Origin of the sequence: Vibrio satsumensis, assembly GCF_050337435.1 — a bacterium.
Classification (GTDB): Bacteria; Pseudomonadota; Gammaproteobacteria; order Enterobacterales; family Vibrionaceae; genus Vibrio; species Vibrio satsumensis.
On record NZ_JAKJSX010000016.1, the window covers coordinates 57,672 to 115,342 of the forward strand.

Sequence of the window (57,671 nt, forward strand, 5' to 3'; positions counted from 1 at the left end):
AATCCAATCTGAAGTGAAATGGAAATACCGTGGTCAGATTAACCCTCTGAACAAGCAAATGTCTCTGGATGTACACATCACTGCGATTAAAGACGAAGACGGCAAACGTATCATCGTTGGCGACGCAAACCTGAGCAAAGATGGTCTGCGTATTTACGAAGTGAAAGACATCGCGATTTGTATCGAAGAAGCCCCTGCTACCGATAAAGCTCCTGGTATCAAGAAAGCATAAGCCGCCATTAGAGACAGAGAATTAGGAAAGAATTTAGTATGACAACTCAAACTACAATCAATAACGAAAAGCTATCTCCGTGGCCTTGGCAGATCGAAGAGAACACAACGCGTTTCGATAGCGCGGCAATGTCGACAATCTTGAAAGATCTAAGCCTTGCTTGTTACGTAGTGAACCACCCAGAAAAAGGTTTAGGCGTTAGCCAACAAGCAGAGATTGCATCGGGTGATTCAGCAAGCTCAGCAAACAGCCAAACTGTTAGCGCCTTTGCTCCAGCTCTTGGTACGCAAAGCCTAGGCGACGAAGATTTTCGTCGCTGTCATGGCGTTAAATACGCTTACTATGCAGGCGCAATGGCAAACGGCATTTCATCTGAAGAGTTGGTGATTGCGCTTGGTCAAGCTGGCATTCTTTGTTCATTTGGCGCGGCGGGCTTAATCCCGTCTCGTGTTGAGCAAGCGATCAACCGTATCCAAGCAGCACTGCCAAACGGCCCTTACGCGTTTAACCTGATTCACAGCCCAAGCGAACCTGCGCTAGAACGCGGCAGTGTTGAGCTGTTTTTGAAGCACAAGGTAAAAACCGTTGAGGCTTCTGCCTTCTTAGGTTTAACACCGCAAATCGTTCATTACCGTGCTGCAGGTCTTAGCCGCGATGCACAAGGCGAGATACAGATTGGCAACAAGGTTATTGCTAAGGTGAGCCGTACTGAAGTCGCAAGTAAATTCATGCAGCCTGCTCCTGTAAAAATGCTGCAAGCTCTGGTTGATGAAGGCCGAATCACAGCAGAACAGATGGAACTGGCACAACTGGTTCCTATGGCTGATGACATTACTGCAGAGGCCGATTCTGGTGGTCACACCGATAATCGTCCGCTAGTAACCCTGTTACCAACGATTCTGGCACTGAAAGAGCAAATCCAAGCTCAGTACCAATTCAAAACACCGCTACGTGTCGGTTGTGGTGGTGGCGTAGGTACGCCTGACGCTGCTCTAGCAACGTTTAACATGGGTGCGGCATACATTGTTACTGGTTCAATCAACCAAGCGTGTGTTGAGGCCGGCGCGAGCGAACACACACGTAAGCTGCTTTCGACAACCGAAATGGCTGACGTGACTATGGCTCCGGCGGCAGACATGTTCGAAATGGGCGTGAAGCTGCAAGTGGTTAAGCGCGGTACCTTATTCCCAATGCGTGCGAACAAGCTGTACGAGATCTACACACGTTACGACTCGATTGAAGCGATTCCAGTTGAAGAGCGTCAAAAGCTAGAGAAGCAAGTATTCCGTTCAACACTGGATGATATTTGGGCTGGTACTGTGGCGCACTTTAACGAGCGCGACCCTAAACAGATCGAACGCGCTGAAGGCAATCCAAAACGCAAAATGGCGTTGATCTTCCGTTGGTACTTGGGTCTTTCTAGCCGTTGGTCAAACACGGGCGAACAAGGTCGTGAGATGGATTACCAAGTATGGGCAGGCCCGGCACTTGGCGCATTCAACGCGTGGGCGAAAGACAGCTACCTAGACGATTACCAACAGCGTAATGCCGTCGATCTTGCTAAGCATTTGATGCACGGTGCTGCGTACTTGGCTCGTGTTAATCTTCTTACCTCACAAGGTATCAAGCTTGATCCAGAGCTAGCACGTTGGAAGCCGACGCAAAGAATGGCATAGGCATTTCAATACAGAGTTAATTAAACTCAACGAATAAAAAAAGCGACCTTATCGGGTCGCTTTTCTTTTGGTCATTCTTCTTAAGCTAGCTAAAAGATTAAGATTTCTGCATACGCTTTTTCAAGCGTGCCAAATCAATCGCGCTTGAGCGAACGGTCAATTTAATACACTCGTAGTCGTACTCTTCTTTTACCACACTCATGTTTGAGCGAATCTCACCAATTATGCCTTGGCCAGAATAAGGAATCGTGATCTCTTCTTCGATCATGCCTTCTTCAGCAACACCAACGATGTACTTGTGCAGTTTCGTGATATCCAGAGGATCACGAGTTGACGTTAGCATCGCATCTGGGAATTCTTCGATAAGCTCTAATTGCTGCTCTTCAGTCAATCTATCGCACTTATTCAGCACTAATAGTTTTTCGCTACCTTCTACACCCACTTGAGCTAATACGTCGTGTACCACATCAAGTTGTGCGCGGAATGAAACATCAGAAGCATCAACGACATATAGCAGCAATGAAGCATCATGCGCTTCTGCTAGCGTAGAGTGGAACGAAGCAACCAGATCGTGTGGCAATTTCTTGATGAAACCCACTGTATCCGAAACCAGAATACGCGGCTGAGTAATTGGTTGAAGCGCACGCACCGTGGTGTCTAGCGTTGCGAACAGTTTATCTTCACCCACCACTTCGGTTGCGGTCATTGCACGCATCATCGAAGATTTACCGGCATTGGTGTAGCCAACTAAAGCAACAGTGAAAAGCTCCGCGCGCCTTGTGCGTCGGGTCTTCATTTCATCTTGTACGCTTACTAGCTCACGCTTAAGCGCAGCAATTTGGTCACGTACGTTACGACGGTCTAGCTCTAGTGAAGTTTCACCGGCGCCCTGACCCATTTGACGCTCTTTATCACCCTCAGCCGTTTCACGAAGTCGCGGCACTAAGTAGTTTAGACGAGCGATATCAACTTGCAGACGAGCAGTACGAGTACGAGCGTGGCGGCTGAAGATTTCGATGATGATGCCAGTACGGTCAAATACTTCCACCCCCAAACTCGCCTCGACAGTGCGCAGTTGAGATGGGCTTAAATCACAGTCAAAGACCACAACATCAGCGGCACCGTATTGGAAATTGCCCGTTGGAAGATCATCAAAATCTAGCTCGTCGATTTCTGAATCAAATAGACCTGATTCATCAAGGAAGTCTTCATCTTCTGCTTCTTCAATCGAACCTTGGTAACCGGTTAGATGAGCAATTTCCGCAAGCTTACCAGCACCCAACACGTTTTGTCGTTGAGCTGAACTGTGGTGCTGCGATTGAGTACCAACCACTTTAAACCCTAGGGTTGTTACTAAGCGAGCAAGTTCGGCAAGAGACTCTTTTGCTTCGTCACCTTTGAAGTCCGGTGTCGTAATAGAAATAAGTAAAGCGTTACTAGCTGAGGGTTTTGCTGTTAGTTTCATGTATTCTTCTGTTTATGCACTAATGTGCAACCTAGTGTTTGGTCTAAAGTAGCGCGATCCTACGCTGTTCTCGGTCAGCTTTATAGAGCTAACGGAGGCTAATTAGCGATATTATTGCAGTTAATCCATTTATCTCGTTTATCCCTCTGTTTTCGTGAGGAAATAAAACAGGCTAAAACAACAAAAAAGACAGCATCACGTTACTTATTATAAGTTAGTGATACTGCCTTTGTTTAAGCTTAGCCTCTCATTGGGCTACTGTCTCAAAAACTAGAAATCAATTCTCGCTTCGGTCTGTGCATCAAAGAATACCGCCTTTGATAAGTCAAAATGCAGTGGTGCCATTTGACCAACCGATACCTCAAATTCCGGTGACAAACGACACGCGACTTCTTGGTCATTCACTTTGACCATTGCAATAGTATCTGGCCCTGTCGGTTCCAATACCTCCAGTTGTAAGTCTAGCTTCGTGGTTGCCGACACATCATCACCTTCTTGCTCAGTAATGTGTTCTGGACGCAACCCAATCACCAACTCTTTGCCATCTTGGTCGCGCATACTCTGTGGCAAACGAATGTGGTGTTCTTGATCTGCCGTGCCAACCACCTTGATAATCGGATTCTGTTCCTCATCCAAATCCACCATGGTTTTAATGAAGTTCATTGACGGTGACCCCATAAAGCCAGCCACAAACATGTTATTTGGCTTGGTGTAGATCTCTTGCGGCGTACCGAGTTGCTGCAGTTCACCATCTTTCATTACCGCAATACGGTCCGCCAAGGTCATCGCCTCGATTTGGTCATGGGTCACGTAAACAATGGTGGTGTTCAGCTTTTGGTGCAGACGTTTAATCTGGTGACGCATCTCAACACGCAGCTTGGCATCCAAGTTAGAAAGCGGCTCATCAAACAGATACAGCTTCGGACGACGAGCCAGAGCGCGGCCCATCGCGACACGTTGACGCTGGCCACCAGAAAGCTGCGATGGTTTACGATCAAGTAACTGTTCGATTTGCAGCATTTCAGCAACTCGATTGACTTCAGCATCGATCTCTTCCTGAGGCATCTTACGAATCTTCAAACCGAAAGCGATATTGCCGCGTACCGTCATGTTTGGATAAAGTGCGTATGATTGGAATACCATCGCGATGTCGCGGTCTTTAGGTTCAACCTGCGCCACGTCAACACCATCAATCACAATCTCACCTGAGCTAATATTCTCTAGCCCAGCGATGGTGTTCATTAGGGTGGATTTTCCACACCCCGAAGGGCCGACAAGTATCAAAAATTCCCCCGAATCGATACTGATGTCGATGCCCTTTAACGTTTCGTTGTCCGCGTTGCGATAGGTTTTACGGATCTGTTTTAAATCTAATGTTGCCATGGGTAATTATCCTTTTACTGATCCTGCCGTTAGGCCACGAACAAAATATTTTCCTGCGAAGACGTACACCAACAGTGTTGGTAGTGCGGCGATAATCGCGGCAGCCATGTCGACGTTATATTCTTTAACGCCAGTGCTGGTGTTGACTAGGTTGTTTAATGCCACGGTGATCGGCTGAGTTTCTGAACCTGAGTAAACCACCCCGAACAAGAAATCATTCCAGATTGCGGTGAACTGCCAGATCACCGTCACCATGATGATTGGCGTTGAGATCGGTAATAAGATCTTGAAGAAGATGGTAAAGAAACCTGCACCATCAAGTTTTGCCGCTTTGATCAATTCATCAGGAATCGAGATATAGAAGTTACGGAAAAACAGAGTGGTAAACGCCATGCCATAGATAACGTGCACAATCACCAAGCCAATCGTGGTGTTCGCTAACCCCATCTTGCCAAGCATGGTTGCCATTGGCAGCAGCACTACTTGGAATGGAATGAAGCAGCCAAAGAGCAACAAGCTAAAGAACAGGTTTGAGCCTCTAAATTGCCATTTCGTTACCACATAGCCATTGAATGCACCCAACAATGTTGAAATCGCTACCGCAGGAATCACCATTTGGAACGAGTTCCAGAAGTAGCCTTTAATGCCTTCGCACTTCACACCAGTACAAGCGGTGTCCCACGCTTTATACCAAGCATCAAACACCCACTCTTTTGGCAAGCTCATCAAGTTACCCGCCTTGATATCAGGCAGAGTTTTGAATGAAGTGAGCGCCATTACGAACAATGGCATTAGATACACTAAACAGAAGAAAAGCAGTGCTGAATAGATAAACATTCGAGCAAAATTGATGTTATTCATCATGACTTTTTCTCCCTAAGTTCAGAGTAAAGGTAAGGCACTAGAATCGCTAAAATACCGGCAAGCATCATCATGGCACTGGCAGCACCAAGACCAATTTGCCCACGTGTAAATGAGTGTGCGTACATGAATAGCGCAGGAAGATCCGATGAATAACCCGGGCCACCCGCTGTCATTGCGGTCACAAGGTCAAAGCTCTTAATCGCAATGTGTGACGTGATGATCACCGCGCTGAAAACCACAGGGCGCAAGCAAGGTAGAATGATTTTGAGATAGATGGTAGGTAAGCTTGCACCGTCAATTTGAGCTGCTTTGATGATTGATGAATCGATACCACGCAGACCCGCTAAGAACATCGCCATCACGAAGCCTGAAGACTGCCACAGTGCCGCGATAACTAAGGTATACACCGACATTTCCGAGTCGACTAACCAATCAAATTTGAAGTCAGTAAATCCCCAATCTTGCATCAACTTTTCAATGCCAAGACCCGGATTAAGAATCCATTTCCACGCCGTACCTGTCACGATGAATGACAACGCCATTGGGTACAGGTAGATAGTACGAATTGCCCCTTCTTGGCGGATATTCTGGTCAAGCAATATCGCTAAACCAACACCAAGCAAGATGGCAATAGCCATGAATAGAAAGCCAAACACACCGAGGTTGGTGATTGAGGTGATCCAGCGATCGTTATCCATCAGCTTTTCATATTGGGTTAACCCAACGAAGTTAAAGCTCGGCAGAAATCGAGAGTTAGTGAACGACAACGCTGCCGTCCAAAAAATGTAGCCGTAGATACACACCACGGTCACTAACGCGGTCGGCGCCAGTACAATTTTAGGTAACCAATGTTGCAACCTGTCAGCAAAACTCGGTTTCGGTGCAGGCTGGCTCCTTGTCGGTTTTGGAGTCGACTCAGTCAAAACATGCTCCATAACTTATCCTTGTTGCACAATCGAGCCAATGGCTTACCTCTCGGCACCACATCAGCATCACGCATATCAGAATTGGGAGTGAAGAGCAGATAGGCTCCCTACGAGCCTACCCACCCTGGGGGTTTGGTGTTAAACCAATTGAGATTAGATAGCCGCTTTCACTGCTTTTGCTAACTTAGCTGCCGCTTGTTTCGGATCGGCATCTTTCTCGTTGAAGAAGTTGGTCACTACGTCATAGATCGCGCCTTGAGCGTAGCTTGTTGTCGCTAGGCCGTGAGCCATACTCGGAACAAGATCGCCAGATTCAGCACTCGCTTTGAAGGTTGACATTGAGTCCAACGCACATTGGTCAAACTTAGACATGTCCATATCTAGACGTACAGGGATAGAACCTTTGTTAAGGTTGAAGACTTCTTGGAAATCTTTAGTAAGAATGGTTTTCGCTAGATCTTGCTGCGCTTTTTGGTTCTCTTTATCGCTTAACTCAAAGAACGCAAAGCTATCGATGTTGAAGGTAAATTGGCCGTCAGTACCCGGAGCTGGGGCACAGATGTAATCTTTACCCGGCACTTTACCTGCCGCAGTAAATTCACCTTTCGCCCAGTCACCCATGATTTGCATCGCGGCTTCGCCATTGATAACCATTGAAGTTGCGACGTTCCAATCACGACCTGGCGAGTTGCTGTCGATGTAGTCACGCATCTTTTTGAACTTGGTGAACACTTCCACCATCTTGTCGCCCGATAATACGTCCATATCAAGATCAACGAACGCTTTGTTGTAATCTTCACTGCCTAGTACATCGAGAGCCACCGCTTCGAATACGGTTGCGTCTTGCCAAGGTTGACCACCGTGAGCCAGTGGAATGAAGCCAGCCGCTTTAATCTTGTCTGCAGCAACGAAGAACTCATCTAACGTAGTTGGAACCGTCACGCCTGATTTTTCTAAAACAACAGGGTTCGCCCATAGCCAGTTAACACGGTGAACGTTGACAGGAACCGCCACATATTCGCCGTCCCACTTCATGACTTTGGTCACCACCTCTGGCAGTAACTCATCCCATTGTTCTTGTTTAGCAGTCGCATCGAGAGACGTTAGAAAACCTAAACCACCCCACTCTTGAATATCATGACCTTTAATCTGTGCCGCAGATGGAGGATTGCCCGATACTGCTCGCGTTTTCAAAACAGTCATCGCACTTTCACCGCCGCCACCAGCAACAGCAAAATCTTTCCAAGTATGGCCTTGCTCTTCAATCATCTCTTTCAGTACCGCTGCGGATTTCGCTTCGCCACCGGCAGTCCACCAGTGAAGCACTTCCACTTCACCAGCTTGAGAAAATGTTGAGGCAGCAAGAAGAGATAGAGTAAGTAGGGTTTTATTGATTTTCATTATTATCTTCCATGTTTTAGCGGACTCGACGTCCGGTTCAATAAAGAGTCTACTTATTCTGATTGATAAGATTGAAACAAAAGGTAAGCCCCATGTAACACAATTGTTACATTACACTTCTAGGCCTGTGGGGATATAGACTTTGGCTTCTAAGCCGCCTTGAGAGGAGTTGCGAATAATGAGATCTCCGCCGTGTCCGTGCAGGATATTTCGGCAGATCCCGAGGCCAAGTCCGTGTCCTTGGTCATCGGTTGCAAGCCTAAAGTAAGGTTCAAAGACCATCTCTAGTTTGTCTTCTGGAATGCCATTACCACGGTCTTGAATAGTCACGACCACCCAAAGTTCATCACCACTAACTTCCACTACGGCAGATGAACCATATTTCACTGCGTTGTCCATTAAGTTGGTCAGTACACGCTTAATCGCCAGTGGTTTCGCAACCAATGGCTCAATGACGACCGGCTCGAACTCTACCTTTGTCTGATATTGATTATGAGATTCAATCACAGAGAGCACCATTTCATTGAGGTCAATAATGGCATTATTCTCGTGTAGGTCGGTGTCTCTTACGGCTTGTAACGCACCTTTGACCATCATTTCTAGCTCGTCCAAGTCTTTATTGAACTTATCTTTCTTTACTTCACTCTCCAACAATTCAGCCCGCAATCTAAGACGTGTTATTGGTGTCTTTAAGTCATGAGAAATAGCTGAGAAGAGGTGTTCTCTATCGGCCACATAGCGACGGATGCGCTGCTGCATCCGATTAAAAGCCCGAGTCGCTGTGACCAGTTCAGTTGCCCCTTCTTCGTTAAGCGGAGGCTGCTGAATATCCATGCTCATCTCATTAGCAGCTCTTGCTAACTTTTTAAGTGGGCGTACTTGGCGGCGAATCATTAAGTAGGTCAACACCAATAGAATGAGTGTTGAAGAGAGCAAGAAGATCACCTGTTCACGGCCAAGAATAGTGTCATCCAGTTTTACGTAAGGTGCAGGCAACAGTGCGGCAATGTACACCCATTCATGACTGGCTAATTCAATCTGCACAACCAGAATAGGCGGATTAAGAGGTTCTAAGGTTAATGTGTGATGGGCCCACGATCGAGGGAGATCACTTAAGTAGATGTCGTTTTTAAGTAATCGAAGGTGCTCTGGACGAGAAAAATCGACGCGTACCGATTCCACTTTATTGAGCTTGCTACTCAACACACTTTCTATGGCTTCTATCGAGGCCGTTTTCAAGCGGGTATCGGGGATCGGTTCAACAATCAAAGCCTCTTTATTAAAAGAGACGAAGAAACGCGTCCCGCCCATATTTCGAATTTGGTCTAATACGATATGACGATATTTAACGGGCAGAGACTGGAAGAAAGTCACCGTTGAAGCAAACATGTTCGCCATACTCGATGAAGCAGAACGAATCCCTTCCAGTTCTTTATGTTTAGATTCGCTGTACCAAATAGAGGTTGCGATACCTTGAGCAATGACCACCGCCAACAAGGTTAATAACAAGGTTCGAGCAACCAAGGAATTTGGCTTTAACCGACTCAACCAGTTCATACGAGATACTTCATACAGAATGTTTCATTGGAAATACTCAATTGGCATTGCTTCATTAACAATAGGTCATGCTTAGTGTTCATACTGAACAGGCACAGCAAGAATGTAGCCGTTGCCACGCATGGTTTTGATATAGTGAGGATATTTACCACTGTCGCCTAATCGGCTTCTCAGACGACTAAGCTGCACATCAATGCCACGTTCAAAAGGCAGCGCTTCTCGGCCTCTGGTAGCGAAAGAGATGGTGTCACGGTCGAGAACTTCGTTAGGGCGAGTTAAGAACAACATCAACAGAGAAAAGTCACTGCCCGAAAGGTCCATCTCTTCAGAGTGTTCATTGTGGGAAATTCGATGCGCTAGCGTATCAAGCGTCCAATCACCAAAAATAATCTGCTTTGGCAGTGCATCATTGGGTTTGTCATCAACGACTTGAACACGGCGTAGCAGAGCTTTGATACGCGCCATTAACTGACGAGGGCTAAACGGCTTCGCAATGTAATCATCAGCACCAATTTCTAAGCCAATAATCTGGTCTGTTTCATCCGATACCGCAGTCAGCATAATGATAGGCACATTGGATTGCTTGCGTACTCGCTGACACAAGGTAAAACCGTCGTCACCGGGCAGCATCACATCAAGAAGAATTAGATCAGGATAACCTTGATTTTGCAGGTGGGTATCGAGTTCGATACCGTCTCCAACGGAGGAGACATCGAAACCCGATTTAGTGAGGTACTCTTCCAGCAGCTCGCGGATTTCTTGATCATCATCCACCACGAGAATTCGAGTATTTGTTGGCATCGCCCAAACCTATTAAATTTACAACTTATTCACATAGTGTATAGACTGGTTGAGCATTTGATTATTGATATGTTTGTAAAATTAGAAGAACAAACAGACAGAGATCACAACTAAGTGACCTCCATCCACTCGTTTGATTGGGCGAATCGATTTACGACGAGCAGCTGATTTCCATCGCTTTACCCCACTCAGGAGGCAACGCAGCAAGGTGTTCGTAGTCAGGGTGTTCTGCGTATGGGTCAGCCAGTACCACCATCAAAGCGTCAATATCGCTGCTATCACCGCGCTCAGCTTTATCTATCGCAAGCTGGGCTAGGTAGTTTCTGAGGATGTATTTCGGGTTTACTTGTCTCATCTTTTCACAACGCTCGGCCACTGAACTCTCTTCCAATTCGCAGCGTTGCAAGTAGTTATCCAGCCATAGCTTTGCGGCCTCACGGTCGATAACCAAATCAATCACATCTTGCGGCGGCAATGTATCTAGGTTCGACAGCGTTCTAAAGAACCTTGGGTAGTCGACTTTGTTTTGCGACATCAGCTCGAACAACGATTCAAACAAGCGACTGTCACCTTCGTGTTTCGAAAGCAATCCTAACTTACGACGCATCAACTGGCTGAAGTAACCATTCATTTGCGGCTCGTACTGTTCTAACGCAGCCTCTAAATCGGCTTTATCCACCAGCGGCGAAAGAGAATGAGCCAGTGCCGATAAATTCCATAATCCAATTCTAGGCTGTTGATTAAAGGCATAACGACCTTGGTAGTCGGAGTGATTACAGATCAATCTTGGATCATATTCATCTAAGAAGGCGAACGGGCCATAATCGAAGGTTTGGCCGATGATCGACATGTTATCGGTGTTCATTACTCCGTGAGCAAAGCCATTCGCTTGCCACAATGCGACCATCTCTGCAGTGCGATCAACAATCTCATTAAACATTGAAGCGTAGGGTTTTTCTTCATCGAGACATTCAGGGAAATGCCACTCAATAACTTTATCAGCCAGTAACTTATGCTCAGCCAATTGATTGGTATAAAACAGATGTTCAAAGTGACCGAAACGAATATGTGACTCAGCAGCACGCACCAGTAATGCGCCCCACTCTTGTTTCTCTCGGTAAACAGGCGTGTCACTTGTCATCATGGCTAATGCACGTGTGGTTGGGATATTAAGCCCTGCCATTGCTTCGCTACACAGATACTCACGCACAGTTGAACGAATAACCGCACGGCCATCGCCCATACGCGAATAGGGTGTTTTGCCCGCACCTTTAAGGTGTAAGTCGAACGTTTCACCGCTTTTAGCGACAACTTGCGCCAAAAGCAACCCTCTTCCATCTCCTAAATCGGGATTATAAGAGCCAAACTGATGGCCTGCGTATTTCATTGCTACAGGCGAAAACTGCTCAGGTTCAACATTGCCCGATAACGTCTCAAGCAGCTCTTCGGAGGCATCATCAAATGACGGAAAGCCGAGTTCATCCGCAAGGTTATGGTTCCATGCGAGCCATTGAACATTGTTTAGCGGTGTAGGTTGAATTGGGGTATAGAACAGCCGAGGTAATGCAGTAAATCGATTGTTAAATGAAATAGAATCCCAGACAGACATGAGAGGCACACTGTAGATAAAAGATGATTAAAGATTATCACAGTTTGATAACAACTTCAGATGAGGTTACGTGATGAACTTATGAGAGAAAATTGCTTAGCTGTTTACGAAGAGAAAAAGCTAAGTGGCTAGCCTGATGAGAAAAGCCACATTTATAAGATAAAGAGTTCTGACTTTGAAGACTTTTTAACAAGTGATTTCATAATAAAAACTGAAAATATAGAGCCATTAAGCTGACTACATTAGAGCAAGAATACCCACTAGAGAAAGGGTAGAGAAAATCCAAGTACGACTGATTACGCCAAAATTACTGTGTTGAATCATTTCTTGATGCTGCATATGTCTCTCCTTGAGAACGTGATGGTGTAACTACAATATATCGGCTTTTCGCCAAAACCAGCAAGCACATTAATATTAACCTTTTATGACAGCATCAAGAATATTCTGTAATCATTCACCCCTCTGATAAAACAGAAAATTATGCTCGACTGGTCGTCGAAAGCAGCGCGCCTGCACCGATAAAGACACCGCCAGTGACACGATTAAAAATCTTGGCTCTGCCTTTCGCAAACAGCCAGTTTGACGACTTCGCACCTAAATACGCGTACACCAATAGCCAAGACAACTCCATCACAGCAAAGGTTAAAGCAAACGCAGCAAACTGGGGAAGCAGAGCAATCGATGGATCAATAAATTGAGGGAAAAGTGCGGTAAAAAATAGAATCGCTTTCGGGTTACTCGCGCCAACAATAAAACCACTTAAGTAGTGTTGCACCGCGCTTTCTTTAACAAGCTGAGAATCGGTTTGTTGACTGGATAGCTTGTCGTAATCTTGCTGGTTAGAACGTAAAGACTTCCAACCAAGGTAGATAAGATACGCAGCGCCTGTCCATTTAATGACATTAAACACCACTTCCGATGAAGCTATGATCACCCCTAAGCCGGTGAACGATAACGTTAAAATTCCGGTGATTGCCGTTAAGCTACCCAACGCGGTAAATATTGATAATTTAAAACCCGATTGCACACCTTTGGTCATGCACAATAAAGAACTTGGGCCTGGCGATGCCGTTAAAATCAGTACTGCCAACAAATAATAAATCCATGTATCAAAGCTCATCGCGAATTCTCCTTAACTCACTAAATCGGCTAAACATTAGTCACCAATATGTAATAGCTATGCATATTAGGCAACTAAATATTGGACATTATTTATTCTTCGTTGATTACTTAATCCCAAAATGACGGCAATAAAAAACGCCATGCATTGCTGCATGGCGTTTAAATTAAAACGTTTCAAATAGAACGTCTTACCAAGTACTAAGCTAAAAACTAGCCATCATTACTTAGTCTTTGTAGATAGAGAACTCATCAGCGCAAGCTACGAGCTGCTCGCGAGTGATCATGAATACACCATGGCCACCGTTAGAGAATTCAATCCAAGTGAATGGAATCTCTGGGTACTGATCCATCATATGAACCATTGAGTTACCTACTTCACAGATAAGAATACCGTCATCAGTTAGATAGTCTGGTGCGTTAGCTAGGATACGGCGAACCAATTTCAGGCCGTCAGTACCTGCTGCTAGGCCAAGTTCTGGCTCATGAGTAAACTCATCTGGCAGGCTGTTCATATCTTCTTCGTCCACGTAAGGTGGGTTCGATACGATCAGGTTGTATTTCTCTTTCGGCAGATCACGGAAAAGATCTGAACGGATTGGGAACACTTGCTGCTCCATGCCGTGATCTTGAACGTTCTGCTCAGCAACTTGCAGCGCATCAGTAGAGATATCAATTGCGTCTACTTCAGCGTCTGGGAATGCGTGAGCGCAAGCAATAGCAATACAACCACTACCCGTACACATATCCATGATGCGAGTTGGCTCTTCAGTTAACCAAGGTTGGAATTGAGCTTCGATCAGCTCACCAATTGGAGAACGAGGCACAAGAACACGCTCATCAACGAAGAACTCAAGACCACAGAACCAAGCTTTGTTCGTCAGGTAAGCCGTTGGTGTACGATCATTAATACGCTTGATTACGCGCTCAACAATACGCAGACGTTCGCTGCTCGTTAGACGAGAGTTCATTACATGCGAAGGAACATCAATCGGCAGATAAAGAGTAGGTAAGATAAGTTGTACTGCCTCATCCCACGCGTTATCAGTGCCGTGACCATAAAATAGGCCAGCTGCGTTAAAGCGGCTAACAGTCCAACGAATCACATCTTGAAGCGTGTGTAGTTCTGATACCGCTTCTTCTACAAAAATCTTATCCAAAATTGTCTCCGAAAAGCGCTACAATACTGCTAATTACGTTTCTAATTAGAATTCATAACCTGATGAGCAAAAAAGACACCGACTTCGATGACGATTTCGCCCTGTTCAACGATGCAGTAAAGGGCGTTAAAAAGTTGCAACAGGATACCATAGTCCAGCAGCCAAAAAGAAATGCCAAGCAAAAAGAAATTACTCGAACGGCAAGACAAGCCAGTGATAGCGAGTTTTATTTCTCGGATGAGTTCATTCCGCACCTTAGCGAAGACGGCCCAACACGTTATGCGCGTGATGATGTATCTAAATATGAGGTAAAGCGCCTGCGTCGTGGTGTCTACGTACCAGACGTGTATCTCGATATGCATGGTATGACTCAACAAGAAGCCAAACGTGAACTTGGCGCTATGATTGCGCACTGCGTAAAAGAGAGCGTGGCGTGTGCCTGCGTTCAACACGGTATCGGTAAACACATCCTTAAACAGAAAGTGCCGTTGTGGTTAGCACAACACCCAGACGTGATGGCTTTTCACCAAGCGCCATTAGAATTTGGCGGTAACGGTGCGTTGTTGGTACTGCTTTCGATTCCTGAGAAGTAATGCTGGTTTGCGAATCGCTCCATCACCAAAAACAAAAAGGGCACCTCAAATCATTGAGGTGCCCTTTTCACTTTAGTCTTCCAATTAAAAGGTTGTCTTCACCTTCACTATGGATTGATGTTCCAAAGTAACTCACCTTTCTGTGTTTCAAGGTTAAAGTCGATGCAGGCTAGGCCTGACGTTGGGAACATCGGCGGAGCCATGCCCGTTGCAAACTCTGCTGTTAGGTAGCCCACTAGAGGTAAATGAGAAACAAATAAAATGGTCTCTAGTTTTTCTACTTCAGCCATTGCCAAGGTCAAATCAAACACATCGTCGGACATTCCATAAGGCGTAATATCATCACAGGTTTCTACTTTCATACCAGAAAACGCCTGAGATATCTCTAACCACGTTTCTTGTGCCCTTAAATATGGACTCACCAGCACTTTATCGAATTGACTAATCCCCTGCTCATTTGCAGCTTGTGCCACTGCAAGAGAAGCCATTTTCCCGCGCTTGGTCAACGCTCGTTCTGCATCCGAATCCGCAAAATGTTCTGCTTCACCGTGGCGCATAATGAATATTTTCATGTTCAATCCTGTCTTCGTAACATGTCGAAAGTCGATATATCCCATATATCAGCGAAACGCTACTTAGGTTTGGCTCTCAATCCAGAGAAACCGCAGTCAATATAAATAATTATATCAAGTCACTTGCCAAAGAGTTCGACTTTCTTAACAATCTTGTTAAAAGAAAATAAATTACTGATAAAAATCGATAAAAGTGATTTAGAAATCGCCAAAAAGCACTTCATATCCCAAAATATGATTACAAGGTTTGCACGCCGAATCATCGGGTACATAATTTAAAAACCACCTTCTCTGGAGATGCTCCTGTGCACTTAAGCCCAAATGATGAACATCAATACCGTTACATAACCTTAAATAACGGGTTACGCGTACTGTTAGTTCAGGACCAAAATGCTCAAAAAGCAGCAGCCGCATTAGCCGTTAATGTGGGGCACTTTGATGACCCTACAGACCGAGAGGGTTTAGCCCATTACTTAGAGCATATGCTATTTTTGGGAACTGAAAAGTATCCAAAGGTCGGAGAGTTCCAAAGTTTTATCAGCCAACATGGTGGTAGTAACAATGCTTGGACGGGAACAGAGCACACCTGCTTCTTTTTTGATGTTGAATTGAATGCGTTTGAAACCGCACTCGATCGCTTCAGCCAATTTTTCACGGCTCCCCTGTTCAACGAAGAAGCATTAGATAAAGAACGCCAAGCCGTTGATTCCGAATATAAGATGAAACTCAACGACGATTCGCGACGCTTGTACCAAGTTACCAAAGAACTGGTGAACCACAATCACCCATTCTCGAAGTTTTCTGTCGGTAATATCGATACGTTGGGCGACAGAAACGGCGAGACGATTCGACAAGAGATCTTATCGTTCCACCAGCAACAATATTCTGCAGACCTGATGACGCTGACTCTGTCTGGCAATCAATCCTTAGATGAGATGCAAGGCTGGGTTGAGGATCGCTTTAGCTCGATTACCAATCACAACCTGCAAGGCAAGAAGGTTGAAGTACCGATTATCGGCGAGTTAAGCACGGGCGTTCAAGTCCGTGTTGAGCCGATTAAAGAAGTGCGAAAACTTATCTTAACCTTCCCGATGCCAAGCATGGACGAACACTACGGTGTTAAACCACTGTCATTCTTCGCACACCTATTGGGTTACGAAGGAGAAGGTAGCTTGATGATGCAACTCAAAGAGAAAGGTTGGATAACATCCCTCTCTGCGGGTGGTGGGGCGAGCGGCAGTAACTACCGTGATTTCACGGTCAGCTGCTCATTGACCATCGAAGGTTTAACCAAAACCGATAACATCATCCAAGCGATATTTCAGTACATCAAATTAGTAGAACAACAAGGCATAGAAGAGTGGCGTTACCTAGAAAAACGTGCCGTTTTAGAGTCAGCTTTCCGCTTTCAAGAGCCAGCAAAGCCGCTTGATGTCGTCAGCCACCTTGTTATCAACATGCAACACTACCAAGAACAAGATGTAGTGTATGGCGATTACAAAATGTCGCATTTCGATGACGAATTACAACGTTCTTTGCTTCCTTATTTAAACGTCGACAATATGCGTGCAACCATTGTTGCTCAAGGTTTCGAGTATGACAGAGAAGCAAAATGGTATTTTACGCCCTACTCAGTCACGCCTTTTAGCGCAGAACAAGTTCAATGCTTTACGTGCATTAACCCCGGTTGGCAGTTTGAGCTCCCAAGTAAGAACCCATTTATTTGCTACGATCTAGACCCAACTGAGCTCGAAGGTGATGCTAAATACCCACAACTTTTAGAAGAGCTCGACGGCTTTAAGCTATGGCACTTGCAAGACCATCAATTTCGAGTACCTAAAGGTGTGGTATATGTCGCTATCGACAGCCCGCACTCAGTCGCCAGCCCGAGAAATATCGTAAAAACACGCTTGTGTGTAGAGATGTTCCTAGACTCTCTGGAAAAAGATACCTATCAGGCTGAAATCGCCGGTATGGGTTACAACATGTATACCCATCAAGGCGGGGTAACTCTCACTCTGTCTGGATTTAGCGAGAAACAGCCACAACTACTCAATATGATTCTTGAACGCTTCCAAGCACGCGACTTTAGTCCAGCACGCTTCGAAACGATTAAGCATCAATTACTCAGAAACTGGAATAACGCGTCGCAAGATCGCCCTATTTCACAGCTGTTTAATGCGATGACTGGGATACTTCAGCCAAATAATCCGCCCTATTCGGTGTTAATTGAAGCTCTGGAAACGATAGAAGTCGATGAGCTCTCTTCTTTCGTTCAAGCAATCTTAGCGGAACTGCATGTTGAGATGTTTGTGTATGGCGACTGGAAGAAAGCCGATGCACACAAAATGGCAGAAACGCTAAAAGATGCACTGCGCGTTCAAGATCAGGCTTACGAAGAGTCGCTGCGTCCGCTAATCATGCTGGGTGAAAACGGCAGCTTCCAACGTGAGGTGGTGTGCAACCAAGATGATTCGGCAATCGTTGTTTATTACCAGTGCCCGGATATCTCGCCTAAAAACATTGCGCTGTATTCACTGGCAAACCACTTAATGTCAGCCACTTTCTTCCATGAGATACGAACCAAGCAGCAGCTAGGTTACATGGTCGGCACAGGCAACATGCCGCTCAACCGACACCCAGGTATTGTGTTGTATGTACAATCACCTAATGCTGCTCCAGCAGACTTATTAACCTCGATAGACGAGTTTCTAAACGCCTTTTATATGGTGTTGTTAGAGCTTAACGACTACCAATGGCACAGCAGTAAACGCGGCCTCTGGAATCAGATTTCGACACCAGATACGACTTTGCGAGGACGTGCTCAACGCTTATGGGTTGCGATAGGCAATAAGGACCTGGAATTCAATCAGAGAGAGCGTGTGTTGGAAGATCTTAAAGGTCTAACCCGCTCTGACATGATGCGCTTTGTGGTGAGTCAATTAAAACCACGCACCGCAAATCGTCTGATTATGCATGCGCACGGTAATGCCCATGATGAGGAAGAAAAGTTGTCGGCAGGTGTGGAAATTGGCTCTATTGATGAGTTTCAGTTGCGCCCGAAAGACTGTGAACTAGGCTAGCCAGAGTATTATAGAAATCATAAGGTTGATGTAAAAGCATCAACCTTTTTTATTAGGTGAGCACGCTACTCTCTCCCATCATTCCCGAGAATGAGGGACGACTGAATCGGGAATCTCCTTCCTTTCGCATGTTCCCATAAAACATAAAGCCCGCATCAATTGCTTGAAGCGGGCTTTATAGTCAACGTACTAGAGAGTTACTTGTAAAAAGACTCATCCAAACCAGCGCGTGTCAGTAGGCCATCACATGGTGCAAAACGATCACCGTACTTCTTAGCGAAGTCGTTCATCATCTCTACCAGTGACTTAATACCGATTTGATCCATATAACGGAACGGACCTCCTAGGAATGGAGGGAAACCGATACCGAAAATCGCACCAATGTCACCATCACGAGGGCTGCGGATAATGCCGTCATCTAGACAACGAACCGCTTCGTTCAACATAGGCAATACACAACGCATCGCAATGTCATTATCACTTAGCTTAGGCTCAGGTTGTAGCTTAAGCAGCTTATAAACTGACTTATCGACTTCTTTCTTCTTACCTTTGTAAGTGTAGAAACCTTTACCGCTCTTACGGCCTTTACGGTTGTCATTCAACAGAATATCGAACACATCAGGGCCTTGGAAGCGGTCACCTAGCTCATTAACCAGAATCGGAATAATCTTCGCGCCGATATCCACGCCAACCTCATCTAACAAGGTAATTGGGCCAACCGGGAAACCGAAGTCCAATAACGTGCTGTCGAGCTTTTCAATCGGCTCATTTGCCAATAGCAGATGTGCTGCTTCATTCATGTATGGGGCAAGAATGCGGTTAACATAAAAACCTGCCGTGTCTTTGACAACAATCGGCGTTTTTCCTTGCTTTTTCGCCAATGCTACTACCGTCGAGATAGTCTCTTCTGAAGTTGTTTCATGAGGGATAACCTCAACTAGCGGCATTTTCTCTGCAGGGCTAAAGTAGTGAAGGCCGACTACATTTTCTGGTCGCTGCGCCTTCTCCGCAATCTTATGAATTGGTAATGAAGACGTATTGGTCGCGAAGATAGTCTCTGGCTTGGCATTGGCTTCGATGTCCGCAACCATTGATTGCTTAAGGTCGAGGTCTTCAAATACCGCTTCAATCACCACATCAGTATGGTTAAAACTGGTAAAGTCGATGCCACCAGACAGTTGAAGCATCTTACTTTCAAGGCCCGCTCGGCTCAGAATACGACGCTTACGCTGCTTATCGAACAACTTGAAGTTGTAGTTAAGCGCGTTCAGCACACCTTCATTTGATACGTCTTTGATGCGAACCGGTACTTTTGCTTTAGCTACACTCACATGGCTAATACCTGCGCCCATAAGTCCGCCGCCTAACACACCAACACGCTTAACCGCTTTTGGTTCTGCATCTGCACCGTGTTCTTTCTTCATTTCAGTAGTAGCAAAGAAGATAGAACGAAGTGCTTTTGACTCAGAAGTCATTACTAACTCAGAGAAACGCTTCGCTTCGTACTGAAGACCTTTATCAAAGCCGTTCTCAAGGCCGTACCGAATCACATCAAGAATCGCATCAGCTGCAGGGTAATTACCACGCGTTTTCTGATTCGTCTTCTTGGAAGCTTGCTCAAAAATCACCTTGCGACCAAGACCCGTGCGTGAAATAAGTTTTTCTTTGGTAGAAGCTTGGCTTTTAGACGCCAGACGCTTACCTTTTTTGCTACCCGTATTCTTTTCAACAAAACTTTTCGCTACTTTAAGCAAGATAGTTTCAGGCACACAAGCATCCACGACACCGAGCGATTTTGCTTTCTTAGCGCGCAGTTGTTTCCCCGTAAGAATAAGGTCGAGAGATGACAACAAACCGATAAGGCGAGGCAGACGCTGTGTACCACCAGAGCCCGGCAATAAGCCTAACTGTACTTCTGGCAGACCAAGACGAGTCTTATCTGAATCGGTACATACGCGGTAATCACATGCCAGTGCGAGCTCTAATCCACCACCTAAACATGGGCCGTGAATCGCTGCGACCACTGGGTACGGTAGTTCAGACAAAGTTTGGAACATCTCCTGCCCTTGGCGAGCCAGAGATTGCGCTTCATCAGCCGTTTTACACGCATCAAGCATTCTTACATCAGCGCCAGCAATAAAGTTATCTGGCTTCAATGAATGAACGATTAAACCCTTAACTCGACTCTGTTTTTCTTTGAGTTGCTCGAAGATGGCTTTCATTTCTTCCGCAAAAGCCGCTTGCAGTGTGTTCATTTTCTCGTTTGGCACATCGATCGCTAACCAAGCTATATCTTGCTCGTCGATATTAAGAGTAAATGCTGTCGCTTTCTTTTTGGTTGATTCAGTCGCAGACGTTGCATCTGGTTGAGCGACTGTTTCTTTTTCTGTTGTTGCATCAAGAGTCGTAGACATTATTCTACCTCCAAGATCATTGCTGCACCTAAACCGCCAGCCGCACAAGCTGTGTTCAGTGCCAAGCCGCCACCGCGACGTTTCAGTTCACGTAATGTTTGAGTCATCATGCGCGCGCCAGTCGCTGCAAACGGGTGTCCGTAAGCAATTGAGCTACCCAGCACGTTGAACTTCTCCATATCAATCTCACCAATCGCTTTATCACGGCCAAGATTTTTCTGAGCAAATTCATCACTTGCAAACATTTTAACGTTAGCCAACACTTGGGCTGCAAATGCTTCGTGCATCTCAATCAGTGTTAGATCTGATAACTCTAGACCTGTGTTTTTCAAGACTTGCGAGGTCGCGTACGTTGGACCCATCAGCATATCCGTTTCAACACCAATCGCTGAGAACGCATAACCACGAATATAACCCAGCACTTCTAAGCCTAGCTCTTTCGCTTTGCCTTCGCGCATCAACATCACAGCTGCACCACCATCAGTCAGCGGCGTTGCATTCGCAGCAGTCACACTGCCGTATTTTCTATCGAACGCAGGACGAAGTTTGGCGTAACCTTCAACTGTAGAGTCATGACGAATGTTGTTATCTTCCGCTAGGTACTTTTTGTACGGTGCCGGAAATGCCGTCATGACTTCATCTTTAATCTTGCCTTCTTTCCATGCTTGAGAAGCCAAAGAGTGAGAACGGTGGGCAAGTGCATCTTGAGCTTCGCGAGTAATACCATGTGTCTTAGCCATCTGCTCGGCAGTTTGTCCCATAGATAAGCCGGTCGAATATTCGGCAACGGCAGGCGGTACTGGCATCAAGTCTTTTACTGAAAGTGCTTTGAGAATTTTCAGTTTTTGACCCATGGTTTTGGTTTTGCTCAACGCTAACAAATTAGCAGCAAGTTTTTTGGAAACTCCAATCGGCAATACAGAAGAAGAGTCCGCACCGCCCGCAATACCGACATCAATCGTGCCAGCCATAATGCTTTCGGTCACGTTGACTGCGGCTTGAAAGCTGGTCGCACATGCTCGGGTGACACTGTAGGCATCGGTATTGATGTCCATGCCTGTGCCTAACACGATTTCACGCGCGATGTTCGGCGCTTCTGGCATTTGCACTACTTGGCCGAACACGACTTGTTCGATAAGCGCAGGATCAACATCAGTTCTTGCAAGCATTTCGCTCACAACCATTTTGCCTAGGTCAACCGCAGGCACTTGGCTAAATTCTGTGCTCTGACGAGCGAATGGGGTTCGTAATCCAGCGACAACGGCAACACGTTCTCCGGAACGCGTTTTGACTTCCTGTTTGCCCATGGTTTCTCCTTAAAGTTAAGAGGTCTGACCTGAAGCATTGTAAAGAAGTTGTTAATTAAATCAAACGAGCGTTTAAATAAACGTGATACGAGTATCTCACTGTTTGAAAATATAACTGCAAATTCAGGCGAACCTTTTAGGGTGAAAGGTTGTCCTAAGAGACTAAACTATTGTAAGCAAAGACTGTTATCGCTTTGTAGGGAATGGTTTTCTTTAGGTAAAAAAAAACCACACAAGACTGTGTGGTCGGAATGTATATAAAGCAATTAACTTAACGCCAATTGAAATAATCAGTTTCCTGATTAGGAGAAAGTAAAGTCAGCCTTCAAAAGGAAGTGTCGCCTTGCTCAACATGCTAGCCACGAATGACTAACTAGACGACAAGGTGTACTATAACTTGTTCGAAGTCTTAGATTTTGAAGTAGATCAATTTTAATGTGATTTTACGATTTCCAGCCGATCGTTAGCTCTAAAAGCGAAACAGAATATAAAAACAAAGCACAACGTATAGAGGACAGCTATACGCAGAGCAATTATGGAGGCTCGTGTGTCAATAATAAAAATGTTTGGAAAGAAAACAGCCAAGCGTCCGGTCAACTCTGATATGGACAAACAAAGAAAATACGAAGCACTCGTACGTGCCTATCATCGTGACCTCTTTCGCTACGCCTATTGGTTATGCAAAGACAAAAGCATTGCCGAAGACTTAGTTCAAGAAACTTGCCTTCGCGCATGGAAGTCACTCGATAGTCTACAAGATGAAAAAGCCGCGAAGTCTTGGCTGATTACCATCTTGCGCCGCGAGAATGCTCGACGTTTTGAACGCAAACAGTTTGATCTGGTTGATATCGACGACCATGGTAATGATGCTAGTGTCAGTGATGACCCACACCATCAACACCAGTGGTTGCAAGCGCAGATCATGAAACTTGAAATCGATTACCGTGAGCCCCTCTTCTTGCAAGTGATTGGTGGTTTTAGTGGTGATGAGATTGCCGATATTCTCGATCTCAACAAAAACACGGTGATGACACGTTTATTCAGAGCTCGAAATCAGTTGAAAGAGCTATTGGATACAGAAGAGGCAGAGAGGGGGCAACATAATGGATGATTTGGAATTTCGTCGTCGTGTATTGTCGGAACCTAAACAACGTACACAAGATATTGTTGATGCGGCCGCGAATAGTGAAGCCAATAGTAACTTCTTAGACGATGTACTAGCGCTTGATAAACAGATCCACTCTGCAATGAATGTGGATGTGCCAGACGATCTTGCTGATCGTATTCTGTTCAATCAGACCTCAAGCGAAGAAAGCAAAGTAGTCAGGCCTACGTTTGCGAGACGAGCAATGGCAATGGCCGCCTCGGTGGCGTTTGTTGCTGGTTTATTAGTCGGCCAAGTGAATTGGGGCAATGCATTTGTTTCACCCGCGCAAGCAAGCTTGGTTGATACAGCGATGAAGCATGTTGTTGATGAAAAGAGTTTTGTTAGTAACATCGATGAACAGGTCACATCGCAGCAAATCAACGCAAAAATGAATCCATTTGCTTTTCAGTTTGATGATACTTTCCCTTATCACGTCTATTACCTAAACCACTGTGGCTTTGGTAAATCCAACGCGGTACATATGGTCTTCCAAGGCGCAAAAGGCAAAGTAACACTGTTTTTAACCGGTATTCCAACAGACAAACCTATCGACTTTGATGAAAAAGGCATGTCCGGTTCGGTAACACCCGTAGATGGCAGCAGCTTAATCCTTGTTGGTGAAAATGGTGAGGATGTTTCTAAAATCGCCGAAAAACTAACAAAAATGATTAAACCGATGAGCTAGTGCGCTCTTAAAGCCCCGTCATAAAAGGCCCAGCAAGTATATCACTGATATTGCTGGGCTTTGTTTATAAATAACCCACCAAACCATTCACAAAACAAATAACTCTAGAGTTAAAACTCTAAAAAACAGCATTTAGCACCATTTTCGTGCCAGATAGGCGTCATTTCCATAATTTTCCACTCAAAATTCCCAATGGTCGGATTTGTATATCGTATACTTGCGAATAGGATCAGCCACCATTGAGCAATTGCTCAAATTAATCGCCCTGTAGAGGCGGATATATAAAGGAATAAATGAATGACTACCAACAACACGCGTCTGTTTAAAAAGTCTCTTTTAGCAGTAACAATCACACTGGCGTCTTCGCAAGCGATGGCAGCAGGTTTCCAACTGAACTCACAATCAGCAACCGGCCTTGGCCGTGCTTTCGCTGGTGATGCAGTAATCGCAGATAACGCTTCTGTTATGGCTCGTAACTCAGCAGCAATGGCTTTGTTTGATTCATCTCAGTTTTCTGCTGGTATCAACTACATCGAGACTGACATCGATGTTACAAACGTGAAAGCAGGCGGCACAGTGCCTGTCGATAGCGCAAACAATAGCAGTGGTACTCCGGTTCCTAATATCTACTATATCCACCGACTAAATGACCAATGGGCATTTGGTGCTGGTATCTACTCAAACTTTGGTACAACTAATAATTTTGATAGCAGCTTTGGTTCAAGCAGCGCTTTAGGCGGTGCACACACTGGTGTGTCTGCATTTGGCGGAACAACTGAAATTAAGAGCATAAACTATGCGCTATCAGCTTCATACCGTGTTAACGAGCAGTTCTCTGTTGGCGCTGGTTTAGATATTGTTCAAGGTAGTGGTAAGCTTGAACGTAATTTAACAACGACGAACCCTTTAACAGGCGAAACTAGTACATCTAACCTAGCATCAATTGACGCGGATGGTGTTGGTGTAGGTTGGAACATTGGTGCGGTATATGAACTTGATTCAGCAAACCGCTTTGGCCTTTCTTACCACTACAGTCCCGAAATTGAAGCAGATGGCGACATGACTTTAGGTGGGGCGCTTCCATTAGATACGTTATACCTATCGTTACCAAGCATGGCTGAGTTCTCTGGTTACCATGAGATTAAAGATACTAAGTTTGCGGTTCACTACTCTGTTCAATGGATTGGTTGGAACACATTTGACACTTTAGAAGCGGATTCTGTTGCTGGTAAGCAAGAAATTGGTAACTACCAATGGCAAGATGGTTGGCACTACGCAATCGGTGGTACTTACTTCCTAAACGATGCTTGGACTCTGCGCGCTGGTTACATGTATGACACAGCTGCTCAAGATAAAGTAACTTCGATTTCTGTTCCTGATTCTGACCGTCAATGGTTCTCTGCAGGTTTCACATACGCATTCAAACAGCAGCATACTGTTGACTTCGGCTTTACTTACCTGCTAGGTGAAGATGTAGATGTAAACGAGGGTAATGGTACGCTAACAGCAACTACTCATGCAGATGCTATCCTAGCTGGTGTTCAATACAGCTACAGCTTCTAATATAAGCTAAGTTATTAATCCCAAAGGGTCGCATTACGCGACCCTTTTTTATTGCCTAAACCACTGACCTACTTCAATTTAAGCTTACAACTGTAGCCTGCAAGGTCAATATATGACTACAAGTGTACGCTCAAACTTCGCAACACAGCCGAAACATTTAGATTATTTCTCTAATAATTAAACACATTTACTCATTAAATCCCTAAAACACTGTTTTATTCGAATTTCATTTTTAAAGTAATGACTCTAAAAGTAGAATCACGCCACTAAATACTTATGATTCAGCGAACATAATAATGAAAATGAATAAGACTCTTCTATCTGCTGCAGTGGCAGTTGGACTACTTTCGACTTCTACCGTGACTCAAGCGGCAGGTTTTCAACTAGCAGAATACTCAGCAACAGGCCTAGGCCGCGCATACGCTGGTGAAGCAGCAATGGCTGACGGTGCGGATGCACAGTGGCGCAACCCAGCAATGCTGACTTACCTAGAAGGTACTCAAGTTTCTGTTGGCGCTATTTATGTTGATCCAAACATCGATATCAACGGTACTTCTACGTCTATGATGGGACAACCTACTGCGTCAAATTCTAGCGATTTTGCCCACAGTGCAGTCATCCCTAACTTTTACGTTTCTCATAAGTACAACGACAAGTTCGCATTAGGCTTTGCTGCGGGTACTAACTACGGTATGGAAACAGACCTAGGTAAAGACTTTGGTGGCGCTAACCATGGTAACGAAGCAAGTGTTACGACAATGGAGCTAAACCTAAACGCGGCATACCAAGTACTTGAAAGCGTATCTATTGGTGGTGGTATTCGTTACATCATGGCTGAAGGCAGCTTTGGTGCGGTATCTACAGCTAACTCTCTAGTTCCTATTCCTCAAGGTACAGCTTTAAAATACATGGAAGGTGATGACACAGCGTGGGGCTGGCAAGTTGGCACCGCTTGGCAGATTAATGAAAACAACCGCCTTGGTTTTACCTACAAGTCAGAAGTAGATCTAACGCTTGAAGGTCACGCAAATGGTGTCGCTTTTGATGCTGTTGCTGGCGCTTTGGGTACTCCAGTCAAGTCAAAATACAACGGTTCAATGCAACTTGCATTGCCAGCTACCGCCGAGCTTGCAAGCTTCCATCAACTATCAGATAAGGTCGCTGTACATGCGAGCGTTAACTGGACTAACTGGAGCAGCTTTAAAGAACTAGTAGCTGACATCCCTGAATTCGGTCCTGCTCGAACTCAAGATATCAAGCAAGAGAACTGGGAAGATAACTACCGCTTTGCTATCGGTACAACTTACCAAATGACACCTAAACTGGCTCTGCGTTCTGGTATCGCCTACGACACTTCAGCGGTAAGCGAAGAACACCGTACTGCGACTATTCCAGAAACAGACCGCACTTGGTTAAGTATTGGTGCTGGCTACCAATGGTCTGAGCAACTAACACTAGACGCCGGTTTCACTTACATCCTAGCGAAAGACGCAAAAATGGTTGAAGATGACGCAAGTTCTGCTCCATTTGGTGGTGACTTCGAAGGTGAAGTAACTGGTAGCATTTGGTTAGTGGGTATCCAAGCTAACTACCGCTTCTAATCTATTTGACTTAACCTAAAGTCATAAGCATTAAAAAGGCTCGATGTTGTTATCAACATCGAGCCTTTCTTTTATCGATAGTCTAAATCTTATTTCTAGTAATCTTCTAGATAACCATCGATGAAGTCTTCTTCTTCAAGGTCGACCTCTTCAGGTTCAATCTCGGCTTTGAAATCACGACGTTGAATGTAAACATCACGCGTCAATGCATATGGATCAGGAGAATTATCCAACAGCGCTTCTTGTGACACCAACTGAGCACGTGTTTCCATACCTTCGAAAGCCCACTTGCCTAAGCTTGCCCAAAAGTTTAAGAACGATAGAGGCACATACAAACCATCGACGGTTTCAGTCACTTCACGCGTCGTTACCGGGCCGTAACCTGGCACCATAAAGTACGGTCCATTCCCTACTCCGTAATGACCAATCGCATCAGAGAACGACTTGTCGTCGTACTTGGTGATCCCTGCTTCGCTGGCAATATCGATTAAGCCTAACAGACCAAAAGTTGAGTTAATCCAAAAACGATTGAAATGGTCGAGTGCTTTTTCACCATTTCCCATAAGGAGGTTGTTCACCATGCTTGATGGTTCGTCTAAGTTGGCTAGAAAATTGGAAATACCAGATCGCACTGGTACAGGAGTGTAGTCAACATAAGCGAGGGAAACAGGGCGAACCAAATAAGGATCTAGATATTCGTAGTTGATATCCCACATCGCTCGGTTGAAGCCTTCAAAAGGATCATTGGGGTGGGATTCTTCTACGTATTCTGAGGTTTCGAAATTATCATCGACACGACTCTCTTCCGGAGCACTAGAACAGCCCACCGTTAAACTTGCGATAAAAAGTAAACTCGAGAGTCTTAAAATACTGGCAGACATATCACCTTTTCCATAAGGAATTCAAATAATAAAAAAGGCCAGCAATCGCTGGCCTCAATTGGTTGCGTAAGTCTATACCGTTTATCGCAAAATCGGAATAGCTAACGCCTATGCAAAATGATGATTAATATTGCTTATTGATATCGACAGTTACTGGAGCACCCAGTTCAACCACTTCGCTCTCACCGTACCAATCACCATCGCGAGTTGAAACGTTACCATCTGTATCAAGCCTAGCTCTAACCATCAGAGTTTCAAGACTAGACAACTTCTGTCCTTCCATCATGCTGTTGCCATCATCAAGCACAACTGTACGAGGAAAAGTCCCTAGTGGGTAACGAGCTGCTGCGATAGGCATTGGCGAACCATCAGCTCTGTGTACTGACACGATCAACACTGAGTTAGGATCAGCATTAACATCACCAGACAGATCAAGTGTTACAGCAACGCTCTTACCTTGGTCGACACCCATAGCGTCACCCATTTTCTTCTGAGCACTTTCAATACTGCGCGACAACATTTCGTAACGGCTGTCTTGTGGGCCAATCATCTGCTGCATGATGCTCCAGTACTTCACCGCACCTGGGTAGTCTTGACGTTCAAATGCATCAAATGCTAGCAGTGAGAACACACGAAGGTCGACGTAATCGTTTTGAATCAAACGGCTCAAAATCAAACGTGCTTGGTTCTGATCAGCTTCATCAGGTGAAAGCATCAATGCTTGTGCGAAGCCTAACTGAACATCTTCGTTCTTAGGCTCAAGCTTGTACGCTCGTTCCATAGAATCTTTTGCTGTTTCAGCGTCGCGGTTAGCCAAAGCAATACGACCAAGCAGCAACCAACCTGTAGAATCTTTTGGCTGGTAGTGCAGACGAGTACGAAGTGCCAGAGTCAGATCTTCTAGTTCATCGTCTGTTAGCGCGCCACCTTCCGAAGACATTAGCTTTTTAGATAACTCAGGAAGGTTCGAACTCACTTCTTGCCAGTGTTGAACTTTATCCAACGCACCGAACTTGAAGTACATACCGTACGTCACAGCCACAACAAGGATAATCGACGGTACAACCACACCAAGCGTTGAGATTTTAGTCTTCTTCATCTCTTGCTTAGCTGGAACATCATCAAGCAGGGATTGTTTCAAATCAGCGATCAGCTCCTGCTGGTTATCAACAAGACCTTCTTCTGCTTCTACTTCTAGCTCATCTAGACGATCTTTGTAGAATGCTTTGTTCAACTCATCGCGCAGCACATCATCGTTGTTTGCCTTTTTATTAATGAAGGGCAGAACAATTAAGAAAATTGCCGCTAGCGAAAGGATAATGGTAGAAATCCAAAATAGAGTCATTACTTCTTATCTCCGTCGTTCTCTTCATCGAGTAACGCTTTTAAGCGAGCTTCTTTGTCTGCATCCCAGCCTTTATCTGACTCAACTGCTTTCGACTTTGATTTTCTGCTTCGTAAAATGATCAAACCGAAACCAAACACAACTACTGCAAAAGGACCAACCCAAAGGATTGACGTTGCTAGTGTCAGTGGAGGGTTGTAAGTAACAAAGTTACCGTAGCGAGCGATCATGTAATCAATGATATCTTGCTTCGACTTACCGTCTTTTGTCATCTCGTACACTTTCTGGCGCAAGTCGACTGCTAGCTCAGCGTTCGAATCGCCAATCGTGTTGTTCTGACATTTAGGGCAACGCAACGTGTTACTCAGCTCTTTGAACTGCTGTTCTTGATCAACGGTATCAAATTCATGAAACTCGATAGGCGCGGCAGAAACAGTCGCTGAAATAGCAAACGTAGCGAACAGAGTGATCAGGACCTTTTTAATCATTTCGCTTCCTCCAGCAACTCTTGATACATCGGCTCAAGCGTCGATGCCCAGTTGGTTGGATTCACGTCACCAACATGGCGGTAACGAACCACACCGTTAGCATCAATTAAGAACGTCTCAGGAGCACCATACACGCCAAGATCTAGACCTAGCATACCATCGCCATCAAATAAGCTGATTAAGTACGGGTTACCTAGTTCTTTTAGCCAACCAACAGCTTTGTTGCGATCATCTTTGTAGTTCATACCAATGATCTTAACGCCTTGAGCGGCCAATTTATTCAGATAAGAGTGCTCTGCATAACAGGTAGGACACCAAGTAGCCCACACATTAAGCAGCAGAGGTTCGCCTTTGAAGATCGCTTGATCATGAAACTTACCTGCTTGTTCTAAGTCTTCTAGACCGAACTCAGGCACAGGCTTACCAATCAATACTGACTCAAGTTTAGTCGGGTCATCACCCGACTGATTACGAACTAATTGAGTTGCAAAGACTCCAGCTAGAATCATAAAAGCAATCAATGGAATGAATAAAATCTTCTTGTTCATTCGAATTAAGCCCCCTGCTCTTCAGCCGACTTTTTTGTTGGCTTACGGAAACGGTAACGACGGTCACTAATAGCAATAGCACCACCAATCGACATGATCAAAGAACCAGCCCAGATCCAACGTACAAATGGTTTGTAGTAGATACGTACAGCCCAAGATTTGTTGTCGTCTAAACGTTCACCCATTGCGATATAAAGGTCGCGCGTTACGCCACGGTCAATCGCTGCTTCTGTCATCATAGACTTAGCTGTGGTGTAGAAACGTTTTTCAGCGTGAAGCGTGTTGATGTATTTACCTTCTTTGGTAATTTCAAAGTCAGCAATATAACCATCATAGTTAGGGCCATCTTTGTCACGAACTCCTGTAAACAGGAAGCTGTATTCTTCAAGCTGGTAGCTTTCACCTGGCGCCAAACGTACATCGCGTTCGATGCTGTAGTTTTGCACCATTGCAATACCAATCACTGTCACGGCTAAACCAATGTGACCACACATCATTGCCCAGTGGCTACGAGGCAGCTTAGTTAGACCTTTCAGGAATGTATGACGGTGAGTCGCACGCTCATGCAGCTCAAAGCCATGCATGAAGATGATCCAAAACGCCATTACCCAACCAGCAAAAGCAGTACCGCTGAAGCGGTCAGCCAGTAGAGCAACCATTAGCGCACTCAAGCCAAGTGAGAATGCACCTGAAATCAGCATTGGTTTAACGAGCTTAGACAGGTTGTCACGTTTCCAACGGATCAGTGGACCGATACCAAGTAGGAACGAGAACGGAATCATTAACCAGAAGAACAACATATCAAAGAATGGAGCACCGATTGATACTGAGCCCAAGCCTAACTGTTTGTGAACTAATGGTAGTAGCGTACCTACTAACACAACGACAAGCGCTGCAATCAATAATATGTTGTTACCAAGCAGTGCGTTTTCACGAGAAACCAAATCAAAATTACCGCGAACACGAACTGATGCGCCTTTAACCGCAAACAACAGTAGTGAACCACCAATAACAAAGACTAGGAAACCTAGAATAAACATACCGCGAGCAGGATCCGACGCAAATGCGTGAACCGATACCAAGATGCCCGAACGAACTAAGAATGTACCTAGTAAGCTTAGCGAGAATGCAGAGATAGCCAGTAATACTGTCCAAGCTTTAAATGTGCCACGCTTTTCGGTTACCGCTAGTGAGTGCATCAGTGCAGTACCAGCCAACCAAGGCATGAATGAAGCGTTTTCTACTGGATCCCAGAACCACCAGCCACCCCAGCCAAGTTCGTAGTAAGCCCACCATGAACCTAATGCGATACCTACTGTTAGGAATAACCAAGCTGCGATTGTCCAAGGACGCGACCAACGAGCCCATGCCGTATCAAGACGACCACTCATTAGAGAAGCGATTGCGAAAGAGAACGCAACAGAGAAACCTACATAGCCCATGTAAAGCATTGGCGGGTGAATAATCAAACCCGGGTCTTGCAGTAGTGGGTTCAAGTCACGGCCATCTACAGGGAAGAAAGGCAATGTACGTAGGAACGGGTTAGAGGTTACGATAATGAACAGCAAGAAGCCGACAGTAATCAAACCCATGATAGCCAGTACGCGAGCCACAGACTCTTGAGGCATACCACGGCTGAACGTCGCTACTGCAACCGTCCAACCTGCTTGGATAAGAACCCAAAGCAGTAATGAACCTTCGTGAGCGCCCCAAACCGCCGTGATTCGGTAGTACCAAGGCAGTTGGCTATTCGAATTGCTTGCTACGTATTGAATCGTAAAATCATTGGTGTAGAACGCGTAACACAGGATAAAAAACGAAATCGCTAGGAATCCGAACATTCCCCACGACAACGGTCGTGCACTGTTCATCAATAATGTGTTATTTCGAGCGGCTCCATACAATGGGAGCACGCTTAGCAGCAATGCAAGTCCCAAAGACAGGATCATCGCAAAATGGCCGATCTCGGCTATCATTGAGCATTTCCTTCTTTTTGTTCAGTTGTGTATTGCAAAGGCTCATGAGTCTTCTTCATTGCTTCTGCAACTTCAGAAGGCATGTACTCTTCATCGTGCTTTGCCAACACCTCGAACGCTTCAATTGTCGTCGCATCTTTAAGGACACCCTGAGCAACAATACCTTGGCCTTCACGGAAAAGATCAGGAAGGATGCCATCATATAAAATCGTTACTTTAGGGCCTACATCCGCCAAATCGAAGCTTACACGTAGTGATTCGCTGTCACGGCTTACAGAGCCGACTACAACCATGCCACCAATGCGCAGGCGTTGACCAACTTCAGGTTTTTTACCATCTTTGCCGTTGACCAGTTCAGTTGGTGTGTAGAACAGATCCATGTTCTGGTTAAGTGCATAAACCATCAATCCAATAGTCGCACTGATACCAAAAAAGATTGCTAAGACAATGCCCAGCCTCTTTTTACGTCTTGGGTTCATAGAGTGTTCTCCATATTTTTTGCTGCATCGATACGAGCTTGACGATCAACCTTAGCTTGTACTTCATTTAGTAATTGCTTACCACGACGAACACTTACCACCAGTAAAATGATCATCGCGAGGAATGTGATTCCAAATGCACTCCATACATAAGAGGCGTAGCCTCCCATGGCAAAGAAATCACTCAAAGATTCAAAATACATAATTACCTACCCTACTACGCTTTTTCAGCCGCAAGCTTGCGAACCCATGGACGGTGACTCTCTTTACTGATGATTTCGTTTCTAAAACGAACCATAGTCACAGCACCAAAGAAAAAGGCGAAGCCGAAAATATTAAGAAGAAGCGGCCATAACATGTCACTTGAAATAGAAGGCTTATCGAACTTAGTGATCGTCGCGCCCTGGTGAAGTGTGTTCCACCACTCTACTGAAAAGTGAATGATAGGTAGGTTGATGACACCAACAATAGCCAAAATGCCTGCCGCTTTGGCTGCAGTTTTTTGGTCGTCAAACGCGTGGTGTAGTGCAATCACACCTAAATATAGGAATAGAAGAATCAGCTCTGAGGTCAAACGCGCATCCCAAACCCACCAAGCGCCCCACATTGGTTTACCCCAAACAGCACCAGTTAGCAGCGCGATGAAGGTAAATACCGCACCGATAGGAGCCATAGCCAACGCGGCCATGTCTGATAGTCTTACCTGCCATACCAAGCCGATAAACGCTGCAATCGCCATCGACATGTACACGCCCATGGACCAAATCGCAGAAGGTACGTGGATGTAAATGATTCGGAAGCTATCACCTTGTTGGTAATCAGAAGGTGCAAATGCTAGTCCCCACACAGTACCGGCAGATAGACACAATAGCGCTAGGATAGAGAACCATGGCAGAAGTTTACCAGCAAGCTGATAGGAAGTTTCTGCTTTGGCATAGGGATGGAGCCATTTCCACATGTTGTAATCTCACTCTTACTTCATATTGCTTACAGCTATCACAGCTATAATTATTATAATTTATTTGGCTTACAGCCTCTTCCAGTGACTCTATGAGTTTGAAAGTTCCAATTAGTTCACTCTGAACAATCAAAGTGATGGTGAGTGCTTGGTTAATACTCTAATAGCTAGTTAACACTCACTCTTAGTGCTGCACTGATAGCAAATGGGGTGAGCGTCATTGCGCCCATTAGCATTGCCCCTAACACGGCTAGTTGTCCGTTATACGCAACACCTAGTGCTGCCGCATCAATCGCTGATGTAGCAAATATAAGAATTGGGATATACAGCGGCAAAATAAGCAGACTCAACAGCACACCGCCTTTTTGTAATCCAACCGTCAAAGCCACACCAATAGCACCAATAAAACTTAATGCAGGCGTACCAACCAACAAGGTTAAGACCACCGATAACCAAGTATCGAAATTCAAGGACAGCAGCACCGCTAACAACGGACTGATCAATATTAATGGTAACCCTGTCAATAACCAGTGCGCTATGACCTTGGACAATACTACCAACTGCAACGGGATGGGCATCAGCATCATCTGCTCAAGGGCACCGTCTTGAAAATCATCTCGGAATAGTCGTTCCAAAGAGAGCAATGCAGAAAGTAAAGCAGCAACCCAAACAATACCCGCAGCGATGCGCGCAAGCAGGTTCGGCTCAGGCCCAATACTCAGTGGAAAAAGGGTGATGACAATAATAAAAAACCACAGAGGGTTAAAGATATCGGCTTGGCGACGAAATGCGATCAGCAGCTCACGTCGAATGATCGTTGTCATTGAAGAGATCATATTACTCACCCAACTTTATTTTTCTTAGTTTCGGGCTATCAGCAAACATATCTTGGTGTGTGGTTAGTAACACAATGCCACCGTTATCTGCATGCTCAGAAAAAAGAGACTCTAAAACTTTAACGCCCTGCTTATCGATTGCAGTCAACGGTTCATCTAGAATCCACAACATTTGTTTACTCAACCAAAGACGAGCCAACGCCACACGGCGCTGTTGACCAGCTGAAAGTTGCCCCGCGGGCACGTCTTCCCTACCAGCAAGGCCAACCTGGGCCAACGCATGGTAAAGCTCTTCCTTGCTCGTTCCACCACTGTGAATCGATTGATAGAAACTCAAGTTCTCATAAGCACTGAGCTCGCGCTTCACACCAGTTTGATGACCAAGAAAAAGTAAATTTTGATGGTACACATCTCGACTCGTTTCAATGGACTCACCATCCCAACAAATAGTACCTTCATCACGATCGCCTAGCCCGGTGATAATCCTAAGGAGTGTCGTTTTCCCAGTACCGTTACGACCTTCAACTTGAACCAGCTCGCCAGGTTTCAATTGAAAAGACAACGATTCAAACAGAACCCTGTCGTCACGAATAGCAGTTAAATTTGAGACTTCTAGCATAGGTAAATTTAGTCGAGTAATGAGAGGGCTATAGTAGCACACCAACATGGTGACAAAACAGGACTAGGCGTTTTCGATAAGACAAAGTCCGTAAGAAACTGTTACCACCGCATCACAATTTACACATTTTCATCAACAAACTAGATATTGCCGTAGATACAAGTACTTATAAACATCGTTCTATATAGATATAGCAAGCATAAAAAAAGAAGCCGAAGCTTCTTTTAAGAGGTGTACGCGATAAACATCAATTGCTCAATACGCAGTAAGCGCTCAATTTAACGACGTCGAGGCGGGTCTCTGCGATCGCAAGAGGCATCGGGTTGATCATCGTACGATGAAGGGTTACTTCTCAACGAAGGGATTTTTTCCTTACCCGCGAGCTTATTCTGTAGAGACATCATTAGCTCAGCTTCCGCTTTAGGTAATTCACACTCTTCGATCAGTTCGTTTATCCCGGCACCAAGCTGAACCATTTTTGTTGCACGCGTATATAAGCGTCCATCGGTGTCAGCATGTTCCAACTCAACAATACGTTCATTCAAGTGCTTTATCAGATCTTGCTGTTCCGTCACTTTCTGGCCAAGGCCAACCACAACAGAGCGAACTTCGAGTAATTGCTTACTCGATTTTTGAAGCTCTTTGTCCAAGTTACGAACTTGCAGACGTGATTGATCGAGCTGCTTTTGAATTGCACGTTTTACTTTGCTAATCAAAATCACGATGAATAACGTAAAAACCCCAACACCTGATATCAGAACGACAGGGCTTAAAGGAAGCGCTTCAAACATTACAGGTGAGCCATCTCATCCCATTCGTCTTCGCTTAGTAGTTTGTTTAAATCTACTAGAATAAGCAGCTTGCCATCACGGTTACTTACACCTTGAATAAACTTAGCACTTTCATCAGTACCAACACTTGGCGTTGTGTCGATTTCAGAAGAACGCAGGTAAACCACTTCAGCAACGCTATCGACTAGAATGCCAATTACTTGACGCTCAGATTCAATAACGATAATACGAGTGTTATCTGTGATTTCACCTTGCATCAAGCCAAAGCGAGAACGAGTGTCGATAACAGTAACAACGTTACCACGCAGGTTGATAATACCTAGAACGTAATCTGGAGCACCCGGTACTGGAGCAATTTCGCTGTAACGCAGTACTTCACGCACTTGCATTACGTTGATGCCGTAAGTTTCTTCTTCTAGCTGGAAAGTCACCCATTGAAGTACTTCATCATTGGTTTGCTCTTTTCTTACTTCAACTTCACTCATATGAGACATAGATAATCCTCTTGCCGTCGTTACCGACCACTATTATTAACTTGATGCGTTTACTAGCTTAATGCTTTTACATCTAGCCCTGCGTTTAGCATGGCGATTAATGCTTCAACATGGATCAAAGCACACATTTTTTCTTTTACCATACCAGCGAGCCATGGGCGTTTCCCTGCCATTTCTCGCCAACGTACTTTATCTGTATTAAGTAGCTCGGTGCCTTTTAGCTCTGTGCCCGCAAGGCCCCACAAGCTCTCTCCAAGCATGACTATATATTGATAGTTTTCTTTGTACTCGTCACCTGATAGTTTCTCAGACATCACCCATTTTGCGGTGTCGACCACATCTAGCTGACTATCACGGTTGGTTTGTAAACCCAAATACCAAGCTGGCTTACCAATGATATGACTTAACTCTTCAAGGCGATGGATACCGCCCAGTTCATCAAGTGGTACCGCAAAGGTCACGCCGTTTACATCAAAATACAAAACTTGAAAGTCTTCTGTGCGAACCGTATTTTCCCAAGAGGTAAACTGGTTAGCACCTCCGGCTTGAGTTTCAAGTCCAATAACTGTCTCGACCTCAGGAGCATCAAGTTCAGACTCAACAGCCTTAACTTCTACTTGTTCCGTCTCCTGCGGTTCAGCTTGTAACTCTTCAATTTGCTGCGTTTCAACAGGTGGCTCTGCAGCAATTGATAAATCGGGTTCTGGAAGATTCCAATCTTGAATCTCTGGCTCTTCAAACACTTGAACAGACTCAACCGCGGCCTCAAACATTTGCATGTCTGCTTGCTGGGCGATTTTCTGGGTGTTCAGATCCATCAATTCATCAAGATTCAGCTCATCAACAACATTGGTCGCCTCTAAACGACTTAGTAGCTTCTGAACATCCTCAAGGTTAGGAACCTCAAACTCAGCCGCGCGTATTTCCGCGTAGCTTGAGTGGTGGCTCGAAAATTGGCGCTCTGGCTCTGGCTCTGGCTCTGGCTCTGGCTCTGGCTCTGGCTCTGGCTCTGGCTCTGGCTCTTCAGGTTGTGATTCGTCGCTAGACTCGTCAACAAAAAAATCGTCAGATTCAAAGCTTTCATCGCCTAACAGCGCAGTAAAGTAATCATCCAGTGCTTGTTCACTCGAGAGACTTGGCTGTGCCAATGTTGATTCTTTATTCGCGCTCATTTATCGCCAACCTTTCGAGATAAATAAGCAACTGTTTATAAGCAAAGACACCACGGCTACCTGATGCAAAATGAGATGCTGGCAAGCGTTTTAGACTTGCATCTCGAAACTTAGTATCTATCGGCACAGCAGATGTCCAAACTTGGTTAGGATAATCATCTTTGAGCTGCGTTAATGTTTGCAGTGAGGCTTTGGTTCGCTTGTCGTACATGGTCGGGACAATCGTCACCTTAAACGGTGTTTTGCGAGACTTCTGCATGATGGTCAAAGTGCGAATCATGCGCTCTAAGCCCTTCATCGCCAAAAATTCCGTCTGTACCGGAATCAAAATACGATCACTGGCAGCCAATGCATTCACCATCATCACACCCAGAATTGGCGGACAATCGATTAACACATAGTCGTAGTCATCTTTCAAAGCGGCCAAAGCGCGCTTCAAGATCAACCCCATGCCGCTTCGATTTCCCATTACGCGGTCTAATGTAGCCAAAGACATATGGGCAGGAATAATATCGATACCTTCAACTTCTGTTTGTAAAAGCAAAGGTCTTACTGTCTGCGCATTAAACTCACGCAACTGAAACAGATCAAACAGGCTCGATTCCACCGTATCTGAGTCGTAACCCAGATAGGTGGTCAGTGATGCATGTGGGTCAGTATCAACCAACAGAACACGGTGCCCCTTCAAAGCAAGTAAACCTGCTAGAGTCACGGTCGTGGTCGTTTTACCAACACCACCTTTTTGGTTTGCAACACTCCAAACAATCATTTCGATTTACCTAAGCTAACCCAACTTCAACCAAGATCCTTTCCGCGATGCGGTCTAGAGGTAGGTCTTCAGTAGAAATGCCAGCTTTTGCTACAGCTTGAGGCATACCATATACAACACAACTATCTTCGTCTTGTGCCCAAATCGTCGAGCCCGCAGTTTTCAACATACGCGAACCTTCTCGACCATCTGCGCCCATACCGGTCAGTATCATAGACAACACTTTGTCGCCGTAGATCTTCGCTGCAGAGCCAAATGTGACATCCACACAAGGCTTGTAGTTCATTCGGTCTCCGCCATCGATAATTCTTAGACGTGCAGACCCTGCACGGCCATCTACCATCATCTGTTTACCACCCGGAGCAAGATACGCCACTCCGGGTTTCAACACATCACCGTCTTGCGCTTCACGAACTTCAATCTTACACAAGGTGTTCAATCGACTAGCAAAAGCAGCGGTGAATGTGGCTGGCATATGCTGAACTAACACAATGGGATGTGGGTAGTTAGCAGGGATGCGCGTCAAAATCTTCTGTAGCGCAACAGGGCCGCCAGTCGAAGTACCAATTGCTGTTAATTGGTACTTCTTACCTGACGCTCTGAATTTTGCCGTTGATGCAACCGCTGGCTTCGCTGTCGAAGTCGCAGCTGCTGTTGAAATCGGTTGGCGTAATGGCGTAGATGTTGAAGTCGTTGCTGTCGCTCTCGGTGCAATAGGAGCACGACGCATAAACGCACGCTTTGCAGCAATCTGAATCACACGCTGTTGAAGCAATGCAACCGCATCGTCGCGGTTACGTGCGATGTCTTCAAACTTCTTAGGTAAGAAATCTAGAGCACCTGCATCTAGCGCATCTAACGTTGCTCTCGCTCCATCATGCGTTAACGATGAAAACATCAAAATAGGCGTTGGAGACGCGGCCATGATTTCACGAACAGCTGTGATGCCGTCCATGACAGGCATTTCAATGTCCATCGTGATTACGTCAGGTCTTAGCTGTTTCGCTTTCTCAACGGCTTCTTTACCGTTTACTGCTACATCAATGACTTCTAGGCGAGCCTCTGAGTTGATGATCTCGCTAACGCGACGACGAAAAAAACTCGAATCATCAACGACTAATACTTTAATCGCCATATTTATCCTTAAATTAAATTCTTGACGCAGCTGCGTACTGCTTCAACAAGTCCGGCACATCTAGAATCAATGCAATGTGTCCGTCACTTGTAATTGTCGCGCCTGCCATTCCTGGCGTGCCTTGCAGAAGCTTATCAAGTGGCTTGATCACGACTTCTTCTTGACCGATAAGCGTATCGACAACAAAACCAACTCGTTGGCTACCCAGCTGTACGATAACAACATGGCCGTGCCCTTTACGCAGTTCAACAATACCCGCTTTAGGAGCAAGCCAGTTTTGCAAGTAGAACAACGGAATAGACTTATCGCGAACGATGATCGTTAGCTGACCATCAACCACGTTTGTGCGGCTTAAGTCTAGGTGGAAGATCTCGTTAACCGATGCCAATGGCAATGCAAATGGGTGACCCGCAACACCGACCATCAAGGTTGGTAGAATCGCTAGGGTTAGTGGAACCTTGATGGTGATCTTGGTGCCTTGTCCCATTTCTGAATCAATATCAATAGAGCCGTTCAGTGTGTTGATCGCCGTTTTCACAACGTCCATGCCTACACCACGACCAGAGATATCCGAGATCTGCTCTTTGCTTGAGAAGCCAGGAGCAAAAATCAGGTTGAAACACTCTTTATTTGATAAGCGAGATGCTGCATCTTCATCCATCAGGCCACGTTTGACCGCAATAGCACGAAGCTTATCAGGGTCCATACCGCCACCGTCATCAACGATAGCCAGCTCAATATGATCACCTTCTTGAGAGGCAGACAAAATCACTTTACCCGTTTGTGATTTACCCGCAGCAACACGGTCGTTCGGCATTTCGATACCATGGTCGACAGAGTTTCTCACCAAGTGAATCAGGGGATCTGCAAGCGCTTCTACTAAATTTTTATCAAGGTCCGTTTCTTCGCCACGCATTTCAAGAACGATGTCTTTCTTCAAGCTACGAGCAAGATCGCGGACAACTCGTGGGAAGCGACCAAATACTTTCTTGATCGGCTGCATACGAGTCTTCATTACCGCACCTTGTAGGTCTGCAGTAACAACATCTAAGTTAGAGACAGCTTTCGACATTTCTTCGTCGTTGCTGTTGAGGCCTAGGCTGACAAGTCGGTTACGCACCAATACCAGTTCACCCACCATATTCATGATGGTATCCAGTGTTGATGTATCAACGCGAACTGTCGCTTCAGCTTGCTGCTTCTTAGCCGGCGCTTTAACTTCAGCTTTTGCTGGAGCGCTCGGTTTCGGCTCGGCTTTAACGGCAACTGGTGCTGCTGGTTGCGGTTTAGGCGTTGCTTGCGGTGCAACTGCCTTAACTTCTGCAGGCTTAGTCGCTGCATCCAGTTCTTCAATCGAAGGTCCATTGCCTGATCCGTGTAACTGGTCCAGTAACTTCTCGAACTCTTCGTCAGTCATCAGATCATCGCCTTCAGACATCGCCGAAACAGGTGCTGCAGAAGGTGCTGGCGGTGGAGGAGGCGTTGAACTCGCAGCCGTCGGGCTGTTACCCGCACCATGCAGTTCATCTAGTAACTTTTCAAATTCATCGTCAGTAATATCACCGCTGTCAGCAACTGGCTGAGGTGTAACAGGTGCTGGCGGCGGTGTTGGTACAGAAGATGCTGTTGGCGAACCACCTTTACCGTGAAGTTCATCAAGCAGGCGCTCAAACTCATCTTCAGAGATATCATCCACTGAAGAGGCACTGATGCTTGAACTTTCGACAACCGGTTCAGGGGCTGCAACGATCGGCTCAGGGATAACAGGTGTTGACGCTTCTTCTGGTGTAACTTCATCAACTGATTCTGGCTTACAGAGGCGGTGAAGTTCATCCAATAAAGCTTGGTCTGCTGGCACTAAAGGTTCCTGATCTTGCACGGCTTGAAACTGTGTATTAACAGTATCTAACGCCTGCAGCATAGTATCCATCAAACCTGATGTTACGCTGCGTTGGCCGTTTCGTAGAATGTCGAACACATTCTCGGCACCATGACAAGTATCCACCAGCTCAGTTAATGCTAGGAAACCAGCACCACCTTTTACTGTATGGAAACCACGGAAAATAGCATTTAATAGGTCTTTGTCGTCAGGATTATTCTCAAGCTCTACCAGTTGCTCTGATAGAAGTTCAAGGATCTCTCCTGCTTCAACTAAAAAGTCCTGAAGAATATCTTCGTCTAAATCGTAGCTCATACGTTACCTTTAAAATCCAAGACTGGATAACAAATCGTCGACTTCATCCTGAGATGCAACAGCGTCTTCGCGCTCTTCTGGGTTCATAATTGGACCCTCAGGCGCAATCGATGCTTTCCTCTCTGACTCTGGAGTTGGCTCTATTTGATTCGCACCGAATACCGTGAGAATCTCGACCAAACGTCCTTCTACCTCATTCACCAAGGTAATAACTTTGCTAATTATCTGCCCAGTTAAATCTTGGAAATCCTGAGCCATCAAGATTTCAGTCAATTGTCCGCGTAGTTCAGTGCTGTCGCCTTCTACTTGGACAAGCAATCCATCAATGCGGTGACATAAAGCTTTAAATTGTGCCAGCTCAATGCGGCCATGCATCAGTTCATTCCATTGAGGCCTTACTTGAAGTAAACACTCGTGTAGGTTGTCTGCAATTGGCATACAGCGATCGACAGCGTCCATCGTCTTATTTGCCGCCACTTCCGTTTTATCAATGACATACTGAAGGCGATCCCTTGCGTCAGGGATTTCGTCATTTGCGATAACGCTGATGCGCTCATCGAAATTAAATTGAGTCAAAGAATCATGGAGGTCGCGAGTCAGACTTCCTATTTCTTGAAGCATTGGATTGTCTTGAAGACTAAAATTATCTTCATAAATGCTTCTAACAAGAGAATCAGCATTCTGCTGCTCATCGTTCTCAAGCAGCTCTACTAATTTTTTTGCTTGTTCTAATGAAATCATCCTGAATTCGGCCTTACTCCGCATACTTTGTGCGCTTAGGCTATCGAGATAAACAGAGAACTTATCAGCTAATGTTTACCTAGAAATGCCTAAATTTATTGATGCTTATAAGCGATCAAAAATCTTATCAAGTTTCTCTTTCAGCGTTGCAGCAGTGAAAGGCTTCACAATGTAACCATTAACACCCGCTTGCGCTGCTTCGATGATCTGCTCACGCTTCGCTTCTGCCGTGATCATAAGCACGGGAAGGTGCTTAAGTTCTGCGTCTGCGCGAATGTGTTTAAGCAGGTCAATCCCTTGCATGCCCGGCATGTTCCAGTCAGTTACCACGAAATCAAATTCGCCTTTTTTCAGCATAGGTAACGCGGTCAAGCCATCGTCTGCTTCTTGAGTGTTGTTGAAACCTAAGTCGCGAAGTAGGTTTTTAACAATTCGGCGCATCGTTGAAAAGTCATCAACAATGAGAATTTTCATGTTTTTGTTCAAATTAGCCTCCACTGAATAGGATCAGTGTTGTTAGTCGTTCTGTGTCCAAGCACTTAACTTAGTGCGTAAACGCTGCATAGATTGGCTCAGTATTTGGCTGACACGAGATTCGCTGACACCTAACACTTCCCCAATCTCTTTTAAATTGAGTTCTTCGTCGTAATAAAGCGAAAGCACAAGGCCTTCCCTTTCCGGAAGTTGTTTTATCGAATCGATCAAAGCTTGGCGGAATGACTCATCAGCAACCCCTTGAAAAGGCGTATTATCTTGAGAGTCTTCATTCGGAGATATTACATCATCTGAGACGCCTAAATCTTCGATTCCAACCAGTCTTGAACAATTAATGTCAGTTAAAGCACTGTGATACTGCTCTAAACTGAGTCCCATGTGTTTTGCCACTTCGGCATCACTCGGGTCACGGTTGAGGATACCCTCTAACTCCGCGATTGCACTGCTGATTTCTCGATTGTTTTTATGAACCGATCTCGGTACCCAGTCCCCACGGCGAATGTCATCTAACATTGCCCCGCGAATTCGAATACCGGCATACGTCTCAAAGCTTGCGCCTTTGGTACCATCATAGTTTTGTTGCGCTTCAATCAAGCCGATCATGCCAGCTTGAATTAAGTCATCAACTAATACATTAGGCGGTAATCGCCCCAACAAGTGATGAGCGATACGTTTAACCAACACAGAATACTTCTCAAAAAAAGCCTGTTGGCTATTGTGATTAGCATGTTGGTCGTAAGTAAGCGCTTTATTCACCAAATGGTTCCTCTATAAATTCAGTACGATTCAGCAGCCTTTCCACAAAGAACTCCAAGTGCCCACTTGGTGTTTTTGGTATTGGCCAGGTCAATGCTTTATTAGCCAAAGAGCTGATTGCCAATGCCGCTGGAGAGCGAGGATACGCATCGACTACGATTTTCTGTCTCTTGACTGATTGACGTACTTTATCATCTAAAGGAATACATGCTACGAGTTCGAGGCTCACATTCAAGAAGCGCTCTGTGACCAAAGTCAACTTTGCAAATAATTCTCGGCCTTCACGGTAGCTTCTGACCATATTTGCAACAACTTTGAACCGCTGAACTTGGTGTTCTCTGCTCAAGAGCTTAATCAAAGCATATGCATCCGTGATCGAGGTAGGTTCATCACATACCACGACAACCACGTCTTGCGCCGCTCTTGAGAAGCTGATTACCATGTCCGAAATACCGGCTGCGGTATCAACTAACAAGATGTCCATCTCGTCTTCAAGCGAACCGAATGCGCGAATCAAACCTGCATGCTGTGCGTGTGAAAGTTCAGTCATGCTTTGTGTGCCCGATGTCGCAGGAATAATTTTAATTCCGTGCGGCCCTTCGACAATCGCATCCTTAAGTTCACATTCGCCTGCCAACACATGCCCAAGGTTTCGTTTAGAACGAATACCCAGCATGATATCGACGTTAGCGAGGCCTAAGTCGGCATCTAGCACCATAACTTTTTTGCCTTGGCGCGCCATGCAAATAGCCATACCTAACGTCACATTAGATTTACCAACCCCTCCCTTACCACCGGTTACAGCGATAACTTTTGTGAGTGAAGGCTTGGTTAAGCGACGGAGGCCGCTAGCTTGATCATGTATCATATTTTCATTCATATTTATCCGCCGCCTAGAGCCCTTCAGAATCGCTATTCCAGTAATGAGGTTCATTCTCTGTAGATTTTTCTAATAACTCATTGGCCTTAGCAATCATGTACTTTGGCTGAGCTATAACGATATCTTCAGGAACTCGTTGACCATTTGCAATGTAAGCAACTGGTAATGCATTTTGTATTACGACACTGATGAATTCACCTAGACTTAGGGATTCATCCAGCTTAGTCATGATGCATCCCGACAACGGGATTCTTCTAAAGTGTTCAATTGTTTCTTGCAGCACTTTGCGTTGCGCGGTTGCAGGCAACACAAGGTAGCTATTGATAACGGAACCACTCTCTTGCATCAATGTGTCTAACTGCTCAGATAGGCGAACATCTCGTTGTCCCATGCCTGCAGTATCGACCAGAATTAGGCGACGATTACGTAACTGATATATTACATCGGCCAATTCACTAGAATCTTTAGCAACTCTTACAGGACAACCCATAATTCGACCATAGATCGATAACTGCTCATGTGCACCTATACGATATGTGTCAGTTGTCACTAGTGCTACGTTATCTGCGCCATATTCCATGGCAGCACGTGCAGCTAGCTTTGCAACAGTCGTTGTTTTACCCACGCCAGTTGGGCCAAGTAGAGCCACAATACCGCCGCGTTTTAAAATATCTTTTTGTGTAACGGAGATTTGGTCAGCAACCAAGGCTAACAACGCCTTCCACGCACGTGCAGGTTTGGTATCTTCAGGAATGTAACACGCCATTTGATCGGCAAGCTCTGCAGATACACCCATACGTTCAAGGCGTTTGATAAGCATGGCTCTAAGCGGTTCACGACGCTCAACTTCTTGCCACATTAATCCAGATACTTGATGCTCTAACAGACGACGAATTGAGGTCATCTCCTCGCGCATCGTTTCCATTTCAGTATCTGAACCTTTGGAATGCGTATTCTCACGACCACGATCATAACGGGTAGGATCCAAACGAGGTGCTGGACGCTCTACTCTGCGGTCTTCGGCAATCAATTGAGATAAACCTGTTTCACGAGCAAATGCAGAATCTAGGTTCCCGTGAGACTGTTGCTTACCATGTGATTGCTGATGGACGCGAGACTGCAAATTACTTTGAGTCTGATGACTATGAGGCTTATGACCCGTGCTTGATTGGCGATTGAGCAATGCAGACAATGAATCTTCATTTTCAGCACGATGTTGTGGCTCATCATCGGCGCCATGACTGTATTGCTTTAGCATATTCGCAAAGCGCTTGGTCATTGAGCGTCCACCTTCAGCATTCGACTGTAGGCTAACCTTATCATCGTCTAATTGACGTCGCCCTGCAGGAGCTGCGGGCGCGGCCATTTGCGTATATTGGCTTTGTGCAGGCTGCTGAGGTTTATTTGGTCTCTGGCTCGCTGTCGACGGGCTGGATTCACCATCAATAGCGGCAACAATTTCCACGCCACCTGCGACCTTTTTATTAGACATGATCACCGCTTCCGAACCAAGTTCTTCTTTAACTTGGAGCAAGGCCGTTCGCATATCTTTTGCAAAAAATCGTTTAATTTTCAATTCGATCGTCCGTTCTAATTAGGCGGCTTAATTACCAACAGCTTGTACTATACGTATCTGCTTTTCGTCCGGTATTTCTTGGTAAGACAAGACTCTCAAGCTTGGAATCGTGTTTTTCACGAACTTAGCCAGAGTCGAACGTAACACACCAGAGGTCAGTAGCACCGCGGGCTCACCTTTCAGCTCTTGCTCTTGTGTCGCGTGACTGAGGGATGTCTGTAAACGTTCGGCTAAACCAGGTTCAATACCAGCAGATTCTCCGCCGGATGCCTGCATGGTTTGATGCAAGATTTGTTCCAGCTCAGGAATCAAGGTTATCACTGGCAATTCCGGCTCTATACCATTGATTTCCTGAACAATTAGCCGTTTCAATGAGATACGAACCGCCGCCGTAAGTATGTCAGGTTCTTGACTTTTACCAGAATACTCCGACAAAGTTTGGACTATGGTTCGAATATCACGAATTGGAATGGCTTCATTCAATAGGTTCTGTAGCACTTTTACGACGACACCCAACTGCAATTGATCCGGTACAAAACCTTCCACCAGCTTAGGTGTTGAGCGGCTGAGCATCTCAAGCAAGTTCTGAACTTCTTCGTGACCAATAAGCTGCGATGCGTTATTGGTTAGCAGTTGGCTAAGGTGTGTCGCCAGTACAGTAGAAGAATCGACAACGGTATAACCTAGAGCTTGTGCATGTTCACGCTGCTCTTCACGTATCCATACAGCTTCAAGGCCAAAGGCAGGGTCAATCGTCGGCTCACCATCGATCATACCGTAAACTTGACCTGGGTTAATCGCGAGTTCCATGTCTGGTTTTATCTCAGCCTCACCTACCGCGACACCCATCAAGGTGATTCGGTAGCTGTTTGGGGTCAGTTCTAGATTATCGCGAATGTGCACCGCTGGGATCAAGAAACCAAAATCTTGAGACAGCTTCTTACGCACACCTTTAACGCGTTCAAGCAGTTCGCCTCCTTGGTCTCTATCCACCAAAGGAATCAAACGGTAACCTACTTCTAAGCCAATAATATCAACAGGTTGAACATCATCCCAAGAAAGCTCTTTCTGAGAGCCTACTTCTCCATTCGCTTCAACGGTCGCCGGAAGGTTAGGTTCTTCCGCCTTCTTCTTGTTCTTTTTATCGATGTAATACGCCCCTGCACCCGCAACAACTGCAAGGCTCAAGAACGAGAAATGTGGCATACCTGGAACAATACCCATGATGCCAAGGATTGCAGCGGTGATCATCAAGGCTTTTGGATTGTCGAACATCTGGAAGACGAGCTGCTGCCCCATGTCTTCATCAGTGTTTTGGCGCGTTACCATCATCGCGGCTGCAATAGACAGTAATAGAGATGGAATTTGTGCAACCAGACCATCACCGATAGTCAGTAGTGTGTAGATTTCAATTGCTTCACCAAAACCAAGGTCAAACTGAGCCATACCAATGCTCAAGCCACCAATGATATTGATGAATAAGATTAAGATACCAGCGATCGCATCGCCTTTAACAAACTTAGACGCACCGTCCATCGAACCGTAGAAGTCGGCTTCTTTGGTTACTTCAAAACGTCTCAGACGAGCCTGATCTTGGTCGATCAAACCAGCGTTCAAGTCGGCATCGATTGCCATCTGTTTACCCGGTAAGGCGTCCAAAGTGAAACGCGCGCTTACTTCCGAGATACGGCCTGCACCTTTGGTTACAACCATGAAGTTAATGATCATCAGAATCAAGAACACCACTAGACCTACGGCATAGTTACCACCGATAACCACGTTACCAAAGGCTTCAATCACGTTACCAGCCGCGTCGCCACCTTCATGACCATGAAGCAAGACCACACGTGTTGAAGCAACGTTCAAGGCTAATCGAAGCAGAGTCGCAATCAGAAGTACGGTCGGGAATGCAGCAAAGTCTAAAGGTCTGCGGGTATAAACCGAAACCAATAGCACAACCATAGACAGTGCAATGTTAAAGGTGAAGAACATATCCAACAAGAAAGCTGGAATTGGCAACACCACCATAGCAAGCGTTGCAAGTACCATAACAGGTGCACCAACCGCAGGCATGGCACGGTTCGGGATTTTAGGTAGCTTGTCCGCAAAAGGCAGGGAGAATTTCATAAATCTAGACAGTTTCGCTATGTTGTAGCTCTCTGAACAAGTGGATTAGATCTTAGTCAGGGCTGTTTTGCTATGGGCTTATAATGTTCAGGCTTACTACAGCAAACACTGTACCAACATCTCACGTCAAATTATCGCCATCACCTCAATAAAAGGAAGATTGGCTAGCTCACTATTATCAGGGTTCATCACGCAGAGCTCAAGCAATTGATCTAATGACGTAAATCAGGTGGGATCGGCATATTAGAATCTTGCAGTTTTGGTCTCTCACCACCTCGTTTTCGGTACTGCTTAAGCTGGAAAACATATGCAAGCACCTGCGCGACAGCCGTAAATAGACCGTCAGGAATTTGTTGTTCTAGTTCAGTGGTGTGATAAAGCGCCCTCGCCAATGGCGGTGCCGGAACAATATAGATATCGTTTTCGCGTGCAATTTCTCGGATTTTCATCGCCATGTGGTCGACACCTTTGGCAACCACAATCGGCGCTTTATCTTGATTCTGCTTATAACGCAGTGCCACGGAAAAGTGCTCTGGGTTGGTCACAATCACATCCGCTTGAGGGACGTCTGCCATCATACGACGCTGAGCCGCTTCCCTTTGTAGCATACGAATTCGGCCTTTTACTTCCGGCTTACCTTCGGTATCTTTGAATTCGTCTTTAACTTCTTGTTTAGTCATTTTCAGCTGATCAGCGTGTTGCCAGATCTGAAATGGGATATCAATGGCAACCACGATCAGCAAAGAGCAACTGATTAAAAGAATGAAGTTGAGCAAGATATCCAAAGCATGAAAGATATTCTGCGGATACACATCCATACTCAGCTGCATTAAATCATGCTGAGAGGCCTGAATAAGGTAAATAGCCATGCCTGATACAAGTGCCACTTTCAAAATAGATTTCAGCAGTTCAACCCAGCTTTGTAGGCCAAACATACGCTTGATACCACTGAGTGGATTGAGCTTAGACGCCTTTGGCATTGCAGCTTGCATCGAAAAGTTAATCCCGCCAACACCTGCCGCACCAATAACAGCCGCAACAAACAAAGTTATCAAGATTAAGAACAGTGGAAACAGTAAGTTCACCAGTGCGCCACCAGCGATTTCAAGGAGCTTGTTGGTGTCAAAGATCTCGTCGCGGCTCAGAGAAAACAGACGTTGCATGGCCTCGAACAAAGCCTTCGCCATCGATTCGCCAAACCACATTAATGCAATCGCACCGACTATCAGTACCGACGCTGAAGCTAGCTCTTTTGACCTTGCAACCTGCCCTTTCTCTTTGGCCTGTTGCAAGCGTTTGGGCGTGGCGTCTTCTGTGCGTTCTTGACCGTCTGACTCTGCCATTTCAGTCTCCTAGCAATCTAACCGGATTAGACGACATATCTGTTGTTCGCCTTGCATCCAGAATAGCTCATAGTGACTATACAAGCCGCCAAGGATGTACCAACAAAGTAACAGACCCACGAGTAGCGCAAATGCAAAACCCAAAGAAAAGATATTTAACTGAGGTGCAGCACGCGTCATTACACCAAAAGAAAGGTTAATCGTTAACAGTGCGATAATGCCCGACAAGGACATCGCCAATGCCGTTTTGAACATGATACCAAGCCACAACGCGAGCTCTCGAAAATCAACCGAAGTCAAAGAGCCACTGCCAATCGGCAAAGTCTTAAAGCTGAACACCACCAACTGCAGCATTTTCAAGTGACCGTCGGTTGCCAAGAAGAACATAGTGGCAAGTAGCATGAAGAGCTGACCCAATACTGGCGTGTTCTGTCCATTTGCTGGGTCGACCATTGAGGCGAAGCCCAGGCTCGATTGCATACCTAAGATCTGGCCGAGCATGACAAAGGTTTGAATCATGAACTGGGTGACGAAGCCCATAGCAACACCAATAACGATCTGTTCAAATACTGTCAAGAACCCCTGAAAAGACAGCAATTCAATATCTTTAGGAACAGCAGGAATGGCGGGCATTACGGCAAAGGTGATCGCCAAGCCTAAATACAGACGAATACGCGGCGACACAAAGCGCGCCCCTGTTACCGTCATCACCATCAGCATGGCGGAGATGCGTGTGTATGGCCAAAAATAATTGGCTAACCACTCTAGTACAAGGCTCGTCGGGTATTCCATATCGATTTAATACAGAACTTGCGGCAAGCGTTCGATGAGTTCAAAAAAGAACTCCATCATCATCTGAGTCATCCAGTGTGCAAATAGCATCAACGCCAACAAAGTCACAATCAAACGCGGCAAGAAACTCAGTGTTTGTTCGTTGATAGAGGTCGCAGCTTGGAAAACAGCGACGACTAAACCGATCAGCAGGCTCGGGATGATAATGGCGCAAACCATAATGAGTACCATCCAAAGGGCATCTCGGAACAACTCTACGAATATTTCAGGATTCATTATTCCCCCAGCTACAAGGCAAAACTGCCAGCGAGAGTGGAGAGTATCAAGTTCCAACCATCAACAAGAACAAACAGCATCAACTTAAACGGCAGCGATACAATCATTGGTGACAACATCATCATACCCATAGCCATTAATACCGATGCCACTACCAAGTCGATGATTAGGAAAGGCAAGAACAACATAAAGCCTATCTGGAAAGCCGTTTTCAATTCTGACGTGATAAATGCAGGAATCAGAACCGCCATTGAAACATCTTCAGGGTTGGTCACTTCCGCACCAGAGATCTCAACAAAGGTTTCTAGATCTTTGATTCGAGTCTGTTTAAGCATAAAGGACTTAATCGGTTCTTGGGCAACATCGAATGCCTGTCGTGCCGATATCTGTTCATTGAGATAAGGCTGAACTGCTTGTTCGTTAACTTGGTTAATCACTGGCGACATGATGAAGAAGGTCAAGAATATCGCGATACCAATAATCACTTGGTTAGACGGTGTTTGTTGTAGACCCATTGCCTGACGCAAGATAGACATCACCACCACAATACGGGTGAACGAGGTCATCAAAATCACCATCGCCGGCAAGAAGCCAAGCATGGTCATTAGAGCCAAGATCTGTAGGTTTATCGAGTAGTCTTCACCACCATTAGCATTGGTTGTCATGGTAAAGGCAGGTATGCCACCACCATTGCCGGTTAAGCTACCCGTTGTCATGGTTTGCGATTTGGCTTGGTCTTGTTCCATCGTGCTGATGGTTACCGACTCTGAGCCAGCGGTATTCGCAGGAATGACGGTGCCATCTTCAGCCTGTGCAAATACCGACATACTGAATACGAGTGAGCAGAGGAGAGTGAGCTGAACCAACAACATTTTAACCATTCGGAAAGCTCCGTTTTGGCAAACGTAAGATGAGTTCAAAAGTCCGTTACTTGTTTGCATCTTTTTTTATTAGCTGGGAAAGCTGACTTGAAAATGTACTTTTTTCCAGCATCTCCTGAGTAAGAGGTTTATCGAGCTTAGAAATTAGCTGGATAGATTGCGTGGTAATCCCGACTAAGAACTGATCATCACCAGCTTGAACAATAGCGATGCGTTCTTTAGTACCTACAGGAATTTGCCTAACAATCGCCAAGCCTTGCTGATTCGACATTGCAGGCACTTGCATTCGCTTGAGTAGCCAAGCAATAAATAAGATGAAGGCTATAACGAAAATTAGCGACCCAAAAGTGGTCGCTAAATCGAGAGATGGCGGCGTTGCAGCAAAGGCAACAGAAGGAGAAGATAACAAAGCTCCCCCCATAATTAGCCTAGCCAATCTTGGAGACAGAAAGCTCATTAACGCAGCTTCTTAATTCGTTCTGTCTGACTAATAACGTCAGTCAAACGAATACCAAACTTGTCGTTCACCACAACCACTTCACCATGAGCAATCAAGGTACCGTTTACCATCACATCCAGTGACTCACCAGCAATTCTATCTAGCTCAACAACCGAACCTTGGTTCAACTGAAGTAAATTACGGATACTGATCTGAGAGCGGCCAACTTCCATTGAGATAGTCACGGGGATATCCATGATGGTATCCAGTTTACGACGCTCATCTTCAGAAATCGGAGACGATGAATCGGTTAGCTCATCAAGTGGTGCCGCAAGCACGTCATCAACATCAATTGACGGTGCTGAAGGATCTTCACCAAGTGCCGCAGCCCACTCGTCTGCTAGCTTTTGATCTTCACTAGGTTCCATTACCAATTCCTATACTTTTATCTATTTTGCTATTCGTCATCGTCGCTATTTTCCAGCTCAGACATTAAGTCCTTGCCTAGAAAAGCGAGATCAGTTTTAACCACATGTGGTCTTTGAATTTTTTCAGAAATCTGTACTGCGAGCTTCTCACCGGAACGGCCCATTTTCACACGATACGTTGGCAGCTCTTCAACGAACATAGTCGCATGCTCAGGCATGTTCATTGGAATGACGTCACCGGGTCGCAGCTCCATCAAGTCACGCAGAGAAATATCTTGCTCTAGCAAGTTCACACGGAAGTTAACCGGCACATCCATAATTTCATCACGCAGCGCGGTACTCCAACGAACATCGGTTTCCATTTTATCTGATTGAACACCGGCATCCAGCAGTTCACGAATCGGCTCTACCATGGAGTAAGGCATCACGACGTGGAAGTCACCACCACCGCCATCCACTTCAATGTGGAATGAGCTTACAACAATCACTTCTGTTGGGCTCACAATGTTCGCCATACTTGGGTTCACTTCAGAATCCAAGTATTCAAACTCAACCCCCATCACTGGAGACCAAGCTTCTTTGTAATCTTCAAAAACAATTTTCAACAGTAACTGAATAATTCGTCTTTCGGTTGGCGTGAATTCACGGCCTTCAATCTTGGCGTGGAAACGTCCATCACCACCAAAAAAGTTCTCTACGAGAATAAAAACAAGACGAGCTTCCATGGTGATAAGCGCCGTGCCTTTCAGCGGGCGGAAACGAACCATGTTTAAACTAGTGGGTACATACAATGTGTTTTGGTACTCACCAAACTTCATCATCTGCACGCCGTTGATCGACACTTCAGCTGTTTTACGTAACATATTAAACAAGCTAATCCGCATATGACGTGCGAAACGCTCGTTAATAAGTTCAAGGGTCGGCATTCGACCACGGACGATTCGATCTTGAGATGAGAAGTCGAAATTGACCGCACTATCATTGTCGGTTTCTAAGACATCTTCTACGTCTTCAACATCATCAACGCCATGTAATAGCGCATCAATTTCGTCTTGGCTTAATAAATCGGTCACAAATTACCTATTGAATTACGAAGTCAGTGAATAACACTTTTTCAATCACAGGCTGGCCAACAGCTTGAGCCAGGCTTGCTTTAATATCTTCAGTCGCCTTATTTCGCAGTTCAACTCGCCCAGTTGGAGAGCGCAATTGATCAACCGTTGCTGAAGCGAACGTTGCTAATAAAGTACTCTCTACAAGAGGAGAGTGGTAACGAGCCAAGTCTTCATTCTTGCTGCCACGCACCATCAACTGTGCTTTTATCTGAACTAGGCGGTCTTTTTTATCACCTGTCACATTGAACAAGAAGGGCTGAGGGATATTAACATACATAACAGGCTCGGCTGCGACCACAGCAGTAGTAGGCTGAGACTGAGATTCTGAGGCACTATCATCAGAGCCTAAAAAAAAGAACAGTGCGCCACCTACGCCAAGTAGTAAAACGACTACCGCTATAATGATGATGAGAAGCTTACTCTTCCCTTTAAGTGCATCTTGTTCTTCTGCCATATTTTGCTCTAACTTCCTGTTCTTTCGATTAACTGACGGTACTTTCTATTAACTGGTTCTGTCTATTAACTAAGTGTACTTAGCCTGATATTAGGCATAATAACTAATTCCATCACGCTTTGATGCGACATTCAATTCAAGATTGCTGCCACTATCAAGGTTTTCATCACCTTGACCATCATTTGTGCGGTTAGCGCCGGATTGTTGTTCACCATTGTTGTATCTATCTCGCCCCTGGCCAGAGTTCTGTTGTTGAACTGACGAATCGGCAAGCTGCATCCCTTGTTGAGCGAGCATCTCTCTCAGACGAGGTAAGGTTTGCTCAATCACATCTCTCGCCAGCTGATTGCTCACGGTAAAGTGCACATTCGCGACGTCATTATTCATGGTCATTCGAATTTTCATCTGCCCCAATTCAGGTGGGTCGAGTCGGATGTCCAAGTTCTTAAGGTTTTTAGACATCATCATTTGGACTTTTTCAGCTACCTGCTCATTGGCTAGTTCTTTGGTGAGCTGTAAAGGAGCCTGTTGAGCAGCTTGAATTTCAGCTCGCGTAGGTGCCGAACCAACCGTTGCTGTACCTTGTGCGCCGGCCGCAGCAGCGATCTGCTGAGCAAAGGCCGAATCTTTAGAATCTTCTTTAGCACCCGCTTTTCCAAGACCAGACAGTGCAGCTGCACCGGCTCCAGTTTTAAGTAACATGTCCGTTGAGCCGGCTTTGGTCGCTGCAGGTGCTGCATTCATCGCCACCCCTTGCGCAGTTAAAGCAGGGTCTAACGCAGCTTGTTGTTGAGGTGAAGCAAGGTTAGCTTGTTGAGCCGCTGCCTGTTGGGCCGCATGCGCATTATTGGCATGCAACATTGCTGCCTTGCCTGAGACAGCATTGGCTGCAGCTTGAGACGAGGCCTGTGATGTCGCTTGCTGAGCAGCGGTCGTAACCGCCGCTGTTGATGCTACTGCCGCTAAGGCTTTAGCTTCATTCGAATTTGCATTATCCCAATCAATCGCGGTTGGGTTATCTGAGGTGCCAGTTGCGTTCGGGGCTTGGCTTAGTAAAGCACTAGCTTGTTGTTGAACGTTGGCGAGCTGTTGATTCAACACTTCTATATTAGAGGTTGCTTTAGCTAAGGCAGCTTGCTCGTCGACCGTTAACTTAGCGCCGCTTTGTTGCTTTTGTAGCAAACCGTCCACAACAGACTGCTCTGATTCAATCTGAGCGTTCAATTGGTTCAACGCTTTGGTATGAGCATCAACCTGTTTCGCTAGCTCAAGTTCAGCTGGTGAGAGTGCTTGGCTTTGATCGGTAGTAACCGCGCTAGCCTCATTTTTTTGGTTCAGCTCTCGACTCATACTTGCTTCAATTTGTTCTGGGGTAACGCCTTTATCCATCAGCTGTCGAATTTCATCATCTGATAACTGAGACACTCCCTTACCTCCGGTAAGCACAGCGATTTCAGAATCGACCTCAAGGCTCTTCTCTTGATTTGCTGCACTAGCTTGTTGTGTCGCATTACCCGCAATTGAAATTCCTGCAACAGAAGCACCCGCGACATTACCTTGGACTTGATCTATCTGACCTTGCTGAGGCAAGCCTTTGCCGTTTGGCGCTTGATTTAGAGCTTTGTTTGCCTCATCCAACTGACCAAGCAATTTATTGCCTTCACTCATCGCTACGCTGGCTTGCGACGCCTGCGTAGAACCATCTACAGCTGATAAATCCTGAGCTTGAGAAGCCTGTTCTTTAGAATCGTTAGTCGTAGCCTGCGCATCTTTACCAGCCGCCTTATCTGCGACATTGTTATCAGAGACAGTGTTATCAGCGATGGTGCTAGCAGTGCTTGTATTAGCTTTGAGCTGAGCCTCCGTTCCAGACACAGCCTCTGCAGAGGTTATATCTGTGGCTTTGTCGCCCTCTACTTCTGAAGCCACTTGTTTACTTTGTGCTTCGCTCACTTCGTCAGTCGCCTTTGATTTCGCTGAATCACTTTTCTTCGCTTCAGCTGACGCTTCACCTTCAGTAGCGGCGTGCTTTTCGTCAGATTTCAACGCGTTTTCAGTGTCTTTTACTGCGGCTTTACTGGCACTTTCTTCAAAGCCGAGCGCTTCTTTAAAAGACTCAAAGAAACCTTTAGCGTCGTCGGTCTCTTCTACCTTTGAAGAGGTAGAACCGGTGTCCAACAACGATGACGTTTTGTTGGTCGCTGAATTTGAGGAAAGACTAACATTCATATATACAAGCTCTATCTACTAGCTTTGCTGCGATGAATCATGCAACAAAAAGAAAGTCGGGTGCTTTTCATGCCTTTGGTGGACACGACGCGCAATTTTATATAAAACGGAGCAAGAAACATGCCTATAAGTTCTGTTCTCTCAACCTAAAGAGCAGTGGCTACCTTATTCATGGCTTAGGATCACATCTTCTTTCGGCTGTATAACAAAGTCGAGAACTCATCCATTTGCTTTTGTTCTCTTTGATCTTGCAGTTTTGCTTTCTCTTTCTGCTTTTTTTCCATCAACCACTCATAGGATTTACGTTTTTTGCGTAACTCCATCCAGTAGTTTTGACAGTTGTCGACTTGATTTTTAAAGTGGTGCTCCGCTTCTCTCTGTTTAGAAAGTGTTTCATCTAATTGAGTTAAGAAGCGGTTTAAGTGACCATATTGACTCGCCGTTAACCCGGCCTTGCCACGGTCTACAAGCTGCTGGCAGTAATCAAGTCGGTACTTTTCAATCTGCGCAACCTGCTCATAGTAACCTTGCAGCTCCGAGTTCGCTTTGTTGAGCGCGAGTACAGCTTGGTTCTCTTGATCTTTGGCTTGATCGAGCAAAAATTCTAATGCGTTATCCATGACTAACCTTATTCACTCGTTAGCCACCCAATACATGCTTTAACATGTTGACACACATGTCGTATGGGACAGTTTCTTTCATCTTCTGCTGCAAGTATTCATCCAGTTTTGGCTTCAAAGTGAAGGCACTATCAATTGCAGGATCAGTTCCTGGCTTGTAAGCACCAATCGAAACCAAATCTTGGTTTTTGCGACAAATAGACAGCACTTGCCTTACCGCTTTCGACATCAAAACATGTTCTTCAGTGGTAATTTGCGGCATAACACGACTGACAGATTTCTCGACATCGATCGCAGGGTAATGACCCGCATCCGCCATCTCACGCGACAACACAACGTGTCCATCAAGGATCGCTCGCGACGCATCAGCAATGGGGTCTTGTAAGTCATCGCCTTCGGTTAACACGGTAAAGAAAGCCGTAATCGAACCTTGTTCATCATTGCCGTTACCCGCACGTTCCACCAGCGCTGGAAGCTTGGCGAATACTGATGGCGGATAACCTTTAGTTGCTGGCGGCTCACCAACAGACAGAGCAATCTCACGCTGAGCCTGAGCAAAACGGGTCAATGAGTCCATCAACAACAAAACATCTAAACCTTGGTCGCGGAAATACTCGGCTACAGCCAACGCAGTTTGACAACCTTTTAATCGCATCAGTGGCGATGAGTCAGCAGG

Annotated in this window: 54 protein-coding genes (2 of these 54 cut by a window edge); 8 read left to right on the forward strand and 46 right to left on the reverse strand. The window is 45.5% G+C overall.

The genetic code is table 11. The features are described from left to right. Positions 1-232, forward strand: partial view of a beta-ketoacyl synthase N-terminal-like domain-containing protein gene (locus L4C44_RS19655; RefSeq protein ID WP_428805606.1) — the 3' portion only. Its footprint begins 5,720 nt before the window's first position; only the last 232 of its 5,952 coding nucleotides appear in the window; its start codon lies beyond the left edge, outside the window; the stop codon is at positions 230-232. Between the two features lie 38 nt (positions 233-270). Continuing rightward, positions 271-1,908, forward strand: a complete 1,638-nt coding sequence (pfaD, locus tag L4C44_RS19660; RefSeq protein ID WP_428805607.1) for an eicosapentaenoate synthase subunit PfaD — start codon at positions 271-273, stop codon at positions 1,906-1,908. 97 nt (positions 1,909-2,005) lie between these two features. Here pfaD and hflX read toward each other — a convergent pair whose 3' ends face one another. From hflX to prmB, 10 genes are all read right to left on the reverse strand, one after another. Further along, positions 2,006-3,373, reverse strand: coding sequence for a GTPase HflX (gene hflX / locus L4C44_RS19665; RefSeq protein ID WP_048664272.1), 1,368 nt, complete (start codon positions 3,371-3,373; stop codon positions 2,006-2,008). Positions 3,374-3,643: 270 nt separating this feature from the next. Further along, complete coding sequence (locus tag L4C44_RS19670; RefSeq protein ID WP_060983551.1) at positions 3,644-4,756, reverse strand: ABC transporter ATP-binding protein; 1,113 nt, start codon at positions 4,754-4,756, stop codon at positions 3,644-3,646. A gap of 6 nt (positions 4,757-4,762) precedes the next feature. Next, positions 4,763-5,620 (reverse strand): carbohydrate ABC transporter permease, encoded by an 858-nt coding sequence (locus L4C44_RS19675; protein ID WP_239717622.1) that lies wholly within the window; start codon positions 5,618-5,620, stop codon positions 4,763-4,765. Beyond that, positions 5,617-6,555, reverse strand: coding sequence for a carbohydrate ABC transporter permease (locus tag L4C44_RS19680; protein ID WP_146491701.1), 939 nt, complete (start codon positions 6,553-6,555; stop codon positions 5,617-5,619). Before L4C44_RS19680 ends, L4C44_RS19675 begins: the two co-directional genes overlap by 4 nt. A 144-nt stretch (positions 6,556-6,699) precedes the next feature. Next, a complete protein-coding gene (locus L4C44_RS19685; protein ID WP_327784095.1) occupies positions 6,700-7,947 on the reverse strand; it encodes an ABC transporter substrate-binding protein in 1,248 nt (415 codons plus the stop codon). Positions 7,948-8,058: 111 nt separating this feature from the next. Then, a complete protein-coding gene (locus tag L4C44_RS19690; protein WP_428805608.1) occupies positions 8,059-9,504 on the reverse strand; it encodes an ATP-binding protein in 1,446 nt (481 codons plus the stop codon). A gap of 72 nt (positions 9,505-9,576) precedes the next feature. Beyond that, the gene (locus tag L4C44_RS19695; RefSeq protein WP_428805609.1) at positions 9,577-10,305 is read right to left on the reverse strand and encodes a response regulator; all 729 of its coding nucleotides are present in this window, start codon (positions 10,303-10,305) and stop codon (positions 9,577-9,579) included. A 151-nt stretch (positions 10,306-10,456) separates the two neighbouring features. After that, the gene (locus tag L4C44_RS19700) at positions 10,457-11,914 is read right to left on the reverse strand and encodes a protein adenylyltransferase SelO (protein WP_428805610.1); all 1,458 of its coding nucleotides are present in this window, start codon (positions 11,912-11,914) and stop codon (positions 10,457-10,459) included. Between the two features lie 478 nt (positions 11,915-12,392). Then, entirely contained in the window at positions 12,393-13,034 is a 642-nt protein-coding gene (locus L4C44_RS19705) for a LysE family translocator (RefSeq protein WP_428805611.1), read from the reverse strand. Between the two features lie 226 nt (positions 13,035-13,260). After that, positions 13,261-14,193: a 50S ribosomal protein L3 N(5)-glutamine methyltransferase gene (gene prmB / locus L4C44_RS19710; protein WP_017060640.1), complete on the reverse strand. Its 933-nt coding sequence runs from the start codon at positions 14,191-14,193 to the stop codon at positions 13,261-13,263. Between the two features lie 62 nt (positions 14,194-14,255). Between prmB and smrB the strand changes: the two genes are divergently transcribed. Next, a complete protein-coding gene (smrB, locus tag L4C44_RS19715; RefSeq protein WP_017633130.1) occupies positions 14,256-14,786 on the forward strand; it encodes an endonuclease SmrB in 531 nt (176 codons plus the stop codon). Positions 14,787-14,893: 107 nt separating this feature from the next. On the opposite strand, the gene sixA is transcribed toward smrB, so the two are convergent. Beyond that, the gene (gene sixA, locus L4C44_RS19720; protein WP_428805612.1) at positions 14,894-15,358 is read right to left on the reverse strand and encodes a phosphohistidine phosphatase SixA; all 465 of its coding nucleotides are present in this window, start codon (positions 15,356-15,358) and stop codon (positions 14,894-14,896) included. Positions 15,359-15,663: 305 nt separating this feature from the next. Between sixA and L4C44_RS19725 the strand changes: the two genes are divergently transcribed. Then, positions 15,664-18,441 (forward strand): insulinase family protein, encoded by a 2,778-nt coding sequence (locus L4C44_RS19725; protein ID WP_428805613.1) that lies wholly within the window; start codon positions 15,664-15,666, stop codon positions 18,439-18,441. A 197-nt stretch (positions 18,442-18,638) separates the two neighbouring features. Here L4C44_RS19725 and fadJ read toward each other — a convergent pair whose 3' ends face one another. After that, positions 18,639-20,855 carry a fatty acid oxidation complex subunit alpha FadJ gene (gene fadJ / locus L4C44_RS19730; RefSeq protein ID WP_285953349.1) on the reverse strand — a complete coding sequence of 739 codons (2,217 nt, stop codon included), beginning with the start codon at positions 20,853-20,855 and terminating at the stop codon, positions 18,639-18,641. Then, positions 20,855-22,162 carry an acetyl-CoA C-acyltransferase FadI gene (fadI, locus tag L4C44_RS19735; RefSeq protein WP_146491691.1) on the reverse strand — a complete coding sequence of 436 codons (1,308 nt, stop codon included), beginning with the start codon at positions 22,160-22,162 and terminating at the stop codon, positions 20,855-20,857. The genes fadJ and fadI overlap by 1 nt, the downstream gene beginning before the upstream one ends. Positions 22,163-22,724: 562 nt before the next feature. Between fadI and L4C44_RS19740 the strand changes: the two genes are divergently transcribed. The 4 genes from L4C44_RS19740 (at position 22,725) to L4C44_RS19755 (ending at position 27,158) form a co-directional block, all read left to right on the forward strand. After that, positions 22,725-23,273, forward strand: coding sequence for a sigma-70 family RNA polymerase sigma factor (locus L4C44_RS19740; protein ID WP_017060646.1), 549 nt, complete (start codon positions 22,725-22,727; stop codon positions 23,271-23,273). Next, on the forward strand, positions 23,266-23,994 hold the full coding sequence (locus tag L4C44_RS19745) for a DUF3379 domain-containing protein (RefSeq protein WP_146491689.1): 729 nt from the start codon (positions 23,266-23,268) through the stop codon (positions 23,992-23,994). The genes L4C44_RS19740 and L4C44_RS19745 overlap by 8 nt, the downstream gene beginning before the upstream one ends. A gap of 297 nt (positions 23,995-24,291) precedes the next feature. Next, complete coding sequence (locus L4C44_RS19750; RefSeq protein ID WP_102278221.1) at positions 24,292-25,557, forward strand: outer membrane protein transport protein; 1,266 nt, start codon at positions 24,292-24,294, stop codon at positions 25,555-25,557. Positions 25,558-25,853: 296 nt separating this feature from the next. After that, positions 25,854-27,158, forward strand: coding sequence for an outer membrane protein transport protein (locus L4C44_RS19755; RefSeq protein WP_428805614.1), 1,305 nt, complete (start codon positions 25,854-25,856; stop codon positions 27,156-27,158). A gap of 95 nt (positions 27,159-27,253) precedes the next feature. Here L4C44_RS19755 and L4C44_RS19760 read toward each other — a convergent pair whose 3' ends face one another. From L4C44_RS19760 to fliI, 33 genes are all read right to left on the reverse strand, one after another. Next, positions 27,254-28,039: an MlaA family lipoprotein gene (locus L4C44_RS19760; protein ID WP_372384543.1), complete on the reverse strand. Its 786-nt coding sequence runs from the start codon at positions 28,037-28,039 to the stop codon at positions 27,254-27,256. A 124-nt stretch (positions 28,040-28,163) separates the two neighbouring features. Further along, positions 28,164-29,384, reverse strand: coding sequence for a c-type cytochrome biogenesis protein CcmI (gene ccmI / locus L4C44_RS19765; RefSeq protein ID WP_146491686.1), 1,221 nt, complete (start codon positions 29,382-29,384; stop codon positions 28,164-28,166). Beyond that, positions 29,384-29,872 carry a cytochrome c-type biogenesis protein gene (locus L4C44_RS19770; RefSeq protein ID WP_086712359.1) on the reverse strand — a complete coding sequence of 163 codons (489 nt, stop codon included), beginning with the start codon at positions 29,870-29,872 and terminating at the stop codon, positions 29,384-29,386. The genes ccmI and L4C44_RS19770 overlap by 1 nt, the downstream gene beginning before the upstream one ends. Then, positions 29,869-30,420, reverse strand: a complete 552-nt coding sequence (locus L4C44_RS19775; RefSeq protein ID WP_146491685.1) for a DsbE family thiol:disulfide interchange protein — start codon at positions 30,418-30,420, stop codon at positions 29,869-29,871. Before L4C44_RS19775 ends, L4C44_RS19770 begins: the two co-directional genes overlap by 4 nt. A gap of 5 nt (positions 30,421-30,425) precedes the next feature. After that, positions 30,426-32,396: a heme lyase CcmF/NrfE family subunit gene (locus tag L4C44_RS19780; protein ID WP_146491684.1), complete on the reverse strand. Its 1,971-nt coding sequence runs from the start codon at positions 32,394-32,396 to the stop codon at positions 30,426-30,428. Beyond that, positions 32,393-32,875: a cytochrome c maturation protein CcmE gene (ccmE, locus tag L4C44_RS19785; protein ID WP_061019578.1), complete on the reverse strand. Its 483-nt coding sequence runs from the start codon at positions 32,873-32,875 to the stop codon at positions 32,393-32,395. Before ccmE ends, L4C44_RS19780 begins: the two co-directional genes overlap by 4 nt. Further along, positions 32,872-33,078, reverse strand: a complete 207-nt coding sequence (gene ccmD, locus L4C44_RS19790; RefSeq protein ID WP_060983676.1) for a heme exporter protein CcmD — start codon at positions 33,076-33,078, stop codon at positions 32,872-32,874. The genes ccmE and ccmD overlap by 4 nt, the downstream gene beginning before the upstream one ends. Before the next feature lie 14 nt (positions 33,079-33,092). Further along, positions 33,093-33,833, reverse strand: a complete 741-nt coding sequence (locus L4C44_RS19795; RefSeq protein WP_060983677.1) for a heme ABC transporter permease — start codon at positions 33,831-33,833, stop codon at positions 33,093-33,095. 167 nt (positions 33,834-34,000) lie between these two features. Continuing rightward, complete coding sequence (gene ccmB / locus L4C44_RS19800) at positions 34,001-34,669, reverse strand: heme exporter protein CcmB (RefSeq protein ID WP_060983678.1); 669 nt, start codon at positions 34,667-34,669, stop codon at positions 34,001-34,003. 1 nt (position 34,670) lies between these two features. After that, the gene (gene ccmA, locus L4C44_RS19805) at positions 34,671-35,288 is read right to left on the reverse strand and encodes a cytochrome c biogenesis heme-transporting ATPase CcmA (RefSeq protein ID WP_060983699.1); all 618 of its coding nucleotides are present in this window, start codon (positions 35,286-35,288) and stop codon (positions 34,671-34,673) included. Positions 35,289-35,566: 278 nt separating this feature from the next. Then, entirely contained in the window at positions 35,567-36,079 is a 513-nt protein-coding gene (locus L4C44_RS19810) for a DUF2802 domain-containing protein (protein ID WP_146491683.1), read from the reverse strand. Continuing rightward, on the reverse strand, positions 36,079-36,573 hold the full coding sequence (locus L4C44_RS19815; RefSeq protein ID WP_017064109.1) for a chemotaxis protein CheW: 495 nt from the start codon (positions 36,571-36,573) through the stop codon (positions 36,079-36,081). The genes L4C44_RS19810 and L4C44_RS19815 overlap by 1 nt, the downstream gene beginning before the upstream one ends. A 53-nt stretch (positions 36,574-36,626) precedes the next feature. After that, complete coding sequence (locus L4C44_RS19820; RefSeq protein WP_428805615.1) at positions 36,627-37,745, reverse strand: chemotaxis protein CheW; 1,119 nt, start codon at positions 37,743-37,745, stop codon at positions 36,627-36,629. After that, positions 37,732-38,514, reverse strand: a complete 783-nt coding sequence (locus tag L4C44_RS19825; RefSeq protein WP_017064111.1) for a ParA family protein — start codon at positions 38,512-38,514, stop codon at positions 37,732-37,734. The genes L4C44_RS19820 and L4C44_RS19825 overlap by 14 nt, the downstream gene beginning before the upstream one ends. 10 nt (positions 38,515-38,524) lie before the next feature. Beyond that, entirely contained in the window at positions 38,525-39,649 is a 1,125-nt protein-coding gene (locus L4C44_RS19830; protein WP_048616090.1) for a protein-glutamate methylesterase/protein-glutamine glutaminase, read from the reverse strand. Positions 39,650-39,662: 13 nt separating this feature from the next. Beyond that, the gene (locus L4C44_RS19835; protein WP_146492317.1) at positions 39,663-41,843 is read right to left on the reverse strand and encodes a chemotaxis protein CheA; all 2,181 of its coding nucleotides are present in this window, start codon (positions 41,841-41,843) and stop codon (positions 39,663-39,665) included. A gap of 9 nt (positions 41,844-41,852) precedes the next feature. Next, positions 41,853-42,584: a protein phosphatase CheZ gene (locus tag L4C44_RS19840; RefSeq protein WP_146492316.1), complete on the reverse strand. Its 732-nt coding sequence runs from the start codon at positions 42,582-42,584 to the stop codon at positions 41,853-41,855. 105 nt (positions 42,585-42,689) lie between these two features. Continuing rightward, positions 42,690-43,058, reverse strand: a complete 369-nt coding sequence (gene cheY, locus L4C44_RS19845; RefSeq protein ID WP_016767062.1) for a chemotaxis response regulator CheY — start codon at positions 43,056-43,058, stop codon at positions 42,690-42,692. 42 nt (positions 43,059-43,100) lie between these two features. Next, positions 43,101-43,835 carry an RNA polymerase sigma factor FliA gene (locus tag L4C44_RS19850; RefSeq protein ID WP_017060667.1) on the reverse strand — a complete coding sequence of 245 codons (735 nt, stop codon included), beginning with the start codon at positions 43,833-43,835 and terminating at the stop codon, positions 43,101-43,103. Then, the gene (locus L4C44_RS19855) at positions 43,828-44,715 is read right to left on the reverse strand and encodes a MinD/ParA family protein (protein ID WP_048661509.1); all 888 of its coding nucleotides are present in this window, start codon (positions 44,713-44,715) and stop codon (positions 43,828-43,830) included. The genes L4C44_RS19850 and L4C44_RS19855 overlap by 8 nt, the downstream gene beginning before the upstream one ends. A 13-nt stretch (positions 44,716-44,728) precedes the next feature. After that, entirely contained in the window at positions 44,729-46,291 is a 1,563-nt protein-coding gene (gene flhF / locus L4C44_RS19860) for a flagellar biosynthesis GTPase FlhF (protein ID WP_428805616.1), read from the reverse strand. 27 nt (positions 46,292-46,318) lie between these two features. Beyond that, positions 46,319-48,418, reverse strand: a complete 2,100-nt coding sequence (gene flhA / locus L4C44_RS19865) for a flagellar biosynthesis protein FlhA (RefSeq protein ID WP_285953362.1) — start codon at positions 48,416-48,418, stop codon at positions 46,319-46,321. Between the two features lie 212 nt (positions 48,419-48,630). Continuing rightward, on the reverse strand, positions 48,631-49,761 hold the full coding sequence (gene flhB / locus L4C44_RS19870) for a flagellar biosynthesis protein FlhB (protein WP_017064116.1): 1,131 nt from the start codon (positions 49,759-49,761) through the stop codon (positions 48,631-48,633). Positions 49,762-49,770: 9 nt separating this feature from the next. Continuing rightward, a complete protein-coding gene (gene fliR / locus L4C44_RS19875) occupies positions 49,771-50,553 on the reverse strand; it encodes a flagellar biosynthetic protein FliR (RefSeq protein ID WP_065675585.1) in 783 nt (260 codons plus the stop codon). Between the two features lie 6 nt (positions 50,554-50,559). Next, complete coding sequence (gene fliQ, locus L4C44_RS19880) at positions 50,560-50,829, reverse strand: flagellar biosynthesis protein FliQ (protein WP_029235191.1); 270 nt, start codon at positions 50,827-50,829, stop codon at positions 50,560-50,562. An 11-nt stretch (positions 50,830-50,840) separates the two neighbouring features. After that, positions 50,841-51,770, reverse strand: a complete 930-nt coding sequence (gene fliP / locus L4C44_RS19885) for a flagellar type III secretion system pore protein FliP (protein WP_371714731.1) — start codon at positions 51,768-51,770, stop codon at positions 50,841-50,843. After that, entirely contained in the window at positions 51,757-52,167 is a 411-nt protein-coding gene (fliO, locus tag L4C44_RS19890) for a flagellar biosynthetic protein FliO (protein WP_123301866.1), read from the reverse strand. The genes fliP and fliO overlap by 14 nt, the downstream gene beginning before the upstream one ends. After that, positions 52,167-52,577, reverse strand: a complete 411-nt coding sequence (gene fliN / locus L4C44_RS19895) for a flagellar motor switch protein FliN (RefSeq protein ID WP_004739851.1) — start codon at positions 52,575-52,577, stop codon at positions 52,167-52,169. The genes fliO and fliN overlap by 1 nt, the downstream gene beginning before the upstream one ends. A gap of 29 nt (positions 52,578-52,606) precedes the next feature. After that, a complete protein-coding gene (gene fliM, locus L4C44_RS19900; RefSeq protein ID WP_060983689.1) occupies positions 52,607-53,650 on the reverse strand; it encodes a flagellar motor switch protein FliM in 1,044 nt (347 codons plus the stop codon). A gap of 7 nt (positions 53,651-53,657) precedes the next feature. Then, entirely contained in the window at positions 53,658-54,146 is a 489-nt protein-coding gene (gene fliL, locus L4C44_RS19905) for a flagellar basal body-associated protein FliL (protein ID WP_428805617.1), read from the reverse strand. A 90-nt stretch (positions 54,147-54,236) separates the two neighbouring features. After that, the gene (locus tag L4C44_RS19910; RefSeq protein WP_428805618.1) at positions 54,237-56,375 is read right to left on the reverse strand and encodes a flagellar hook-length control protein FliK; all 2,139 of its coding nucleotides are present in this window, start codon (positions 56,373-56,375) and stop codon (positions 54,237-54,239) included. 182 nt (positions 56,376-56,557) lie between these two features. Then, positions 56,558-56,995, reverse strand: coding sequence for a flagellar export protein FliJ (gene fliJ, locus L4C44_RS19915; RefSeq protein WP_017631772.1), 438 nt, complete (start codon positions 56,993-56,995; stop codon positions 56,558-56,560). Positions 56,996-57,014: 19 nt separating this feature from the next. After that, positions 57,015-57,671: the end of a flagellar protein export ATPase FliI gene (gene fliI / locus L4C44_RS19920; protein ID WP_428805619.1), read on the reverse strand. It continues 663 nt past the right edge of the window; the window shows 657 of its 1,320 coding nt (coding positions 664-1,320); its start codon lies off the right edge, out of view; the stop codon is at positions 57,015-57,017.

Bases quoted from the DNA above. Each gene is read 5' to 3' on its own strand.
- fliQ (WP_029235191.1), bottom strand. From the start codon at position 50,829: ATGAATCCTGAAATATTCGTAGAGTTGTTCCGAGATGCCCTTTGGATG.
- fliR (WP_065675585.1), bottom strand. From the start codon at position 50,553: ATGGAATACCCGACGAGCCTTGTACTAGAGTGGTTAGCCAATTATTTT.
- fadJ (WP_285953349.1), bottom strand. From the start codon at position 20,855: ATGTCTACGACTCTTGATGCAACAACAGAAAAAGAAACAGTCGCTCAA.
- L4C44_RS19910 (WP_428805618.1), bottom strand. From the start codon at position 56,375: ATGAATGTTAGTCTTTCCTCAAATTCAGCGACCAACAAAACGTCATCG.
- L4C44_RS19750 (WP_102278221.1), top strand. From the start codon at position 24,292: ATGACTACCAACAACACGCGTCTGTTTAAAAAGTCTCTTTTAGCAGTA.
- L4C44_RS19830 (WP_048616090.1), bottom strand. From the start codon at position 39,649: ATGGCGATTAAAGTATTAGTCGTTGATGATTCGAGTTTTTTTCGTCGT.
- L4C44_RS19820 (WP_428805615.1), bottom strand. From the start codon at position 37,745: ATGAGCGCGAATAAAGAATCAACATTGGCACAGCCAAGTCTCTCGAGT.
- ccmD (WP_060983676.1), bottom strand. From the start codon at position 33,078: ATGTATTTTGAATCTTTGAGTGATTTCTTTGCCATGGGAGGCTACGCC.
- ccmI (WP_146491686.1), bottom strand. From the start codon at position 29,384: ATGACTCTATTTTGGATTTCTACCATTATCCTTTCGCTAGCGGCAATT.
- fliP (WP_371714731.1), bottom strand. From the start codon at position 51,770: ATGCAAACAAGTAACGGACTTTTGAACTCATCTTACGTTTGCCAAAAC.
- cheY (WP_016767062.1), bottom strand. From the start codon at position 43,058: ATGAAAATTCTCATTGTTGATGACTTTTCAACGATGCGCCGAATTGTT.
- L4C44_RS19755 (WP_428805614.1), top strand. From the start codon at position 25,854: ATGAAAATGAATAAGACTCTTCTATCTGCTGCAGTGGCAGTTGGACTA.
- L4C44_RS19745 (WP_146491689.1), top strand. From the start codon at position 23,266: ATGGATGATTTGGAATTTCGTCGTCGTGTATTGTCGGAACCTAAACAA.
- ccmB (WP_060983678.1), bottom strand. From the start codon at position 34,669: ATGATCTCTTCAATGACAACGATCATTCGACGTGAGCTGCTGATCGCA.
- L4C44_RS19825 (WP_017064111.1), bottom strand. From the start codon at position 38,514: ATGATTGTTTGGAGTGTTGCAAACCAAAAAGGTGGTGTTGGTAAAACG.
- L4C44_RS19760 (WP_372384543.1), bottom strand. From the start codon at position 28,039: ATGTCTGCCAGTATTTTAAGACTCTCGAGTTTACTTTTTATCGCAAGT.
- L4C44_RS19685 (WP_327784095.1), bottom strand. From the start codon at position 7,947: ATGAAAATCAATAAAACCCTACTTACTCTATCTCTTCTTGCTGCCTCA.
- fliN (WP_004739851.1), bottom strand. From the start codon at position 52,577: ATGGAACCTAGTGAAGATCAAAAGCTAGCAGACGAGTGGGCTGCGGCA.
- fliJ (WP_017631772.1), bottom strand. From the start codon at position 56,995: ATGGATAACGCATTAGAATTTTTGCTCGATCAAGCCAAAGATCAAGAG.
- L4C44_RS19675 (WP_239717622.1), bottom strand. From the start codon at position 5,620: ATGATGAATAACATCAATTTTGCTCGAATGTTTATCTATTCAGCACTG.
- ccmA (WP_060983699.1), bottom strand. From the start codon at position 35,288: ATGCTAGAAGTCTCAAATTTAACTGCTATTCGTGACGACAGGGTTCTG.
- flhB (WP_017064116.1), bottom strand. From the start codon at position 49,761: ATGGCAGAGTCAGACGGTCAAGAACGCACAGAAGACGCCACGCCCAAA.
- L4C44_RS19690 (WP_428805608.1), bottom strand. From the start codon at position 9,504: ATGAACTGGTTGAGTCGGTTAAAGCCAAATTCCTTGGTTGCTCGAACC.
- smrB (WP_017633130.1), top strand. From the start codon at position 14,256: ATGAGCAAAAAAGACACCGACTTCGATGACGATTTCGCCCTGTTCAAC.
- L4C44_RS19795 (WP_060983677.1), bottom strand. From the start codon at position 33,833: ATGTGGAAATGGCTCCATCCCTATGCCAAAGCAGAAACTTCCTATCAG.
- L4C44_RS19775 (WP_146491685.1), bottom strand. From the start codon at position 30,420: ATGAACAAGAAGATTTTATTCATTCCATTGATTGCTTTTATGATTCTA.
- L4C44_RS19695 (WP_428805609.1), bottom strand. From the start codon at position 10,305: ATGCCAACAAATACTCGAATTCTCGTGGTGGATGATGATCAAGAAATC.
- fliL (WP_428805617.1), bottom strand. From the start codon at position 54,146: ATGGCAGAAGAACAAGATGCACTTAAAGGGAAGAGTAAGCTTCTCATC.
- L4C44_RS19815 (WP_017064109.1), bottom strand. From the start codon at position 36,573: ATGTCTCATATGAGTGAAGTTGAAGTAAGAAAAGAGCAAACCAATGAT.
- L4C44_RS19700 (WP_428805610.1), bottom strand. From the start codon at position 11,914: ATGTCTGTCTGGGATTCTATTTCATTTAACAATCGATTTACTGCATTA.
- flhA (WP_285953362.1), bottom strand. From the start codon at position 48,418: ATGAAATTCTCCCTGCCTTTTGCGGACAAGCTACCTAAAATCCCGAAC.
- L4C44_RS19680 (WP_146491701.1), bottom strand. From the start codon at position 6,555: ATGGAGCATGTTTTGACTGAGTCGACTCCAAAACCGACAAGGAGCCAG.
- fliO (WP_123301866.1), bottom strand. From the start codon at position 52,167: ATGAGCTTTCTGTCTCCAAGATTGGCTAGGCTAATTATGGGGGGAGCT.
- L4C44_RS19705 (WP_428805611.1), bottom strand. From the start codon at position 13,034: ATGAGCTTTGATACATGGATTTATTATTTGTTGGCAGTACTGATTTTA.
- L4C44_RS19835 (WP_146492317.1), bottom strand. From the start codon at position 41,843: ATGAGCTACGATTTAGACGAAGATATTCTTCAGGACTTTTTAGTTGAA.
- L4C44_RS19855 (WP_048661509.1), bottom strand. From the start codon at position 44,715: ATGAATGAAAATATGATACATGATCAAGCTAGCGGCCTCCGTCGCTTA.
- L4C44_RS19780 (WP_146491684.1), bottom strand. From the start codon at position 32,396: ATGATAGCCGAGATCGGCCATTTTGCGATGATCCTGTCTTTGGGACTT.
- L4C44_RS19740 (WP_017060646.1), top strand. From the start codon at position 22,725: ATGTTTGGAAAGAAAACAGCCAAGCGTCCGGTCAACTCTGATATGGAC.
- hflX (WP_048664272.1), bottom strand. From the start codon at position 3,373: ATGAAACTAACAGCAAAACCCTCAGCTAGTAACGCTTTACTTATTTCT.
- ccmE (WP_061019578.1), bottom strand. From the start codon at position 32,875: ATGAACCCAAGACGTAAAAAGAGGCTGGGCATTGTCTTAGCAATCTTT.
- L4C44_RS19670 (WP_060983551.1), bottom strand. From the start codon at position 4,756: ATGGCAACATTAGATTTAAAACAGATCCGTAAAACCTATCGCAACGCG.
- sixA (WP_428805612.1), bottom strand. From the start codon at position 15,358: ATGAAAATATTCATTATGCGCCACGGTGAAGCAGAACATTTTGCGGAT.
- L4C44_RS19840 (WP_146492316.1), bottom strand. From the start codon at position 42,584: ATGATTTCATTAGAACAAGCAAAAAAATTAGTAGAGCTGCTTGAGAAC.
- L4C44_RS19810 (WP_146491683.1), bottom strand. From the start codon at position 36,079: ATGTTTGAAGCGCTTCCTTTAAGCCCTGTCGTTCTGATATCAGGTGTT.
- fadI (WP_146491691.1), bottom strand. From the start codon at position 22,162: ATGGGCAAACAGGAAGTCAAAACGCGTTCCGGAGAACGTGTTGCCGTT.
- L4C44_RS19770 (WP_086712359.1), bottom strand. From the start codon at position 29,872: ATGATTAAAAAGGTCCTGATCACTCTGTTCGCTACGTTTGCTATTTCA.
- pfaD (WP_428805607.1), top strand. From the start codon at position 271: ATGACAACTCAAACTACAATCAATAACGAAAAGCTATCTCCGTGGCCT.